This window comes from Staphylococcus sp. 11511212, from assembly GCF_011394755.1.
In the GTDB taxonomy this organism is placed as follows: domain Bacteria; phylum Bacillota; class Bacilli; order Staphylococcales; family Staphylococcaceae; genus Staphylococcus; species Staphylococcus chromogenes.
Genome location: NZ_JAANBQ010000017.1, coordinates 57,263 through 114,933, shown reverse-complemented (window position 1 = coordinate 114,933; position 57,671 = coordinate 57,263). Strand labels below are relative to the sequence as shown.

Below are 57,671 nucleotides of genomic sequence, written 5' to 3'. Positions count from 1 at the left end.
CATGGATATTGATTATTTGGACTAAAAATCTCGCGTTAGGAGTTTTAATAGGGACCCTTCTATTTTATATTATTCGATACATAAGAAAGTAGGTGGACGAAATGACAGATATTCAACAATTGGTACAATGGAGACGCTATTTTCACGCGCATCCGGAAGTCTCGAATGATGAGTTCCAGACGACTGAAAAACTCAAAGAAATTTTAGAAGAGATGCAAATTCGTGTTTTGAATCTTCCGTTACCAACAGGTATTGTTGCAGAAATCGGATCAGGAGAACCTATGGTCGCAGTGCGCTCAGATATTGATGCACTCCCGATTGATGAACAAACTGGATTGTCATTTGCTTCAAAAACGAAAGACGTGATGCATGCCTGTGGCCATGATGTCCATATGGCGGCGATATTAGGTTTAGCAATGAAATTAAAAGCACGTGAATCGTCGCTAAGGGGTCGTGTACGGTTGATTTTTCAAGCCTCAGAAGAAGTTGGATTTGGCGCAGAAAGAATTGTAGATACGGGGCTACTTGAGGGCGCTAAAGCGATTATTGGTTTTCACAATGATCCTACTTTGAAAATAGGGGAATGGCAAGCCAAACCAGGCTTTATGACCTCAAATGTCGACCGATTTCGTATTCACATTCAAGCGAAAGGGGCACATGCTGCGATGCCTCAAGACGCTAAAGATCCTCAGGTTGTGTTAGCACAATTAATTCAAAGTTTCCAAACTATTGTTAGCCGTAATACAGCGCCATTTGAAGAAGCGGTAGTCACAATAGGTCAAGTGCATAGCGGACAAACGTGGAATGTCATTCCGGATAGTGCCATGTTGGAAGGAACGGTACGCACATTTAAAACAGAGGTCCAATCTAATGTCGCTAAACGTATGCGCACAATTTGTGATGGTGTTGCAAAGCAGTATGAAGTAGACATTGACTTAGATTATCAAACGATTACACAGGCTGTGAACAATACGCCGGAACTACATGAAATGGCCATGCAATCCGCTCAAGATGTGGGCTACCAGGCCTCTGAACTCGAACGTCCTTTAACGATTGGAGAAGACTTTTCAGGCTATCAAACAGTGGCACCTGTCTATTTTGCGATGATTGGCTCTGAAAGTGAGTTTGCATTGCATCATCCAAAATTCAATCCGGATGAACGTATTTTAGAGCGTGTTCCAGATTACTTTGAAGCATTTGTAAATCGCCTCTTAGAAGACGGCACGAATTGACGAATCGCCTAAATTCGTGTAAAGTTTAACAGGAAAATTAAATACTTCATATCAAGAGAAGTGGAGGGACTGGCCCGTTGAAACTTCGGCAACATGATTGTGCGTGTGCCAATTCCAGAAGCACAGATGGCTAAAGATAAGAAGTTCAATTCATCAAATAGGTCAGACCTAATAGTGATTGTACACATGCCACACTATTAGCGTTTGACCTTAAATTTTGTGAGGAGATTATAATGTCTAAAGAAATAAAAGAGCAAGCAAGCGGTTGGGCGTTAATCCCATTGGTTGTATTTATCTGTATCTTTTTAGGCGCAGGTATTATTACAAAAGACTTTACCTTTATGCCGCTGAATGTCGCTGCGATTGTAGGCGTCATCATTGCGTTAGTCATGAATCCTAAAGAAAAATTTACAGATAAAGTCGAAATTTTTGCGAAAAGTGCGGGACATCCGAATATCATTCTAATGATGTTTATTTTTATTTTAGCCGGTGCCTTTTCTAAAACGGCTGAAGCGATGGGAGGCGTAGAATCTATCGTTAATTTCGGATTATCGATGATTCCGCAAAATTTACTCATCGTTGGATTATTTATTATTTGTATGTTTGTTTCTATTTCTATGGGAACTTCTGTTGGAACAGTGGCGGCGATTGCGCCGGTCGGTTTTGGTTTGAGCCAAGCGACAGACATCCCATCTGCCTTAGCGATGGCGACAGTTGTCGGAGGCGCAATGTTTGGAGATAATCTGTCTATGATATCAGACACTACAATTGCGGCTGTTAGAACGCAACGCACACAAATGGCAGACAAATTTAAAGTGAACTTTCGCATTGTATTACCTGGAGCAATCATAACGATTATTATTTTATGGTTTTTGACCCACGGCAATCATGTTCATCACGGCCAAAGTTATGATTATAATTTCATCAAAATCATACCTTATCTTCTCGTGCTCATTTTGGCGCTCATCGGCATTAATGTTGTCATCGTTTTATTAGCAGGCATCATTTTATCTGGTGTCATTGGTATCGCAGACCATTCGTTTCAGCTTGCAGGCTTTTTAAAAGCGGCTTCAGAAGGAATTGTCGGGATGGAGGATATTGCCATCATTGCTTTATTAATTGGAGGCATGATTGGTTTAGTAGAACACCATGGCGGTATTCATTGGCTATTGTATAAAGTAAAAAGCAAAATCAAAACTCGTCGTGGTGCAGAATTCGGGATTGCGAGTCTTGTAAGTGTGGCAGATATATCTACAGCCAATAACACTATTTCGATTATCATGTCGGGTCCGCTTGCAAAAGATATCGCAGACGAATACCAAATTGACCGGCGTAAATCTGCGAGCCTATTAGATATCTTCGGAAGTGCATGGCAAGGATTTGTCCCTTATAGCCCGCAATTGATTGCAGCAGCGGGAGTTGCAGGCATTTCTCCTGTGATGTTAGTCCCATATTCTATCTATCCTGTGATGTTAGCGTTATGTGGTATTGTGGCGATTATTTTTAATTTACCAAGACTAAAAAACAAATCACATTCGAATTAAGATGAAATGTGCTATGTTAGACATATAGAGAATTGAACGTACATTTAAAAATAAACGCCGTGCGTTACAGTGTATGGCATACCAGAAATGGTTTTAAAGTGAGGAGAGTAACCATGAAAAACACGCAAAATGAATGGGTCGAAGTTAAAATCGTCCGATTATTAAAAACGACACCAGAGTTTGCATATCAAGCATGGACAGATTCTGAAATATTACGTCATTGGTTTATGACAACATCTCGAACAAATAGAAGTGTTGAAAGTGAACCCATTGTAGGCGGACAATATCAGATTATTGATCAACGTCAAGGTAAAACCGTTCGTATTGAAGGCGTGTACAAGCATCTTGTTATAGGTGAAGAGTTGGCGTTAACGATTCAAATGCCAGACTTTAGCGATCAACAAGACGATATTGAAGTCTACTTTGAAGAACGTAGTCCTGGCATTACGCAAATGACGTTTTACTATAAAAGTGAAATTCCGAAAGAACGTCGTTTGACCCAACTCGAATATAAGCAAAAAAAGAAAGAATATCACGACAGTATGGTGCATGGTTTTGAAAATATGTTCGATACGATGCAAAAATATATAGAAGAACAACCCATAGATTAATCAAGAATGCATCATTTCTGATGCATTAAACCTGATTTAAATAGCAAAAAATAGCCATCAAAATTTATTAGAGCGTAAATTTTGATGGCTATTTAACATTATTTAAGTTAGAGTGTCCTAGGCGCTTAGACTGTCCAAAAAGTGTTGTGATATGAAGGTGATAGCTATGAAATACGCGTGATATGTGCTTGTGGTTGGGACGGGGCATAAGCTTGATAAATATCAATATGATGTCGGCTTAAAAGACTTAAAATAGCCCCCACGTCTTCAAGCGTTGACGTTAGGGAAAGTACATTTTTTCGGAGTGTATATTTCATTTGGAGCTTGGTCCCTTGATGTAACACTTCAATCACTTTATCTTTTATGAACGGGTCAGTTAACCCATCAATATAAAAATCAAACCGGCGTTCGATATGGGCTAATTGATCAATGGCGAAGAGTTCGTTTTCGAATTTAGTTCGAATCACTTGATAAATTGTTATACGATGGAAACTGAGAAAGCTCAACAAGTATGGAAGGGCTTGTTTTTGAATATGTACACGGAGTATATATGCTTTTTGTGATTTATAAAATTCATGTTGCAAAGGAGAAGGTAAATTTACGTTTTTAAATAAATGTTCGATTTGGCGACGAATTTTGCGACGATTTAATTCTGCAATTTGAATAGAATAGTCTTCTAACTTATCAATAAGCATTACGATTCCTCTTTTAACTATGGTTTATTAAGTTCATTTTAGCACTCACTCTTATAAAAAGCATTAGGTCTAAAGGCGTAAACTTAAAAAGGTCTCGATTTTATTTCATCAAATTGTATTGTCAACACGCTTTTGTTGTGTTAATATTCTGAATATTAAAATAATTAAGAGGTGACAGCTATGCTACGACAAATCGGACAATTCGCATCAAAAACATTTTTAATCTGGATGCTCATTGCCAGTTTTATCGGCTTTGTGATGCCGAGTGCTTTTTCAAGTTTTACACCGTGGATTCCTTATCTATTAGGAGTGGTGATGTTAGGAATGGGATTATCTATTCGATTAGAAGATTTCAAAATAGTATTTAAATACCCAAAACCCGTAATTATTGGTGTGCTCTTACAATACTCAATTATGCCACTCCTCGCCTATATTATCGTAAAAGCCTTTCAACTTCCCCCTGAAGTTGCGATAGGAGTCTTATTAGTGGGGTGTTGCCCAGGTGGAACGTCGAGTAATGTCATTAGTTATTTGGCAAAAGCCAATGTGGCGTTATCCGTTGCAGTCACTTCTGTTTCTACTATTTTATCGCCTATCGTGACACCAGCACTTATGTTTTTAATGGCGCATGAATGGATGAATGTTTCGTTTTCGAGTATGTTTGGCTCAGTGGCTAAGGTCGTCCTCATCCCAATTATTATCGGCTTAATCATCCAGCGTCTATTTTATAAAGCTGCTGAAAAAACAGATGATATCTTGCCTTTAGTTTCGGTGGTAGCCATTTCATTAATTTTAGGCTCCGTCGTAGCAAATAGCAAGGCGCTCATCATTGAAACAGGCGTACTCATTTTTATTGTCGTGATCATACATAATCTATTGGGATATTTTATAGGTTATCTTCTTGCACATATTTTTAAATTGTCTTATGAAGATAAAAAGACATTATCAATAGAAGTGGGAATGCAGAATTCAGGTTTAGCAACCTCATTAGCGACAGTGCATTTTAATCCACTGGCAGCAGTCCCTGGTGCGGTGTTCAGCTTTATTCACTGCTTAACAGGACCAACGCTTGCCAAATTCTGGGCGGCAAGATTTGAAAAGCAACAGAAACAATTAGAAACAACATAAATTCACCGTGCGTTGAGCTGTACGCACAATGAAATATATTTTTTGGGCCGAAACATGTGAGTGTTTCGGTCCTTTAATGTGTGAGTGGCAAAAACCATAAATCTTGATAAACGCTCATGAGGATATATCACTTTCAATAACAATTTCTCGCTTCTTTATCATCTTTTTAGATTAACTTTACTTTTGATTTAGGTTGTGCGAAAATATTTTTAAATTATTGGGTACAAGTCATCATTAAAGTCTCTAAAAATAGGTTCGATATAAAAATCATTTAACTGATGACGCATGATTCTTGAAAGGAGTGAACGAGATGGTGACTAAAATTTTAAATCATTATTTTATTACACTGACGCTTTTTATGACGATGCTTGTACTTTCGTTCGGGTTCGTCAAACAGTTTGACAATGGATTTCAATTGCTTATCACATTAACGATATTATTAACGTTGGTCAATTTTATAATGGAAACGTGGTTGATGAAAGCACATCTCTCCATGAGAAAAGTGAGGTTAATTCAAACATTGGCTTTTCCATGCTCCATTATTCTCATTGGATTAACTTGTTTTTTCATGTTGTTATAACGGTAAGCAAGGGAATTGAAAATTGATGGTATAAAAAGTATACTCAAAAAAAGAACTTAGGAGTGATATGTATGTCAAAAATTACAGGTCATCATCATATTTCTATGTATACTAAAAATATTGACGACAATAAGGCATTTTATTTAGACGTCCTTGGGTTAAAATTAGTCAAAGAAACCGTGAACCAAGATGATAATGATATGGTCCACATCTTCTACGGTGACAATAAAAGTACACCTGGTACACTGTTAACCTTTTTTGAATTACCCCTTGCAGGTATGATGCGTAAAGGCACAAATATGATTGCGAGAATAGGCTTACTTGTGCGTAATAGCGAAGCATTAGATTATTTTGAAAAACGATTACAAGATAAAGCGCATCATATCGAACGTGGCACCTATATGCATCAAGATGCGCTCTATTTTGACGATCCAGAGTCACTATCATTTGTCATGATTGCTAATGATGATTATACCTTGCCACAAGAATGGGGCAATCCTACAGCTTCAGACATCCCAGAGGAATATCAAATTTTAGGAATGGGTCCTATTGAGATTCATGTTAAAGATATAGACTCAACTTTAAATTATCTTTCAAAACATTTAGACTATCATGAACGTTCAAATATGGATGAACATACGTTTACGCTCGTTGATGATGGTTTATACAGTGATATCGTCGTCATTCAAAAAGACGGACCGAATGTAAGACCTGGTCGTGGATATGTCCACCATCATGCGATTGCGACAACAAAAGAAGCACTGCCTAAAATTATTGAAAAGCATGACCACTTGCCTGGCCGTCATTCAGGATTGATTGATAGAAAATGGTTTGAATCACTTTACTATCGCCAAAATCATATTATGTTTGAATTTGCGACAGTAGAACCAGGTTTTGAATAAACGTGAATGCGGGTGTCAGATTTGTTACACTAAATGAAAACGACAACTAAGGAGGCCCCTTTATGTACCGAGCGGTAATTTTTGATTTTGATGGCACGATTATTGATACAGAGCAACATTTATTTGATGTCATTAATATGCATCTTGAAAAAGCGAAGGAAAAGCCCATTTCGATAGATTTCTATAGGTCTAATATTGGAGGACGTGCTTTAGCGTTGCATCACTATTTAATTGAGATTTTTGGCGAGGAAAAAGTGGCTAAAATTTATCAAGAACATCACGAGCATGCAAGGCATCTTCCTTTAAGGCAGGGGGTTAAAACGCTCATGGAGCAACTACATGCACGTCACGTTCCGATGGCGGTTGCGACAAGTAGTGCACGTTCAGACATTGAACCGCTCATCAATCGATTAGGTATTGGTGATTATATTCAGGTGATTAAAGGACGTGAAGATGTTGAAGCGGTCAAACCTGAACCGGATTTATATTTATCAGCGGTACAGGATTTAAACTTTAGTCCAACGCATTGCTTAGCTATTGAAGACTCGATCAATGGAGCCACTGCAGCCACCACTGCAGGTCTAGATGTGATTGTTAATACGAATCCTATGACGGAAGTTAGTGATTTTTCCTCACTTGAGCTCTTAGCTAAAGATATAGATTTAACACAAGTCATAGACCAATTCTTTAATGGAGTCGCGCAATGAGTTTAGAAATGATTCTCTTTTTTATCGTTGCGCCTCTGATTATTGTGATAGGTAACCTTGTGCTTGCCCCTATCTTCCAACGCCATATTCCTTTTCGTGTGCATATGACGTCTTGTATTGTGGGCCTAGTACTTTATAGTATCCTTGCGTCTTTAGTGTATTATTTTTTATTACAAGGAAAAATATAAATAGGCGAAGAAGACGTAGCGCACATTTTTCAACGGTGGATTTCATTTACAATGACATAGATGATAAAAATAGCGGCTTGGGAAAGTTCCCAAGCCGCTATTTTTATGAGAAAAGAACGATGGCGGCTATGACTAATACAAGTAAAATTGCATCCACACCTACCATTAATTTAAAACGTGTCGCAGGGGTTCCTTCCTTATTTGCTTTGTATAACATAAAGACATTAGGAATAAAACTTAAGAGCAGTAAAATGATCATGATGATACCTAGTGTTTGTGTTGACATCATTAAGGTCTCCTTTGCATCTTTCCAATAAAATAACCAATAATGAGGGCGATGAAAATCCCGATAATCAGACCCACGAAGGGATAGTTCAAGACCTTCCCAATTAAGAGGCCGAGAATGACGCAGACGATTAATGGAGGGCCATATTGGCGTTTTCTGGAAGCGTTGTTCAATAAGCTAAATGTAAGCATATATAAAACAAAAAACACAGTAGCCAACAGAATTGAACGCATGATTAAAGCATAAATGTCATTTTGAGTATTAAAGCTTTGCATAGCATAATATAAGACTCCAAGTATAACCGCAATGATAGCACCCCGAATACATCGCTGTTTATCCATATTGAAACTCCTTCGCATCTCATTTTTTAGCTATTATAACATAGATGAAGGACTCTTTATTTAATACGATGTGCCCTAAATTGCCCATGGTCATTCAAATAGGCATAAAATAAACCGATAATGAGGCCGCCACCTACGTAATTACCGAGAAAAGCAGCGACAATATTTTTGAGGGCAGGAACTAATGTCAATGATTCTGTCTGATAGAATAGGCCTCCTACAAATAAGCAAGCATTATAAATGACATGTTCATATCCCATAAACGCAAAGATTGTAACCCCAAACATCATGACAAACATTTTAGCGAAAATATCATCTATTTGCATAGCAATCACTAGTGTAATATTAATGAAAAAGTTAGCGAAAATTGCCCGAATAAAGATATTTTGAAAAGTATAGGCCGCTTTTGTTTCTATTGTTTTATCAAGCAAGGTTAACATTTCAGGAGAGAGAATATCACTGAAGCGCATTAAACCAAAAAGTACAAACGCGCCAATAATGTTACCGAAAAAGCAAAGCATAAAAATTTTAAACACTCGAATAGGGCGAATTAAGCGATAATATAACCCAACAGTAAAATACATAAAATTACTTGTGAGGAGTTCAGAATTCGTAAATAAGATAAGTACTAATGCAAAGCTAAATGTGATGGCGCCAATCATATTGACTAATCCTGAGCCTAAATCAGGAGCAAACGTCGCCTTTACCATCAAAACAAAAACCGCAATAATGCTAATAATAAATCCAGCCATCATCGCGCGTAGTAAATAGCGTTTAAAGTAAAAACTTTGCAAAATATCTTTCGTTTGAATTGTATCGATAATATTTGCGATCCATGCACGCCCATAAAAAATTTTGTCCCATTTGATATTTTTATCATTCATTATCATCAATCCCTTACGCAATCATACAAACAGTATACTTGCAAAAGCATTATTTGTGAATACGTTCACAAAATATTTTGGTGTTTGAACAAAGGTTTTATGTTTGTGCAAGTGAATAATATTATATAAAAGCGCTTACATAATTGGTTTCATAGAGAGACAAAGGATATAAGCGTTTAGAAAGATTTATTAGGTAGAATAAAACTATTTTATGAAAGTGCTTACATTATTTTAGAAAAATCACTTTTCACATTTGAAAATTGTAGTATAATAGCGTCATGACAAAAAAACAGAAAGACCCTTATTATATTAAGGAGATGGGGAGTTATCATGAAAGATAATCAAGAATTACACAGAGGGCTGAGTTCGCGACAAATACAAATGATCGCACTTGGTGGGACGATTGGCGTAGGCCTATTTATGGGGGCATCGAGCACTATTGCCTGGACCGGACCATCGGTTATTTTCGCGTATTTAATCGCCGGTATTTTCCTATTTTTAGTCATGCGTGCGATGGGGGAAATGGTTTATCTTTATCCGACGACAGGATCATTTGCGAATTATGCAACAGATTACATACATCCCGTAGCAGGTTATGTGACAGCATGGGCAAATATTTTCCAATGGATTGTCGTAGGGATGTCCGAAGTTATTGCTGTGGGAGAATATATGAAGTTTTGGTGGCCTGAGCTACCGACTTGGATTCCGGGCGTCATTGTTGTTGTCATTTTAGCAGCAGCGAATGCCGTATCTGTAAAAGCATTTGGTGAATTTGAATTTTGGTTTGCTACGATTAAAGTTGTCACAATTATCTTAATGATTGTGGCAGGGTTTGGACTCATTTTCTTCGGCTTAGGCAATGGAGGCAATCCGATTGGTTTAAGTAATTTATGGGCGCATGGTGGATTTTTACCTAATGGTATTCTAGGATTTTTCTTTGCATTATCAATTGTTATTGGATCTTATCAAGGTGTAGAACTTATTGGTATTACGGCTGGAGAAACAAAAGATCCACAAAAAAATATTAAACGTGCGGTAAATGGGGTCATTTGGCGTATTCTTATTTTCTATTTAGGTGCGATTTTTGTAATTGTAACCGTTTATCCATGGGATGAATTACAAGATTTAGGTAGCCCATTTGTAGCAACTTTTGCAAAAGTGGGTATTACGATTGCAGCTGGTTTAATTAACTTTGTTGTGATTACAGCAGCAATGTCAGGTTGTAACGCTGGTATTTTCAGCTCAAGTCGTATGATCTTTACGCTTGCACAAAATGGACACTTACCTAAAATATTCACACGTGTCATGAAAAACGGTGTGCCTTTCTATACGGTATTAGCCGTTTCAATCGGTATTTTTGTTGGGGTTATTTTAAATATTGTTTTACCAATGATTATTGATGGCGCAGAAAACATTTTCGTATATGTTTACAGTGCTTCAATTTTACCGGGTATGATTCCTTGGTTTATGATTTTATTCAGTCATATTCAATTCAGAAGAAAATTCCCTGAAAAAATCGAGAATCACCCATTTAAAATGCCATTTGCACCATTTTCAAATTATTTAACTATTGCCTTTTTAGTGCTCGTGCTTATTGGTATGGTTATCAATGTAGAAACACGCGTTTCTGTTATTATTGGATTCGTATTTTTAGGATTTATGGCATTGTTCTTCTTTATGAAGGGCTATCATAAGCATAGTAAAGAGAAATTCAAACTATAGAAACTAATCTATTAAAACTGTTCACAAAGTGTTAGACTTTGTGGGCAGTTTTTTTGTGGAAGTGATTAGATTTAGAATAACTGCGATTTAAAGCGGTTTTTACTTGCATTCAAATAGCCATCAAAATTTATCTGTACATAAATTTTGATGGCTTTTAAGTGCGCGTTTCCTCTCGTGTTGAGTGTCATTTTTGTATTTAATCTTTTTATGATCCTTGGTAAAGTTCATCCATGTCTATTGATAATACAACTTTATTTACCAAATTGATCTATCAATTTTTTGTTTGAGGCAAATACATAGGTTAGTACGAATCCACTAATGTATGCCGCGAATAATCCTGCAAGATAGCCTAAATACATTTGATGCGTAATTAAAGGGAGGAGAGAGAGGCCACTCGGCCCAATTGCACTTGCTCCAATCCCGCCAATGCCACCGATGACAGCGCCGCCAATCCCACCGGCGATACATGCGGTGAAAAACGGACGAACTAAAGGTAAGGTCACTCCGTAAATCAGAGGTTCACCGATACCTAAAAAGCCAACAGGTAAGGCACCTTTAAGCACATTTCTTAAAATAGGATTACGCTTACTTTTAAACCATAGGGCTAAACATGCGCCTACTTGACCTGCGCCTGCCATGGCTGCAATAGGTAAAAGATAAGTGGCCCCAGATTGATTAATCATTTCAATATGGATAGGGGTGAAAATATGATGGAGTCCAAACATAACTAATGGAAGGAAGAAAGCACCAATCAAAAAGCCACTTAAAATGCCTCCATGCTCGATAATACCATTAACAATCCCGACTAAGCCATCTGAAACCCAACCTGCCACAGGCATTAAAATAAATATAGTTAATAATCCGACTGAAAGTAGTGTTAACGTCGGTGTAACAATAATGTCTATCGCATTAGGAATGATTTTATGGAGTTGTTTTTCGATTAGACTTAAAATCCACACAGCTAAAATGACGCCAATAATGCCCCCTTGTCCTGGCAATAAGCCTTCTCCTGTAAAAATATTAGGTAAGGGATGATCTTCAGGCATGCCTGTTAGTAAGGTCGTTCCGCCAATTACACCTCCAAGCCCAGGCGTCGCATTAAATTCACGTGCTGCGTTAAATCCTGTGAAAATAGCTAAATAGGCAAGCATGCCATTTTTAATGATATCGAAAACAAGCGTGAGTTGTTTAACCCATTCAGCTTGGATAGTTCCAGCAGCAATAAAGTTATTTAATACAGCCGCTATTCCACCGATTAATCCAGCACCTACAAAAGCAGGGATAAGAGGGATAAAAATATTCGAAATCACTTTAGCAAAACGTGTAAAAGCATTAGGGGGGTGCGGTATTTGGCTTTAGTGTTTGCTTCCAGTGTGGATTGATCATGAAGGGGGATAGGTTCACCTAATTTAACCCCTGACGTTTTAGCCATTTCTTGTGCGACTTTATTCACTGTTCCGGGACCGACAATAATTTGAAGACGTTCATCTTGTACAACGCCTAAAACCCCTTCAATCTGTTTGAGTCCTTCCATATTCACCTTATTTTCATGGCGTATATCCAAACGGACTCTCGTCATACAGTGAATAATAGAATTGATATTGTTTATCCCACCGACTTGCGTCAAAATTTCTTGTGCAATACGTTTTTCCTTTGACATGATGTCCAACCCCTTTTTAAGCATTGATAACGGATTTTACATTTCCCTGATGACTGCTGAGTAACTGTTGTGCCTCAGAATAAGAAATGGATTTGAAGTGCATGACAATCGCTGCTTTTATGTTTTGATGCGCTTGGTGATAAAGCTTTGTGCTCTCCTGTTCATCCAAATGTGTAATGGTTCGAATAATTCCAATGGCACGGGAGACGAGTTTTTCATTCGTTGCCTGAACGTCAATCATAAGATTGTCATACACCTTACCGATACGTATCATCGTGGCTGTCGAAATCATATTTAACACCATTTTTTGAGCCGTTCCCGCTTTTAAACGTGTGGAGCCCGTTAAAATTTCAGGACCTACAGGAACTTCTATGGCGTAATGGGCATATTGACTGATGAGAGCTTGTGCATTACAACTGAGCGTAGCCGTCTGAGCACCAAGTGATTGGGCATATGCAAGGGCACCGACGACATACGGCGTCCTTCCACTTGCGGCAATCCCAATCACAAGGTCTTGTGCTGTTAAACCGACTGAAGCTAAATCATCTGCGCCTTGTTGACGATGGTCTTCAGCGCCTTCTATAGCTTGAGTGAGGGCTTTTTCTCCACCAGCAATGAGTCCAAAATAGCGTTTCGGATCTGCATTAAATGTAGGCACGAGTTCTGCCGCATCTAATACACCAAGACGCCCACTTGTCCCAGCTCCTATATAAATAATTTTTCCGCCATTTAAATACACGCTGGCAGCAGTCTCAATGACATGTTGGATAGTATTAAACTGCGTAGCGATAACATCGGGTATGTTTTGATCTTCTTGATGCATGAGCTGAAGAATTTGTTGTGTTGTCATTTCATCTAAATGTGCAGATTTAGTATTGCGTGTTTCAGTTGTATTTTGTTTCATGAACATCCTCCTCTAGTGTTTCAACAAATGTAAAACGTGTTGATGCATTAAAAAAGTTTAAATAGGGGAGCGCTTCTTTTGTGAGACTTCCCACCACATTGACATGAGGATGAGGTTTAAGATTAATTTTAGTGATTTGTAGTTCTCCCATATAGCGGCCGTTCAGATGATTATCTATAGTAATAGTGCCTTTTGCTCTTGGTTGGATATTGGTTGGCGCAATTGTTTCAGAGACATGCGTTCGTGAATTTCTTGAACGAATGACATGAGCTGCGCAATCAGGTCGAACAACATGTTCTTGAAGGACGAGCGTTCTGTCTGCATTAGAATGTAAATGGCAATGTAACCTGAAATGATTATGTACAATCATGTCATACATTTTTTGAGCCGTTATTTGAGAAATATAGGGATCTCCAACAAGAATTGTATCGATTTCCATCTGTTTTATAATAAGTGCGGAAAGGCACGGTTCTGTTTGACGCAAAGATTCTAACGTGGGGAGTCCTTCATATAAAGGACCGCGATAATCCTCACCACTAATAAAGGCGTAAATTGACGCATTCGGATGGTAGTGACGAATGCGCGCATTTTGAGATTGTAAGTAAGCGCGGCTTAAACCCGTATCTGGCCTTGGATAATAATTATGTAAGTAGATGAGGCGAGACTGAAGTTCTGGATAGGTTTGAAGTTGGATTAAAAATTGTTCAGACACGGTACTAGCATTGATGCAACAGAGGTGTCCATGATTTAAAATGCGTTGGATTAATGACGGCGTAGCCCCTTCGTCAATACGAAGAATATAACGAATCGTGTCGAACTGTGAGAGTTGGTTAAAAAGTGTATCATTAATTAACGATTCATTCACATCAATTATTAACGCTGTATCAAAAGCGCTTAAATAAGTTTGAAGCTCAAAAAGTCGAGAATGATGATTTTGTTCTTCCGGAATTTGGATAGACGTAAAAACAGTTCGAAATCCTAAATTCAACATATTTTGGATGTAGTCGTTGTTGAAGGGTTTGCCCAGATAAACTGAAAAACCTAGCATACTAAGACCTCCTTTAAATCTAAAAAATAGGACTAGTTCTATTATATAGTAAACTTTGAAAAAGCGCTTACATTTATAAGAGGTTATAAACGACGTTCTGCTTGCACGATGATATTAATAAAAGCTTGTGTGACAAGTGTTTGGTCACCAATATCGATTTTTATTAAAGGTGTTTCGTGAAGTTGTTGAATACAAGAAAAATATGTGGCATAGTCATAAGAAAGTGAACGGTCAGGAATTTCTGGAGGAGGCAATGTGTTGTAAATCGAGGCGATGGTTTCTTTAAGTTCCTCTAAGATTTGATTGGCATCATCGGGTTTTTGTTGATAGAGCAAGTGAAAAGATAGTGCCAATTTGTGAATTTCTGTTAAATGGTGTGAGGCTTCGGAGTATTTTGGAGGATTTTGTATATTCATAGATGTATTCCTTTCTGTTATGATATTATACTATACCATATAAAAATGAAGGTTGAATAGGTATACACCAATATAAAAAATGGAGGTCATTATGAAAGGATACCGTTGGAGAGACATTAGATGGCGTAATTTATGGCTTTTACCGATTCTTATTGTGTCATTTATCGTTTTTATGATTATTGTGATGATCAATGCGGCCATATTTGAAGAGATTTTATTACAACCGCATACGTCATTAATTAATTACGAAGCGATTGGATTGTTAACACAATTGCTCGCTTATGTGGCAGTAATTTTTGCATTTTTTCTCATTAATTTAGATTTATTCAAAAGCTGGATGAAACAATGGTGTCAAGGGGTTAAACGGATGTGGTTATGGATTATTGCAATCTATTTGGTCATGGTTGGCGTGATGTATTTATTTAGTATGGTTAAAGAGTTTTTCCCGACGATATTTACGAGTGATACAACACAAAACGAGCAAATTATAGAACAACTCTTATCCATTCCACAACTATTACCTTTTAATTTCTTATTGATTGTCATTGCTGGGCCAATCGTTGAAGAAATTTTCTTTAGACATATTTTAATAGGCGAACTTGGTAAAAAGTTGAATTTTGTAGTGATGAGTGTGATTTCTGTATTATTATTTTCGGCGATTCATTTAGTTGATTTTACCAATTGGACAGAAATTTTTGATTACCTTATCATTGCCATCCCACTCGTCTTTTTATACATGAAAAGTGGAAGAAATTTAGGTGTTGCGATTGCGTTTCATATGCTAAATAATTTTGTCTCATTTTGTATTAGTATGATTCCATAAATGGTAAAAAGGAATGTTATTTTTTTACATTATGGAATGAGATAAGTAAATCATTCAAATATAATGTGCTGCATGTCGAGAGATTGGACCTAGAAATCTGACCGATTTTTTATCCTCTCCTCTCGGCATTTTTTTGATTAGAAACGGAGGCTAAACAAAAAAGGCTATGAATAGATGAAAAAATGTCTTCAAACTATAGCGCGCACACGTCGTAAAAAAGCCATCAATAGCTCTCTTCTTAGAATTATTGATGGCTCATTTAATATAGGAAACTCAAGGACAAAACTTATGAGCAGATATTTTTGTATTAATCATGGTCAGGTAAATAGTCTTCATAATTGTTCATTGTAATGTCATTAGTCTGAATGGATTTATGGAACGAATAATCTATATCGTCAATTGTGGCGATGTCTATGAGTTCGGTATAGTCACCACCAATATGGTAAATAACGGCTTTCCATTCAGTCGTTCGACACACTAAACCGATAAAAACGACATTCGCAAATTTGGATTTACGGCGCGTAGACGGCAAAAAGGATAGCCCCATGACTTTGCGTTCATGACTATAAATCAAAATATTTTTAAAAAGTGCGGGTAATGGAGGTGTGGCCTCGCCTTCAAAATGAATATATTGATCGAGTTGTTTCATATTCCGTCGTAATGATGTATTGGGTTGGCGTAATAATTTTTGAATCAATTGCGTGACTTCAGATTGAAAAGGGAGCGCGCTTTGGTGCCGACGTTCTTGTAATATTAAATATAACGCAAGCACTTCTGCATCATTAAGTTCTATTTTAATATTTTGAGGTTGAGATTGAATTTCATAGCCCCCATATTTCCCTGAATGTGCTAATATTTGAACGCCTTTCTCTTCAAGTTCTTGAATGTCTCTAAGTATTGTTCGTTTAGAGACATGAAGGTGACGCGCGAGATCAACAGCAGACATTTGCCTATGGGTTTGAATTAATTGAATTAATTTATTTTGACGGACTTCTTTGTTCAACTCCTCCACCTCCATCTCTTAGTCTTTCTTAATATATTTTACCATATTAAAATGGAGATGCTTATTAATAAGAATTTCAATGTATATTGACGTTCAAATGACGTAGAAACTGTGGGGTCTATGTAAATAAAAAAAGAAAATCAAAAAAATAAAAGAAAACGCTTACATTTTTGCAGGATTTGTGATATAGTATGAATTAGCTACTAGGGGATGGTACAGCATCATCAAACGAGGGGTAAGCTATCAGCAGATAGTTAAAGTTTGACGTGATAAGTTGTACTTATGGCTAGTTAAACATCTTCAATATTTATTACTTACTTTCCTTTCTATGCCGGTTGGTTTATCCAATCGGTTTTTTTATTTAATTAATATCAAGGACATTATTCTGGGGGTCATCGGTCAATATTGGTATATATGAATATTACGATGTATAATGAAAACAATCCGTTAGAGGAGGGATAGTTATGGTTTCTCAAAATGATATTAATGCAATAGACAATGAAATAAAAACATGGTTACGTGGACTTAATTTGTTAATTCCATCTTTGATAAAAGAAATCTCTACTGATACTAAAAAGAATCGGTTTGACCTTGTAACAAATGTGGATAAAACGTTGGAATCAAATTTTGAGCGTTTTCTCGCTGATTTATATCCAGACCACACATTGTATGGTGAAGAAGCGCACCAAGCAACGGACAATTTAAGAAAAGGCTATACGTGGGTAATGGATCCTATTGATGGCACTGCAAATTTAGTCAAGCAACAAGATGATTATTGTGTGATTCTCGCTTTATTTGTTGATGGGCGCCCTACGTTATCTTACATATATGATTTTCCACGTCAAAAATTGTATCATGCCAAACGTGGAGGAGGCGCTTTCGTTAATGATAAACGTATCGAACCGGTGGCTTCAATGGCGCTTTCAGATGTGGTTGTTTCCTTTAATAATAAAGTATTAAATGATTCAACGATGCATGCCTTACTCGATGCCTCATTTGCTTATCGATTGATTGGCGCATGTGGTTTAGATTCAGCGCGTGTGTTTACAGGGCAATTTGGGGCACACATTCATACAAATGCGAAACCTTGGGATATTGCGGCACAGTTTTTATTTGCTGAAGAATTAGGGCTCAAAATGACAAACTTTGATAAAGAAGAGATCGATTTTGTCACTGGAGGTCCCTTTATTATTAGTAATCCGGGATGCCACGATGAAATATTGTCCATTTTGTTGGCCGATGGGGGCTATGAAAAATAGGCGTTGCGTCTTAAGACGGATTCGAAATGAATTCAATTGCGATATTATCAAATTATTGTTATAAAAATAAACATATATTGAGTAATCAATAGAATGGAGTGAACACATTTTGGACTATCAAAGATCCAAGAAACGTAAAAATCCTGTAATGAGAGTGTTATTGTGGATAATTGGTATTTTACTCATTTTAGTGCTACTTGCTATCGCCTATTTAGCGTTTAAAATCTTTTCTACAGGAGGTGCCATTCATAATCCTTTAAACCGAGAACATTCAGCTTTACGTTCTAGTCAGGTCAACATGGACAAAGGGGAACCGATTTCTATTGCACTTTTTGGGATAGATTCGAATGCACAACGCCAGCAACAACATGACGGGCAACGAAGTGACACTATAATGTTGTTATCGATTAACCCAGATAAAAAAACGTCAGAAATTATTAGTATTCCACGTGATACACGTGCAGAAATTGTAGGACGTGGAACAACTGAAAAAATCAATCATGCCTATGCCTATGGTGGACCAGATATGGCTGTTAAATCACTCGAAAAATTAATGAATGTGCCTATCGACCATTACGCGACGGTAGATATGGATGGACTTAAAGATACGATTGATACAGTAGGTGGCATTGATGTTGTTAGCAACGCAACATTTACCGCTCAGGGACAAACCTTTACTCAAGGCCAAAAAGCGCATCTTAATGGAGACCAAGCGATGGCATTTATTAGAAGTCGTAAAGAATCTGGAGCTGGAGGCGATTTTGGTCGTCAAGAGCGTCAACAACTTGTGCTCCAAGGTTTAGCGAACAAATTAACAAGCGTCTCTTCTATTACTAATTTTAATGGTTTAATGAATCAGTTGAGTGATAACGTTAAGACGGATATGACTTTAGGAGAATTAAACACGTTCAGAAGTAACTATAAAGAGGGTAATGAAACTGTAAATAGACACCAACTTCAAGGTTCAGATACAACGGGTGAAGACGGTCTTTATTACTTTGTACCTGATGAAAACAGCAAACAACAAATTGTACAACGTTATCGTGATAATTTAGGATTATAACATTTAAAATTCGCCCTTTTGTGGGCGGATTTTTTTCTATATTAAACGGTTATTTTCAATAAGTTGGACTTGAAAATTTTAAAAAGGAGGAAGAAACATGAATATTTTAATAACTGCATTTGAAGCTTTTAATGGGGAAAGCGTTAATCCTGCACAATTAGCAACGGCAGATTTACCTGAACATATTGAGCATCATCCTATAGACGTTCTTGTCATTCCCACCAGTTTTAAAGACAGTGTTGTGGTGATTAAATCACAATTGGCTAAAAAAACATACGATGTTGTCATCGCTGTAGGACAAGCAGGTGGTCGGTCTGCAATCACTCCTGAACGTATTGCAATTAACATTGATGATGCCGTGATTCCCGATAATACTGGAGAACAACCCATCAACCAGCCTATCCAACCCAAAGGGCCAGCAGCGTATTTTTCTGATTTGCCTGTAAAGCGCATGGTGCAACACCTCCGAGAAGCGGGAACACCTAGTGAATTATCCAACACTGCTGGAACATTTGTTTGTAATCATGTGATGTATCAGTTAGCCCACCTCGCTAAAACGAGTTATCCGAATATGCGAACGGGATTTATTCACCTCCCTTATGCTACTGAACAAGTTCAAGGACGAGAAAAAGTGCCTGCTATGCCCGTTTCAACGATGACGAGAGGGCTTATGTTGGCGATTCAAACGGCTATTCAATTTTCTGAAGATAGTGATGGTGTTTTAGGCACACTTTCATAAGCATAGAAAATGAATTTATGGGTATAGAAAGTTACCGCTTTCATTTTTGTAAAATGAACAATAGGTAAAATATTGGTAAAAGGTTAACATTTACAGTTAAACAGTATAAAATAGTAATAGCTAAGTATGTGGGGGCATCTTAGGCATATATTTGATTTATAGGGGGGATACTATGCAAGAACATCTTATCGTAACTTTAGATGGTAAAGATTATCTTGTAGAACCAGGTAAAAATTTACTTGAGTTCATTAAAGAGCAAAATACATTCGTACCTTCCATTTGTTATAACGAATCATTAGGTCCTATACAGACATGTGATACATGTGCAGTCGAAATCGACGGGCAAATCGCACGCGCTTGTGGGACGACAATTGATCGTTCAATGGTAGTCAACACACAAGGTCAAGATGTACAAACAAGTCAAAAAGAAGCTTTAGATCGCATTTTAGAAAAACACCAACTGTACTGTACAGTTTGTGACTATAATAACGGCAACTGTGAAATTCACAATACAATGGACGAATGGGGCCTAGAACACCAAACATATGAGTATAAACCAAAACCCTATGAGGTTGATTTTGGGCCATTCTATCGCTATGATCCAAACCAATGTATATTGTGCGGACGTTGCGTAGAAGTGTGTCAAGACGTACAAGTAAACGAAACGTTAACGATTGACTGGGAACGTGAACAACCACGTGTTATTTGGGACAATGATGTTTCAATTAATGAATCCTCATGTGTAGGATGCGGTCAATGTGCAACGGTATGTCCATGTAACGCCATGATGGAAAATAATATGGTTGGCAATGCAGGCTACATGACTGATATTGAACCAGGCTCATTAGCCTCTATGATTGATTTAACGAAAAAAGCAGAAACAGGCTACGGCCCATTATTTGCTGTGTCTGATTCAGAAGCTGCGATGCGTGAAGAACGCATTAAGAAAACAAAAACAGTATGTACATATTGTGGTGTCGGCTGTAGCTTTGAAGTTTGGACAAAAGACCGTGAAATTCTAAAAGTACAACCGTCTCATGATTCACCAGCCAATAAAATTTCAACTTGTGTTAAAGGGAAATTTGGTTGGGACTACGTGAACTCTGAAGAGCGTTTAACGAAACCATTGATTCGCCGTGGCGATCAATTTGAAGAGGTTGAATGGGAAGAAGCGATTCCATATGTCGCTAAGCGCATGAACGATATTAAAGAAAAATACGGTTCAAAAGCACTTTCATTTATTTCATCTTCAAAAGCTACAAATGAAGAGTCTTATTTAATGCAAAAAATGGCACGTCAAGTCTTTGGAACAAACAATATCGATAACTGTTCACGCTATTGTCAAGCACCGGCGACTAAAGGTTTATTCCGCACGGTGGGTCATGGTGGAGACTCTGGTTCTATTGAGGATATCGGTAATGCTGAAATGGTTATTACGATTGGTACGAATACAGCTGAAGCGCACCCTGTCATTGCTTCACGTATTAAACGATCTCACAAGCTATTTGGTCAAAAATTACATGTTTTTGATATTCGTAAACATGAAATGGCGCAACGTGCGGACGAATTCTATCAACCTCATCCAGGGACAGATTTAGTCTGGTTGTCTGCCGTGACAAAATACATTATCGACAATGATTGGCATGACAAAGCATTCATTGAAAAATGGGTGGATCATGCAGATGAATATTACAAATCCCTTGAACCTTATACAATGGAGTTTGCTGAAGAAACAACAGGCATTCCTAAAGAACGCTTAATTCACTTAGCTAAAGAAATTGTTAGCGTGAATTCAGTAGTTGTTTGTTGGGCAATGGGTGTAACGCAACAAGAAACAGGTTCTGATACAAGTACGGCGATTTCAAATATGTTACTTGCAACAGGTAACTACATGAAACCAGGCGCAGGTTCATATCCATTACGTGGTCACAACAACGTACAAGGATGTTCTGACTTCGGTAGTATGCCGGATAAATTCCCAGGTTATGAAGGGGTTACAGATGATGTAGCACGCGCACGTTATGAAAAAGCATGGGGCGTAAAAATTCCAAGCGAACCTGGCTATGACAACCATCAAATGATGGATCATATTCATGCAGGTGATGTACACAGTCTCTTTATTCTAGGGGAAGATACGGGTATTGTTGATTCAAATATCAACTACGTTCAAGCTGCTCTTGAAAAAGTAGACTTTTTAGTCATTCAAGATGAGTTCTTAACATTTACTGCTGAATATGCAGATGTGATTTTACCAGCGAGTCCATCACTTGAAAAAGAGGGTACATTTACAAATACTGAACGTCGTTTCCAACGCTTATATCAAGCGTTAGAGCCATTAGGTGATTCTAAACCAGACTGGCAAATTACACAACTTATTGCACAAGAACTTGGCTTTGATTGGAACTATCAACATCCATCTGAAATTATGGATGAAGCTTCTGACTTAGCACCAATGTTTGCAGGTGTAAAATATCATCGATTAGAAGGTTACAATAGTTTACAATGGCCTGTTGAAGCGGATGGTACAGATTCTCCATTGTTGTTTACAGAAGGCTTTAACTTCGATAATGGTAAAGCAAAATTCTTCCCACTCGAATTTGATAACTTCTATAAAACAAATGAAGAATATGATTTACATGTGAACAATGGACGTGTACTTGAACACTTCCATGAAGGTAATATGACGTATAAAGTTCCAGGACTTAAATACAAAATGCCATCAACATTTATTGAAATTTCACCAGAACTTGCTAAAGAGCGTGGTATCCACGAAGGGGCAGCGGTTAAATTAACGTCCGAAACAGGTGAAGCTACAGGTCATGTTCATATTACAGACCGAGTAAAAGGTAAACAAATCTATTTACCACTTAATGATAACAATGCTGCGGCCATCAACTACTTGACGAGCAGTGTGACTGACCCAGAAACACATACACCGGCATATAAATCCACTTGTTGCCGTATGGAAGTCTTAAGTAAGCGTGGTAAATCACCACTCAATCCGACAAATTTCCGTAACCAACAGCGCAATCCGCAATATAGTGTGGCAGTTGAGAAAAAATGGGCAAGACCAGATTACGTCTTCCCAGGGGATCAGGTGATGAAATAATGGCTGAGAGAATTTCTAAAATTAAGCGTATTGAAAAATCAGAAGCAGAAATCAAAGCAGAACAAGTGACGAAAGTGACAGATGCCATTGCCGCCAACAGTGACAGTATTTTAAAAGCAATTAAACTAGTTGAAGCTTTAGATGAAGCTAAAATACTCGACGCTTTAACTGGAGCAGTCAAGCAACGTGGCGTGATTACAGAAAAAATCGTCACTGAGTTAAACAAAGACCAGTATGCTGGGGCCATCCATAATATCGGTCAAATGGCTTTCTTACTCGGTGATTTAAATCCAGATGATTTAAAAATTCTAATGAATAAATTGAATAAAGGATTACGTGTAGCGCATCAAGCAAGCGCAAATCAACGCACATCAATTACTGGATTAATGGGCATCCTAAAAGATGATGACATGAATCAAAGTTTGACATACTTCCTAAATATTTTAAAAGGTATGTCAAGATAGATGAAAAAGTGGATGAGGTCGTTTTATACCTCATCCACTTTTTTTATGCTTGATCATCAAGCATAGTCATAGGTTTCATGATAAAATATAATGTGTTACAAAGGAGGAAATCTATGGATATTAAAAAAATCAAACTGCTTGCGATACTCTCTAATGTATTGATCGTTTTAGGATTGATTTCATTATTTTTTATACATACCATTGTGGCTATCATTTTCTTTTTACTTTCATTAGGATTAAGTCTGGTTGTATTTAATATGATGTTCAATGGTAAAAAATGGATACGTATCATTGTGAATGCTTCGTATGCCATCGTGTTAATCATCGTGATTGCCGTTTTACTCGCAATGACGTAAATTTTAATCAATTTGGGGAGTAACAGATGAAAGCATATATAAAAAAGCATCCTTCTCGGGTATTAGTGATTGTGATTTTAGCTGTCTTTTTTATTTTACTATTCATTAATGAGACGACCTTTTTAAAAAATGATAAAAATGTGACCTTTGATGAAGCTTATCAACGTCAAGTGAACGGACAAGTGCTTCATACTAAAGCAAGTCACAATCAATTTGTTGAAGCTTCGAATGAGGATGTTAAGGAAGCCATGCGCGTTAAACTAAGTGATTCCGATTTACAATATATGGATTTATCAGAACCCGTTCAATTGTCGGAAGAAGAAGTGAATCAAATGCTTAAAGGTAAAGGGGTCCTTGAAAATCAAGGAAAGGCTTTTTTAGAAGCGCAAAAGCAATATGATGTCAATGTGATTTATTTGATGAGTCACGCACTTGTTGAAACAGGTGAAGGGCGTTCTGAGTTAGCGCGTGGGATTAAACATGGCAAAGATCGCTATTACAACTTTTTTGGGATTGGGGCGTTTGACAGCAACGCAGTGGATACTGGAAAAAGCTATGCGGTGCGGGCAAAATGGACATCGCCTGAGCGTGCGATAAAAGGCGGGGCACAATTTGTAAGAGAAAACTATTTTAAAAATGGTCAAATCACGCTGTACCAGATGAAATGGAACCCTCAAGCGCCTGGTACCAACCAATATGCGAGCGATATTGACTGGGCCGCTAAAATTGCAGACCATATGCAAACATATTATGACAAATTTGGAATCAAAAAAGAACAAGTACGTCGTGATTTTTACCGCAATACCTAAATGAGAAGTTCGTTCGAGTTTAGCGTAGAAAAATTGGGCTAATTAACAGATGAAGCGTGAAAGGTTGATAAGGAAGAGGGCAAAAGCAATCTTTTTGTCCTTCTTTTAATGTTGAATGAGGTGAAAGAGAATGAAAATAGGAATCGTGGGGGCAGGCATTGGTGGTCTCACTGTAGCTGCACTCTTACAAGAACAAGGTCATGAGATTCAAGTATTTGAGAAAAAAGCCAGAATTGAGGACATCGGTGCAGGGATAGGCATTGGCGATAACGTCATCAAAAAATTAGGGGACCATGACTTAGCAAAAGGATTGAAAAATGCAGGACATATCCTAGAATCGATGCAAATTAGTGATGATCAAGGACGATTATTAACTGAGGTCCCTTTTGCGAAGGAGACGACAAACTTAACAATGGTACGTCAATCACTCATTGATATTATTGCTACTTATGTAAAAACAGAAAACATACGTTTAAATGAGGAAGTGATTGGCATTCATGTGTCAGAAACTGGAGTGGCCCTTGACTTTGTCTCAGGTGCGACATCACATTTTGATCTTGTGATTGGTGCAGACGGCTTACATTCAAATATTCGACAAGCCATTTTTCCTGATAGTAAGGTTAATTATCAAGGTTATACTTGTTTTCGTGGTGTGGTTGAAGATATGACGCATCTCGGACAAGTTGCGACGGAATACTGGGGATGCAAAGGACGCTTCGGTATCGTCCCTTTATTAAATGGTCAAGCGTATTGGTTTGCAACTATGAATGCCAAAGAGAAAGATGCGAAGTATTTACATTATAATAAACCGTATTTACAAGCATATTTTAACCATTTTCCGGAAGATGTTCGATCAGTTTTGGATAAACAACCTGAGACAGAAGTCTTGCATCATGATATTTATGATTTAAAGCCATTGAAAACTTTCACTTATAAAAATCGTGTCCTCTTGTTAGGTGATGCAGCGCATGCCACTACGCCTAATATGGGACAAGTGGCAGGTCAAGCTATGGAAGATGCCATCCTATTAAGTGGCTTGTTTGAAAAGTACGACATGGTAGAAGCCTTAAAAAAATATAATCAATTAAGAGTGAAACATACTGCAAAAGTTATTAAGCGCTCAAGAAAAATCGGTAAAATAGCACAAAAGGAGGGGAAATTAAGCACAGCTTTAAGAAATCGTTTCATGTCTGTGCTACCAAATCAACTCATCGCAAATCAAACAAAATTTTTGAATAAATCAAAGCGCTTATAATCGCATGATTCATCATCATGAATAAAGGCCAGAACTTCCTTATACAGGGGGTTCTGGCCTTTTGGTTCATGGCTTTAAGCGTTCACAATGTAGTCCGGTGTTTCGCCTTGCGCTTTTTTAATTAAATTATTTGCGACGATTTTAGCCATCATATCACGCGCCTCAAAAGTAGCATTACCAATATGTGGAGTAATAACTACATTATCGAGAGATTTTAAGCCTTCAGTAATTTCAGGCTCAAATTCATAGACGTCTAGGGCAGCACCTTCAATGGTTTTATTTTGAAGTGCTTCAAGCAATGCTTTTTCATGTACAATAGGTCCACGAGAAGCATTGACTAAATAAGCTGTTGATTTCATAAGTTTAAGTTGTTCGGCATCAATCATATGTTCCATTGAAGCATTGTAAGCCGCATTAATCGTAATGAAATCTGATTCTTTAAGTAACGTTTCTAAATCAACATAAGAAGCATCAAGCGCTTGTTCTTTGTCTTCTTTACGATGAGGTCCAGTATATAAAATATTCATATCGAAACCTTTAGCGCGGCGTGCCACTGCACTTCCAATTTCACCTAAACCGATGATACCAATGGTTTTACCTGACACTTCACGACCTCTAAAGAAGAGAGGCGCCCAACCGTCGAATCCTTCATGACGCATGAGTTGATCTCCTTCTGGAATGCGACGCGCCACTGCGAGTAAAATACCCATCGTGAGTTCTGCTGTAGCATTTGTAGAGGCTTTTGGTGTATTAGAAACCTCGATACCTTTAGATTTTGCATAATCAATATCTACATTGTTAAAGCCTGCACCGTAGTTCGCAATAAAGGCAAGTTGTTCACCACTATCAATCACTTCTTTATCAACGTTTGTCGACAACAAGCTCACGAGTCCAAAAGCATCTTTGACACCTTTTTTTAATTCATCTTGACTGATAATGCCTTTTCCTTCATACATTTCAACTTCAAAGTGTTCTTTTAATAAGTTGAGACCTACTTCTGGAATAGGTCCAGCAACGAAAATCTTTTTCATCGTCATTCCCACCTTTCTCTTCAAGTATAAAGTAAACGTTTTCTCAGTGACAAGACAAGCGTACTTAAATCATAAAAAAGTGGACTTGAAATCAAATTCAAGCCCACTTTTTATAAAGTTTATTTTAGAACGAGTGACATAGATGCACACACCCAATGCACTTAAATCAATTCAAAAATACAGCGCATCTTGTCATGAGGTTCTATTATTTTACGTGAATGTAATTGTATGAACCAGCTTCACTTGCTGAAATTGTACGTTCACTTACACTGAATGGTCCACCATTGTAGTTCATTTCTGAAACTGTAACTGAACCGTCTTCATTTACAGATTCTACATAAGCCACGTGGCCCATAGGTCCTTCAGATGATTGTAAAATTGAACCAGCTTCTGGTGTATTGTTCACTGTGTAACCTGCTGCAGCTGCTGCACTTGCCCAGTTGTTAGCATTGCCCCATGTTGAACCGATTGATCCACCGACTTTGTCATACACGTACCAAGTACATTGACCCGCTGTGTATAAGTTACCTGCTGAAACAGAACCTGTTGAATGTGTAGATGTAGATGTAGTTGTTGTGTTTGTACCATTTGTATATGATGAAGAGTTATTTGAAGAATAATCGTAGTTTGTTGAACCACCATTTGTATTGTAGTTGTAACTCCAAGAATAATTATAGCTACCTTCAGCGGCATCAGCATCGTGATGATCTAATCCAATTGCTGCTGCACCTACTCCTGCTGTTAATGTTGTTACTGTAGCGATTTGCTTTAACATAATAAAAGTCCTCCTAAAGATTAATTAGTATTTTATGAATAGATTCCTTATTTGCTTAAAGTATTCCCATGAGTATGCCACTCAAGGGGGATTTTTTGAATCGCTGTTTTAACGACAAGACAAACTTTAACAAAAAAACCAACCTTTGTGTGGAATGTTACGATTTTGTAATCAAATGTAAAATTAGTTGATTTATTTTGTAATGATAACTTTTAGAGTGTTTTTGAGAAATAAAAGTCAAAGACATCCAATTTTAAATGTCGAAGTAAGAGGGGAAAGTCAGTAGTGATGCGTTATTTTTGAAGCCAAAAAAGATAGGAGCATGCGGGAGCGCTCCTATCTTTAGTGTTCTAACAAAAGGAATTATGTCACTGTTGTAACATTTTTTGTAACAATATTATTTAAAAAAACGAATTGAAAGTGGGGGTAAATAATCTTCACCATTATAAGCTTTAATAATGGCGACGATGTGAAAAATAAATGAAAGCAGTAAAACAATCGGTAAAATAACAAAACCAATGAGTACAAACATGAGTAGAGAGGCGACGATAGACCAAATCGAATAAGAGATAATAAAGTTAAAATAATTTTTGCCGCTAATATCTACAAATCGAGAAGTGTCTCGTTTTATCAACCATATAAGTAAAGGTCCTATAATACTTGTGAAAAATGATGTGACATAAATAAGGACGGCCATTAAACGTTCATCATCAGTTGGAACGTTTATATGAGGTGTATTTTCTTGATGATAAAAGTGCGCATCATTATGATTCATGTTAAGAATTCCTCCAATTTAATGTACAATATTTTACATTAATTTTAACATATTTACTGAGTGATTTTACAAATATTTATGTTTCAAAATAGTATAAAATGAGCTTTTATAATAACTATTTTCTTTTAACGCTCGGTCTGTTAACATGCTTATGAGACATATTTATTTGATGAGGAGTGGGGAAGAAATCATGAAAATTGCTATCGTAGGTTCAGGAAATGGGGCAGTCACAGCTGCTGTTCAAATGAAAGATAAAGGTCATGATGTACGTTTATATTGTAGAAATCAAAGCATTCATAAATTTGATCAAGCCAAAGCAAAAGGGGGCTTTCAATTTATTGAAGAGGGTGAAAGTTCTTTTGTGCCTTTTACAGACATTAGCGACGATATGGCTTACGTTTTAGAGGATGCTGAAGTCATTATGTTAATCATTCCGTCATCTTTTATTGAATATTATGCAGAATTGATGGCACCTTATATTCACGATGATCAAATTATTTTCTTTAATATGGCAGCGGCTATGGGTTCTGCCCGTTTTATTAAAGTTTTAAATGAAGTGAAAAGTGACATTCGTCCTGTGTTAGCTGAAGCGAATACACTGACATATGGCACACGCGTTGATTTTGATGAAGCTATTGTCAATTTATCTTTAAATGTGCGTAAAGTTTATTTTTCAACATTCAATACGGAAGACTTAAGTGCCACATTTAAAAAAATTGAAACGCTTTATCCTTATATTGTAAAAGAAGAGAGCTTATGGCGAACAAATCTAGAAAATGGAAACCCTGAAGTGCATCCCGGACCAACTTTATTAAATGTAGGGCGTATTGATTATAGTGGAGATTTCGCTTTGTATAAAGAAGGCATTACAAAGCATACGGTGAGGCTATTACACGCAGTTGAATTAGAACGCTTAACGCTTGGAAGAAAATTAGGCTTTGAACTTGAAACAGCTAAGGAAGGGCGTATTGAACGTGGCTACTTAGAAAGAGAGGACGAGGATAAATCGCTAAAAACGTTATTTAATGAAAGTCCTGTTTTCTCTCAAATTCGTGGTCCACATGAAGTGAATAATCGCTATCTCACAGAAGATATCGCTTACGGGCTTGTGTTATGGTCAAGTTTAGGCCGTGAAATTGGGGTTCCAACGCCTAATATCGATGCAATTATTGTGATTGCATCAACAATTTTAGAACGTGATTTTTATAAAGAGGGATTAACGATTGAGGATTTAGGCCGTGAAAACGTTGGCTTAACATCTTATTAAAAGCGATGGGGGGAGTATTCATGACGCGAAAACCTACTTTATTAGAATCGCTATCAACCATTGTCGTGATGATGGTAGTGGTATGTGTAGGATTTATCTTTTTTGAAATTCCTGTTCAACCTTTACTGATTATTGCTTCAACATATGCTGCATTTATCGCATGGCGTGTAGGTCTTCGTTGGAAAGATTTAGAAGAGGGGATTACACAACGATTGGCGACAGCGATGCCTGCGATTTTCATTATTCTTGCAGTGGGCATTATCGTTGGGACGTGGATGTACTCAGGAACCGTACCAGGTTTAATATATTATGGTTTAAAGTTTTTAAGTCCACAATTTTTCCTAGTCTCTGCATTTATTATTTCGGCAGTTTGTTCTGTGGCAACTGGAACTGCATGGGGCTCGGCTTCTACTGCCGGCATCGCTTTAATCGCCATTGCTTTACAAATGGACATTCCTGCAGGTATGGCAGCGGGCGCGATTATCTCTGGGGCAGTTTTTGGAGATAAGATGTCCCCATTATCAGATACGACAAATCTTGCATCACTTGTCACGCGTGTCAATATATTCAGCCATATTAAACATATGATTTGGACGACGATTCCAGCATCAATAATCGGAATGATTATTTGGCATATTGCCTCTATGGGCCTTGCGCACAATGCGAACACTAAAAATATACAAAAGTTGCTTCACGATATAGAAACGATGTATCATATGAACTTTTTAATTTGGATTCCTGCGATTGTGATTATTGCTTGTCTTGCTTTTAAAATGGCAACAGTGCCAGCGATGCTGATTTCGAGCGCATCTGCCATTATTGTTGGAACGCTTAATCATGGATTCAAATTACAAGATGGCTTTAAAGCTACATTTAATGGTTTTACACCTGATATGTTGTTAGTGAAAACAGAGGGATTATCGAAAAATGCACTTACACTGATTGAACAAGGCGGCATCATGAGTATGACTCAAATTATCGTAACGATTTTTTGTGGTTATGCTTTTGCTGGCATCGTTGAAAAGGCAGGCTGTTTAGATGTACTTTTAGAATCAATTTCAAGTCGTGTGAATCATCGTGGATCACTCATATTGGTGACAGTTATCGGGACTTTAACGATGGTGTTAGCTGCAGGTGTAGCTTCTGTGGCGATTATCATGGTTGGCGTTTTATTAATGGATATGTACAACAAAATGGGTTATGATCGCGTCAATTTATCTCGGACACTTGAAGATTCAGGCACAATGGTCCTACCATTAATCCCTTGGGGAACATCCGGTGTTTATTATACGCAACAACTCGGCGTTCCGGTAAGCGAGTTTTTCATTTGGGCCATTCCTTGTTACCTATGTATCGTGATTGCCTTATTTTACGGTTTTACAGGTATAGGTATTAAAAAAGGAACAACACCTGATAAAACGATGACAACATAAATGTCCATGATATACGCTTGGTTTTAATAAAATGTGAAATTTATATGTTTAAAATTACCAAAAACGGTAATACTATTAATGTAAATGAGGTGATTCCATATTTTACTTAATAGTTCTTGTAGCGATGACACTATTAGGGTTTGGGATTCACCAATTTATCAATAAAGACTTACTTGTACTAAAAAGTCCTTCTATCATTTTCTGGGGTGCCAGCTTTATATTGTATTTTGTAGCGATTGTACTTTATAAAGCTGAAACCCTTACTTTTGTGTTTAAAGTCCATGAGGCTATGATCATCACTATATTCGGTTTTACGGTGTTATGGGTTTATTCACATTTATATAAGTCTATTGATACAATTGTCTATACGGTCATTATCGCCATACTAACGCTCATATGCGCTTTAGTTACCATCCCAAACCCTCATGCAGACATGATATCACTGATGCTCGTTGTGCGACTAATTTTAACGACTGTGCTTGTCGCAGTGGGTGTTCATGTAGTCTGGAAGCAAATTAAAGCCAAACAGATGGAAAATTTTCCACTATTGTATCTCTTTGCCTTTGGATATTGGGTCACTATTGCCTATTGGATATAAAAGGTTTCTGAAACAGTAACCGTTTGCTGCCTACGAAGTACTTTGCTTTGTGGGCAGTTTTTTAATACCAAAAAAAGACCAACCTTTTTGAGAGAGGTTGGTCTTAAAACTAAGGTTTCCTATAGCTAGGAAAGTATGTGTATTAGTGGATGAAGTTATAGCTTGCTGCTTGGCTCGCAGAAATTGTACGTGAAGTCACAACACCAGGGCCTTGGCCGTAGTTCATTTCTGATACCGTGATAGATCCATTAGCATTAACAGATTCTACATAAGCTACGTGACCGAATGGGCCAGCTGTCGTTTGCATGATAGCGCCTGCTTTAGGTGTATGGTTTACTGAGTAACCTGCAGCAGCTGCAGCGCTTGCCCAGTTATTAGCATTGCCCCATGTTGAACCGATTGTACCACCGACACGGTCAAATACGTAGTAAGTACATTGTCCAACAGTGTATAAGTTAGAACCAGATGTACCTCTTGATACAGAGCGTGTTGCATTAGATGTTGTTGAAGTTGTATAACTGTTATTTGATGTCATTGCTTTTGGTGCTGATGTTTGTACAGGCGCACTGTAGTTACGTGTTGGTGTAGCATATGAATAAGATGATGCGTTTGAATTGTTAGCATTTGAATAATTTGCATAAGATGCACGTGCGTATGATGGATTGCTAGCGTATGAATTGCTTTGAGTTGTGTAATTGTAGTTATAACCATTACCACCATTAAATTGAGCTGGAGACCAGTTACCTTGCCATGTAAAATGGTATTGATTGTTTTGGTCGATTGTATAGCTGTAACTATAAGATGTTGGATCGTTTGGATTATATCCACCATTATATTCAGCAGCATCTGCTTCTTGTCCGTGTGCTAAAGTGAATGCAGCTACACCTGCAGTAGCGATTGTAGTCGTAGCAATTATTTTTTTCATTTGAAAAAGTCCTCCTAAAAAGTTTAATACATATTTATTTTAAAAATAGGCCAAATGCAAAAGTGACATACTTTAATATTAATTTTAAAAATTTACTTTGTTTTAACAACGAATAATACTTTAACAGAAAAGCGCGTATTTGTGTGCGGTGTTACCACTTTGTAATTTTTAAGAAAATTTGAATGATTTAGCCAGATATGTTATGGGGAAAGAAGTGCATGATTTATCACTACTTTTTAATAGGAAGTGGAAAATTTAGAGTTGTTAGAAAATAATTGTTACCATTTTGTAATATAACTGATACTTAAAGGAATAACTACTCTTACTTCTCAAAGGGTAATAGGTAAAAGAAGAAGTGAACCACATGCTGCGTTATGAACCAATCACAAAGTGAGTATTTTCACACTCATCTTGTTATAATCGAAGCGAGACTTTTTAGAAGGAGCGGATAAGATGATACTTGACCGTGTGAACCCAGAAGATTTATTTCCAACTGAGAAAGTAGGACCAGCTGTTCTAGGCATTATTGAATATGAAGTACAAGGACAAAGCGAATATGAAGGGGCCTATATCGCAACAAATGAGCGATTAATTATGAATGTAGATATGAACGGTCAATTTTATTACCGAAATATTCCTTATAACGATATTTCAAGTATTTCCTATGAAGACGGGAAGCTTTTGTTTGGTTTTGAAGTTGGAAAAGTCGCGATGAAATCTCTCAAAAGTAAAAATGTAGATGCATTTATTGCGTATGTACAACAACAAATGACACATGCAACTAAAACACAAAATTAGATGCAGAAGCTGATTTGAAGGGCTTTTGAGAAAAAATATTTCAAATTCGAAATAAAATCATTGACGCACGAAATGTTAGGGCGTATACTTTGAGTATAATATTTATACTGAAGTTGAGGTGACAATGGCATGAAAATAGAATTAGGTTTAACTTCATTTGCCGACAACCACGAAATCTATACTGAAGAAGGATCCTCCCCAGCACTTTCAAATGCTGAACGTATTCGTCACATCGTCGAAGAAATTCAAGTTGCGGATGAAGTAGGCTTGGATGTCTATGGTCTTGGGGAACATCATCGCCCAGATTATGCAGTCTCAAGCCCTGCTACAGTGCTTGCGGCAGCAGCAGCGACCACTAAAAATATAAAATTGTCTTCTGCTGTGACAGTGCTTTCTTCAGACGATCCTGTACGTGTGTATCAACAATTCTCTACAGTTGATGCCATTTCAAATGGACGTGCTGAAATAATGGCGGGTCGAGGCTCATTTATAGAATCTTTCCCATTATTTGGGTACGATTTAAATAACTACGAACAATTATTTGATGAAAAATTGCAACTTTTAATGGATATTAACAAAAATGAAATTGTTCATTGGGAAGGCAGCATGAGACCTAAAATTGATGGTTTAGGTGTATATCCTAGAGCGGATAAGGAAATTCCAATTTGGCTTGCAACTGGAGGCACTCCAGAGTCTTCTCTTAAAGCAGGTGCGTTAGGTTTGCCGATTACTTATGCTATTATAGGAGGTAATCCAAAACGATTTGCGCGTAATGTTGCGATGTATAAAGCAATCGCAGAGTCCAATGGCTTTAATGCAGACGACTTACAAGTTGCTTCACACTCATGGGGTTATGTGGCAGATACTGATGAACAAGCACAAGCTGAATATATGCCAGCAACAGAAGCCCATCATAACATTATTGCGAAAGAACGTGGATGGCCACCGTTTACGTTAGAACACTTCCAACGTGAAATTGGTCCAAATGGCGCAATGTATGTAGGTAGCCCTGAAACAGTCGCACAAAAAATTATTGATACTGTTGAAGCATTAGGACTTACACGTTTTATGTTACACCTTCCAATAGGGTCAATCCCGCATGAACGTACACTTCGTTCTATCCGTTTATTCGGTGAGAAAGTAAAACCAATTGTAGATCAATATTTTGAAAATAAATAATTAAGGAGAGATTTAACAATGTTATTAAGATATGTAACAAATTTAAAATTAGCAAAAGAATTACTTGGAGCAGCTAAACCTAAATTAAAAAACGATCAAGGGATGAGAGATGCATTTGAATCATTCAATCTATCACCTGAGCTCGTACGTGTTGTAGGTGCAGCTGAAGGCGCAGCAGCCGTATTATTCGGTTTAAGTATTTTTAATAAACGTTTATCTCAAGCAGCATCAATCATCACAGTTATCGTACTTGGTGTAGCAATACAAAAACACTTTGCTGCTGGACATGGTAAAGAAGGCGCTAAAGCTGCAATTGATATTGCTTCAATGGCAGGTTTAAGCTTAGCAGATACGTTAGTAAGCCGTAAATAAATTTTAAAGTAATAGATTCCGATAAAATAAGCAAAACAGGTTAGGACAATGGTTCTAACCTGTTTTTGTATTCAAAATCACCTCAAAAAGTGAGTGGTTTAAGAATATTTTGAATATATTTCCAGAAAGTAATTGAAAAAAACACGTCAACGGTTTAGAATACAATATATAATAAAATAAATTTCCAAGTAAATATAGTTTTAGAAAAACAGAACGTTACGTATACATCTTGGATAGACAACTTTGGGGTGATTAAAAATGAGAAAATATCCAATTAAAAACATGAAAGAATTCATTGCGATGACGCGAACAGTCAAAGAAACATCAACTCTCATAAAACAAAAACATGGACTGACATACGAAGAAATGTACATTCTTGTTTATGTTTATGAAAAAAGGCTTCCAGCATACAATGTGAAAGACATCATTACGGTTTCAAAATTTAAACCCTACTACATCACAAAAGCATTACAGAAACTTAAAGAACAAGGATATTTATCTAAAAAACGTAATGAACAAGATGAACGTACCGTAATTATTGAAATTACAAAAGATCAATACAAAATGATTGACCAACTGTTCAAACAAATAGAAACGCTGTTTTGATAAAGATGTATTGCATTAAATCAATGGATATATAACTCAGAGCATAATCATGCGTGACATTCTGGATAAATACTTAAGATGTTTTATGACAACGCGTCATCGAGAGCTAAAACAAATTCTATGTTTTAGCTCTCCTTTTTTTATTTAAATGTTTAATGAGTCATTCAAAATTTGATTTATATTCATTTGAATGGGAACTTATGGTGGATTATATTATAATGTTGAGTGAGATGATAAGAAATAAAGCGAAAGAGAGTGAAAGATATGCAATCCGTATTAATTCAATCTGAGATTCAAAAGAAATGGATAGATAAACTAGAGTCTCAAAGAGCGACTTTTGAATCATTCGCACATGATAATGATCAAAATGCCTCATTTCCGCATCAAAATATTCAATGGCTGATTGACGAAGGCTATACTCAGTTAACGCTACCCAAAGCGTATGGAGGGTATGGTGCAACAATTGAAGATATGGTTATTCTGCAAACTTTACTAGGTTCTATGGACGGTGCTACAGCCCTTTCAATTGGATGGCATATGGGGTTAATTGGTGAATTATTTGAAAAACAGGATTGGGATGAAAAATTATTGAATCAACTTGCTGAAGAGGTTAAAAAAGGGGCTTTGATTAATCGCGCAGTGAGTGAAGCTGAAACTGGGAGCCCAACGCGAGGAGGCCGCCCTGCCACATATGCTGAGCGTCAGGGAGAATATTATGTATTGAATGGGGTGAAAACGTTTACGTCTATGAGCCCAGCTTTAACACATATTTTAGTGGCAGCCTACATTCCAGAGAAAGAAACAGTAGGATTTTTCTTAATCAAAACGCCTACAGAAGGGTTAACCATCGCAGACAATTGGGACATGGTCGGTATGCGTGCGACTGAAAGTCATGACCTTATTTTAAAAGATGTCAAAGTTCCCCTCGAACATCTCGTTGAACTTAAAGGTCAAGGGCCTAAGTTTCAAAATGGATGGTTGCTTCACATTCCTAGTGCTTATTTAGGCATTGCACAAGCCGCAAGAGATTATGCATTTCAATTTGCAACCACACACCAACCCAATAGCATTGAAGCCCCGATTGGTGAATTGCCAGTGGTTCAACAAAATTTAGGCAAAATGGAAACGAAATTACTCGCAGCGCGACATATGTTATGGAGTACAGCGCACGCCTATCAATCAGATTTATCAATGCAGTCCATCTCTAACGAAACAAGCGCAAGTAAAATCATTGTGATGAATGAAGGATTGGACGTAGTTGATCTTGCCATGCGTGTCGTTGGTGCTAAAAGTTTAGAAATGTCACGTCCGTTACAACGATATTATCGTGATATGAGAGCAGGGTTGCACAATCCACCGATGGAAGATATGGCCTATAGTCAAATTGCACAAATGGCCCTTAAAGCAGTACCAACGCATGATAATAAGTAGATCCATAATCAACCTAAATCTAGACTGTTGAAAGATAGAAAACACCTCTATATAATGAAACATATTACAAAATAGGAGATTCTCATCATGCGCTATTTTTTAGTCGTAGTTGGCGTCATCTTCACAATACTAGGTTTTCTAGGAGCTGTTTTACCTCTTTTACCCACCACTCCTTTTTTATTAGTAGCTGTGATTTGTTTTGCCAAAAGTTCGAGACGATTTCATGATTGGCTCGTCCAAACAAGCTTATATAAAGCTTATGTAGAAGATTTTAAAACGTATCGCGGTTATACAATGAGAAAGAAAATTCAACTTTTAATCAGTCTTTACATCGTTGTCGGATTTTCTTTTTGGATGATAGACATGCCAATCATTCGAATCGGTTTAGTCGTGATGGTCATTATGCAAACCATAGTACTGTTTACTTGGGTACGTACATTGCCCAAAAGTCATGATTTAAGAAAAAAATATGATACCTTCTAGCTTAAATGTTAAAAAGAAGGCATCATTGAAGAATATATTTGTTAAAAGCGGGGAGAGTGCTCATGAAGGCATTTCCTCCGCTTTTTGTGTTTGAAAAATTGTGTGAAACTATTGAAATACTGATTGCCTTAATCGGAGAAAGTGATGTATAATAATGATAATCATTTTCAATTGGAGGAAATCACATATGAAAAAATGGATCATTCCATTTGTCGTTTTAATGTTTGTTTTAGCGGCATGTGGTCAAAATAAAGATGAACAGTCATCAAAAGAAAGTCAAAAAACGTTGGCAATTAAAACAGCTGATGGAGAACAAAAAGTTAAAATCCCTGAAAAACCTGAGCGTATTGTTGTCTTAGCACCGACTTATGCTGGGGGCTTAAAATACTTAGATGCGAATATTGTTGGTGTTTCAAATCAAGTAGACCAAAGTCCAGTTTTGAAAAAACATTTCAAAAATGTGGATAAATTAGGGAATGAAGATGTTGAAAAAGTCGCGTCATTAAAACCAGATTTAATTATTACGTATAATACAGATAAAAATACGAAGAAACTCGAAAAAATTGCGCCTACTTTAGCGATGGATTATGCGCAATACAATTATTTAGAGCAACAAGAATTACTTGGGAAAATAATGAATAAAGAAAAAGAAGTTGCAGATTGGAAAGCAGATTGGGAAAAACAAACCCAAGAAGATGGTGAAGCTATTAAAGAAAAAATCGGAGATAATGCCACTGTGTCCATTTTCGAAGACTTTGATAAGAAAATCTATGCTTATGGAAAAAACTGGGGTCGTGGTAGTGAAGTGCTCTATCAAGCATTTGGCTTAAAGATGCCAGCTGAATTAGAAAAAGCAACGAAAAAAGAAGGATGGAAAGAAATCTCTAAAGAAGAAATCGGGACTTATGCTGGGGATTACATTGTAAAAGCAAAAGTACCAAATGCAGCAGAACCTGAGTTCTCTAAAACCGCGATGTGGTCAAATTTACCAGCAGTTAAACAACAACATGTGATTGAAGCAAATTCAAATGTTTATTGGTACAATGATCCATATTCATTAGATGTAATTCGTCAAGATTTGAAAAAACAATTGTTAAAATAGTCCTACTACAGAAGTTAAAATCTCTACCTTATTAATTTTTATTTAAAATAGCCATCAAAATTTATCAGAGGGTAAGTTTTGATGGCTTTCTAATATATGTGAGACCCTAAATTCTAATAATATGAACAGTAAACTTCAAATATTGGACTAAAACTGCATTACATAAAAATTTGAGTGCTGAAATTAAGGCTTATGTCATATTGTAAACAAACTAGAAATAATGTTTACATTCGTGTATAATACGGCAATGGTGATGCCTTGACTTCTAGGAGGAACAAAACTAAAGAATTGCCCATATAATGTTTACATGAATAAGGAGGAAAGTGACGTGAAAACACGATTACTTGTTTACACAGCTTTAATGACGGCAATTATTGCTGTAATGGGGTTTGTACCGGCGATACCTTTGCCATTTATACCGGTACCTATTGTTTTACAAAATATTGGAATATTTTTAGCAGGAATGATTTTAGGACGTAAATACGGCACGCTTAGTGTACTCGTATTTTTATTACTTGTTTTATGTGGTGCACCTCTCTTATCTGGAGGCCGTGGGGGCATTGGTGTATTAATGGGACCAAGTGCTGGGTTTCTCATTATGTATCCCGTCGTTACATATTTAATGGGGTGGATGCGTGATCGCCATTTTAATGGCTTAAATGTCATCAAAGTATTTTTTATCATTTTAATTTTTGGTGTTGTATTATTAGATGTAGTAGGAGCAATTGTGATGGGCTTTGTGATTCATATGCCAATCTCTAAAGCATTGGTGCTCTCACTCACATTCTTACCTGGGGATATTATTAAAGCAATCATCGCATCTATCATCGCGATGGCTTTAATCAAAAATCCGGTGACAGGACGTATTTTTAAAAATGTATAATCTATCTTAAAGGGGAGGATACATGTGAACCATGTATCATTAAAAAACATTTATACTGATGGGCACCTTGTTGAAACAGCGCAACGCTATACGAGATATTTAACACCAGAGCAACCTTTAAAATTTGATGCAAATAAATGGCAATATCATGAAATGCCAGATATTTTAACTTTTAAAGGAGACATGATGTGGCAAGAACAACATCATTTGGCCCAAGGCTCTCGTCATATTCATTTTGACTTTCCAGAGGATCAAACATTGTCACAAGATATGTTGCGTTTTTTAAGAGCCTCCGGTTTTGAACTCGGATGCGTTGAGATGTATGCCATTGAAGGTAGAGAACTCCAAAGCTTAACAGATGAGCCTATCTGTTTGAAAAAAGTGACCTTACAAACAGTACAAGATTACCTCGAGATATTTAATCTTGTGGGGGCACCATATGGAGAAGACTACTTGAAAGAAGCAGGTCAACATATTATCGAACAAGTGACACAAGGCACCCCTTGTTTGGAATATTATGTCGCCTATGAAAATGGACCTGTTGGGATTCTCAATTTAATTCAAACGCGCAACACTGTAGAAATAGACGGTTTTGCTGTCAAACCAGAACTACAAGGACGCAAGATTGGCACGCGGATGCAAGCGCAAGTGGGTAAAATCGCAAAACAGCGACTTGTCATTTTAGTGGCTGATGCTGAAGATACGGCCAAAGAGATGTATGTGAAACAAGGCTATACGTATTTGCATTTTCGATATAGTGCATTATTAGAAAAAAATACTTAGAATTATAATCTATAAAATTGAACGGGACTTAGAAATTTGGCTAGTGTCAGCCTCTGTCTAAGTCCCATTTTTTAATCAATTTTTTGAGTTATGCGTTTTGCATGACTATAGATATTAAAATGTCCATCACGCACAAAACCTATTGTAGTGATGTTTAAGTCATTCGCCAATTGAATAGCTAATGTTGTCGGTGCAGATTTTGAAATAATCATACCGACCCCAATTTTCGCAGCTTTAATTAAAATTTCAGACGAAATGCGACCGCTGAAGATTAAGACTTTATCTCTTACTGAAATTTCATTTTGTATACAGTATCCATAGAGTTTATCTAAAGCATTATGTCTACCGATATCTTGTCGGTGAATATAAAATTCCTGGCCATCACTAATGGCAGCATTATGTAAGCCACCCGTCGCTTGAAACGTTGCACTTTCATCTTGTAAGCGCGCCATTAAAGTTAAAACTTGTTCAGGATGGAGATTGAGGTTGCTCATGGATGTTTTGGCAATCGCTGCATCATTTTGAAAGTAAAACTCACGGCTTTTTCCACAACAGGACGCAACGAGGCGTTTGGTTGAAAGTTGTACACGGTCATGTACGTTGTACGTAATCTCCACATGGGCAAAACCTTTACTATCATCAATGTCAAGTTGCTTTAATTCTTTACGTTTCAATATGACACCCTCAGAAGCTAAAAAGCCTAGTACTAATTCTTTCAAGTTGGTCGGGCTACAAATGACGGTCGCAAATTCTTCACCGTTTACCATAATGGTTAATGGGAACTCTGTCACATAATCATCGTATGTTTCAAAAAGTTCGCCATCTTCATACCGAATAATTTTTTGATTATAGTTGATATCTCGATTCACCCCGAACCCCCCCTTATTTCAATATGTTTATTTTACGCTTAAAATCAAATTTAGCAAACTGATGTGTTTGTCGTATGAGTGATACTTTGAAAGTGAAGAAAGTTTTTAATCCAACGTGCAATTTAACGATACTTATATGATAATAGACGTAAAGTTTAATTTATAAAATTTGAAAGGGGTATTTTCTATATGAAAAAAATTTGGCTATTAAGTATGAGCTTAATCGTCTGTCTTTTAATGATTGCAGGTTGTGGCCAAAATAGTTCAAAGTCAGAGCACTCTGATGCATCAAAAGAGAATACACTTACAATTTCAGCTGCAGCTAGTCTAACTGACGTCACAAAAGCATTAGAGAAAGAATTTAAAAAAACACATCCAGATACAAAAATTGATTTTAATTATGGTGGCTCTGGCGCTTTAAGACAACAAATTGAAAAAGGAGCACCCGTAGATGTGTTTATGTCTGCGAACACGAAAGATGTCGATACGTTAAAATCAAAAGATAAAGTGATAGAAACTTACGACTATGCGCATAACAAATTAGTGTTGATTAAACAAAAAGGACAACCCACAAAAACATTAAACCAACTTTCAAAAGAGGATCATCTTGCGCTCGGAGAGGTTGAGTCTGTCCCTGCAGGAAAATATGCAAAAACGTATTTAGAAAGAGAAGGTCTTTGGAAACAAGTACAGCCACAAATCGTTTATACAAAAGATGTTCGAGAAGTGTTAAACTATGTTGATAAAGGCAATGCCACATACGGTTTTGTTTATGAGACAGACTTATACGCGGGGAACACACAAAAATCAGGTGTTGAAAAAGTAAAAGCCGTTAAGCTAAATCAACCTATTACATACCGCATGGGTCGTATTTCAGATAATAAAGCCAGTAAAGCATGGTCTAAATTTATGAAAAGCGATAAAGCTAAAGCAATTTTAAAAGATTATCATTTTGAACAATAGGTGATTGTATGGCTGATTTAACGCCATTATGGATTTCATTACGTGTCGCATTTATCAGTACGGTGATTGTCATTATTTTAAGTATTATTTTGGCAAAATTACTTTACAATAAGCAGAATACGTGGACAAGATTAATTGAAAGTTTTTTGTTGTTGCCCATTATTTTGCCACCCACAGTTTTAGGTTTTTTACTTCTGATTGCCTTTTCTGTTGAGGGCGCATTTGGACATTTTATAACTCACGTGCTAGGAATACAAGTTGTTTTTTCGCTTGTAGGCGCTACTGTAGCCTCTGTCATAGTGAGTTTCCCATTAATGTATCAACACACCGTTCAAGGATTTCGCAACATCGATCGACAGATGTTAAACGCAGCGAGAACGATGGGGGCCTCAGAGTCTAAAATATTTTTTAAATTAATTCTCCCTTTGTCGAAACGTGCACTTATCGCAGGGGCAATGTTAGCTTTTGCGCGTGCCATCGGGGAGTTCGGTGCGACGTTAATGGTAGCAGGTTATATTCCTGGTCGTACCAATACATTACCTTTAGAAATTTATTTTCTTGTTCAACAAGGGCAAGAAAATAAAGCATGGCTATGGGTGCTCGTATTAGTTGCATTTTCTATTACGATTATTGGAACGATGAATATGCTCAACAAAGAGCATTACAAAGAGAGGGATTAGATGTTAAATATTTATATTAAACACCATGTTAATCGTCATCTTATTCAACTCAATATTCATACTGAGAATCCTAAAATATATGCTATCGCAGGCGTTTCTGGAGTGGGGAAAACGACCCTTTTAAACATGATTGCTGGTTTACGTACACCAGAAGAGGGGCGTATCCAAATTGGAACACGCACATTGTTAGATACGCAAAAAAAGTTAACGCTTCCCACACAAAAGCGTAAAGTGGGCTATTTGTTTCAAGATTATCAATTATTTCCGCATATGACGGTCCTTCAAAATATTGAATTTATGCATCCTGAAAAAGCGCATGTGGCCAAATTATGTGACGCGCTAAAGATTGAACACTTAAAACATGTCTATCCGGATCGATGTTCGGGAGGAGAGCGGCAACGCGTCGCCCTTGCACGTGCACTAAGCCAAAAGCCTGACTTATTACTCTTGGATGAACCGTTTTCAAGTTTAGATGATGACACGAAAGAAGAGAGTATGGCTTTAATTCAAAATATTTTTGCGGAGTGGCAAATTCCAATTATATTTGTGACGCACTCCAAATATGAGGCCTCTCAGTTGGCGCATGAAACCCTACACATTAAAGTAACGGAATCAGAAATCTTATAAAAATTTATAAGCGCGATGTGGCAACCACTTTTAAAACTGTAAGTTACCGATCGAGGGTGACAGGTACGTCAGTCATTATATTTAAGGCGAGGACATTTTCATGTTCTTGCCTTTTTTATATAAACCGACAGTAAGTTATTTCATTGAGACATCTTACAGTTGAACGTATAATAGAAATCATAGACGATGTGAGAAAGGTATAGTTGACTGATGCAAAATCGATATTCAAGACAAATTTTATTTCAAGATATAGGAGAAAAAGGGCAGCGAAAAATCAATGAGAAAACAGTCTTAATTGTCGGCATGGGGGCTTTAGGGACACATCTGGCAGAGGGATTAGTGCGTGCTGGAATTAAAAAACTACGGCTGATAGACCGAGATTATATTGAGGCCTCTAACCTTCAGAGACAAACGCTGTTTAATGAGGCGGATGCAAATGAGGCCACACCCAAAGTCGTCGCAGCTGAACGCGCCCTGAAAAAAATTCGTTCAGACGTGATCATTGAATCGGTCATTAATCATGCCGATGTTCATGTTTTAAATGAACTTGTTGAGGATGTTGATTTAATTATGGATGCGACAGACAATTTTGATACCCGCATGATGATTAATGATGTCGCATACAAAAATCAGATTCCATGGATTTATGGTGGAGTTGTGCGGAGTACATATGTTGAGGCGCCTTTTATTCCTGGACAAACGCCTTGTTTTCAATGTTTAATTCCACAAATCCCATCCATGAATTTAACGTGTGATACAGTAGGGGTGATTCAGCCTGCTGTTACCATGACCACCAGTTTTCAATTGAGAGATGCGCTCAAGATTTTAACTGAGACGCCTTTCACGCCAAAGCTAACGTATGGAGATATTTGGGAAGGCACTCACCACACGTTTGGATTTCGTAAATTACACCGTCAAGAGTGTCCCACATGTGGTGCGCATCCAAGCTTCCCATTTCTTGTCCAACAACAACCTCAAATGGCAACGTTATGTGGCCGAGATACAGTACAATATCAACACCCAGAGGTTCATTTTGAGGATTTAATCACGTTTTTAGATAAACATAGAATCGCTTATAAAAGTAATGGCTATATTGTACAATTCATGTTTCAGAATCATCGCATCGTCGGCTTTCAAAATGGCCGATTGTTAATTCATGGGATGACAGATGTTAATCAAGCCTACACCATTATTAATCAACTTTTTGGATAAAGGAGACATAAGATGCATACAAATGTAGATTTAGGAAGAAATATTAAATGTGCAGTTTTAACCGTATCAGATACACGAAATGTAGAGACGGATAAGGGAGGCAAATTGGTTTTAGACTTTTTAAAAACACTCAATACAGAGGTTGCCCCCGAATGTTATACGATTGTTAAAGACGATATTTCTCAGATTCAAGCGCAAGTCTCTTCTTGGCTGCAAGAAGGTGTAGAAGTGATTATTACGACTGGAGGTACAGGCATTGCACAGCGTGATTGCACGATTGAAGCCATTCGTCCATTACTCGAAAAAGAAATAGAAGGTTTTGGAGAGTTATTTAGATATTTAAGTTACGTTGAAGATGTAGGAAGTAGGGCATTACTTTCCCGTGCGATTGGAGGCACTGTAGGGCATCAATTGATTTTTTGTTTGCCAGGCTCTACGGGGGCTGTCACTTTAGGAATGAAAAAGTTAATTATGCCAGAATTAAATCATCTTGTTCACGAACTGAACAAATAAAATAAAGGACGATGCTCATGTATGAAAATGAGATCGTCCCTTATGGATGGGATAGAATTGAAGGTTTAATAGGAGTTATTGATTAAGCATTACGTTGAAAATCAGATTTACCGCCTGTTTTTTGAATTAAATAAGTTTCTCCGATAATCATGCCTTTATCAACTGCTTTACACATATCATAAATCGTGAGAGCAGTCACTGAAGCTGCCGTTAAGGCTTCCATTTCTACTCCTGTTTTACCTGTCGTGGACACCTTACTTGTAATTTGAAGCACAAAAGTAGTTTCTTGTTGTGTCCATTCAAACTCGATATCAATCCCTGTCAAAGGTAATGGATGACACATAGGAATAATCGTGGCTGTATTTTTGGCAGCCATAATGCCAGCGATTTGTGCTGTATTTAGAACATTTCCTTTTTTAGCGGTATTATTCACAATTTGATTGTAGATAGTATCATTCACTTGAATGCTTGAGTGTGCGATAGCTGTACGACGCGTGACATCTTTATTTGAAACATCCACCATTTTAGCGTGGCCTTGTGTATTAAGATGAGTAAATTCAGACATGTTATACCTCCTGATATAAAGTAAAGTTAGTATAGCATGAATTGATTAAAATGTTAGGAGTGGACGGAATGACATTGAAAAAAAGACAACCTATCCCGGTAAGTGAGGCAATCTCTCGATGTTTGAAACAAAATATACGAATGACGAAAACGAAGGTCGACTTATACGAAGCGGAAGGATATATTCTTGCTGAAGATATCGTTGCGACTTATGATATTCCTAGGTTTGACAAGTCGCCATATGATGGATTTGCGATACGTAGTCAGGATAGCGAAGGGGCAAGTGGTGACAACCGTATCGCTTTTAAGGTTATTGATCATATTGGGGCAGGGAGCGTTTCAGCTGAAACATTAAAAGAAGGTGAAGCGGTTCGTATTATGACAGGTGCAGAAATGCCTAAGGGCGCAGATGCTGTAGTCATGTTAGAACAAACGGTTCAAACCGAAGAAGGCTTCACGTTACGTAAACCTTTTTCTCACCATGAAAATGTCTCATTAAAAGGTGAAGAAACACAAACAGGCGATGTGGTCCTTTCTGAAGGACAACGCTTGAACGCAGGGGGCATCGCAGTATTGGCCACTTTTGGTTATCGACAAGTCCCAGTGTACCAAAAACCGACTGTGGCGATTATTGCGACAGGGAGTGAGTTACTAGATGTTGAAGATGAGCTTGAACCAGGAAAAATCCGAAACTCTAATGGACCAATGATTCACGCGCTTCTTCGACAAGAAGGTATTGTAGCTGAAATATATAAAATTCAAAAAGATGATTTTGAAAGTAGTTTAGAAGTTGTAAAAACAGCTGCAGAAAGTCATGATATTGTGATTACGACAGGTGGCGTATCTGTCGGTGACTTTGATTATCTTCCAGACATTTATCGTGCCTTAAATGCAGAAGTTTTATTTAATAAAGTGATGATGCGTCCGGGAAGTGTAACGACTGTTGCCGTGACCGATAATACATTTTTATTTGGATTATCAGGCAATCCTTCTGCGTGTTTTACGGGTTTTGAACTGTTTGTCAAACCCACGATGTATCGCATGATGGGTGCCCATCGATATTATCCAATGCTCATTCAAGCGACATTGATGGAAGACTTTAAAAAAGCCAATCCATTTACACGTTTTGTACGTGCGACCGCTTCATTTGACGGTCGAGCAGCAACAGTAAAACCTTCTGGATTTAATAAGTCAGGCGCTGTTGTCGCCATTGCACATAGTAATGCAATTATGGTCTTGCCAAGCGGTACACGTGGCTATAGCACAGGTCATCAAGTGGACGTTTTACTAACGAATTCGGAATATTACCAACAGGATTTTTATTTATGATTTTGCAAATCGTTGGCTTTAAAAACAGTGGAAAAACGCCAATTGTGGCACATGCAGTTCAATTTTTTAAATCAAAGGGCTATCCTGTTGTCACGATAAAGCATCATGGACACAAGGGTGAAGAAATTACGCTACCGGATGCTTCAGTAGACCATATGAAACATTTTCTAGCGGGTGCTGAACAAAGTATTGTACAAGGGCATCAATTTATTGAGACAATACAAAAAAATGAGGGAATCACCTTAGAGACTTTAATTAATGACTGTGTTACCATTGAAAACAGTATTATTTTAGTTGAAGGATATAAACATGCGCACTATGATAAATTGATTTTATATCGAGATGACAAAGAACTCGCTGAACTCAATCAATTGTCTGGTGTTAAATATAGATTACAACGTCATGAAAGTGAGATTGATTTTGAACAAGTTGATCACATGTTAATGACTTGGTTGTCAGAACTAGAGGATGGTTAATTTGAAACAATTTGAAGTGACAACAGAACCGATTGTCCCTGAAATTTATCGTGAATGGACACTCAATGAAAAGCAAGGGGCAGTGGTTGTGTTTACAGGGCACGTACGGGAATGGACGAAAGGCATTCGTACGGAATACTTAGAATATGAAGCATATGTACCTATGGCTGAAAAAAAACTTGCGCAAATTGGTGATGAAATTAGTGAAAAATGGCCCGGTACTGTGACGGCGATTGCACATAGAATTGGGGCATTAGATATTAAAGATATCGCAGTTGTGATTAGTGTCTCATCACCGCATCGTAAAGACGCTTATCGTGCAAATGAATATGCGATTGAACGCATTAAAGAGATTGTTCCCATTTGGAAAAAAGAGATTTGGGAAGATGGTGCCGAATGGCAAGGACATCAACGAGGGTATCATGAAGATGCAGTGAAAGGGGACCTATCATGAGAATATTATACTTTGCTGAAATGAAAGAGTTGTTAGATCGTTCTGAAGACCATTTTCATTTTGACTATGAAATTTCTGTCGAAGCATTAAAAACGCATCTATATCAAACTTATCCCATCATTCAAGGCAAAAAATTTCAAGTCGCTGTAAATGAAGAATTCGTGCAAAATGATGAAATGGTTAAACCGAATGATATTGTTGCACTTATTCCCCCGGTAAGCGGAGGTTAAATTAACGCAATGAAAGCAATCATATTAGCAGGTGGCGCATCTTCACGATTTGGTGCACCTAAGGCATTTGCCGAGATACATGAAGAGTATTTTTTTGAAAAAATTTATCATACCCTTGAATCAACGAATATGTTTAGCGAAATTATCATAAGCACTAATGAAGTATTGGCGTCTGAATTTGACGGATACCATGTAGTCATTGATGATGCCAAGCATAAAAGTAAGGGACCACTAAGTGGATTATACAGTGTCATGAAAGAAACAGAAGGAGATTTTTATTTTGTTATTTCTGTTGATACGCCGATGGTAACAGATAAAGCAATTAGCGAGTTATATCAGTTTTTAATTGCGAATTTAATTGAAGAACAATTATTAGTAGCCGGATTTCAGAGTGATGAGAGACCGATACCTACAATTGCTTTTTACCATAAAAATATATTACCGTCTATTGAAACAGCGCTAAATAGCAATGATTTCAGTATGCGGCATGTGTATCAATCTGTTTCTAATATGTGGTTAGATGTCAATAAAGTGGCATCGCCCGACTACTGGTACAAAAACATAAATTACAAAGAAGATTTAAGCGCATTAGAGAAAGAATTGAATCAATCCTATTGAGGGGAGGCGCAAAGATGACTGAGCAAATTTTAGATAAATTAGGACGCCCGATTCGTGATTTGCGCATTTCCGTGACAGACAGATGTAATTTTAGATGTGATTATTGTATGCCAAAAGAAATCTTTGGAGATGATTACGTCTTTTTACCGAAAGATCAATTGCTAACATTTGAAGAAATCACCCGTATTACCCGTATTTATGCTAAGTTTGGGGTGAAAAAAGTCCGCATCACAGGGGGAGAACCTTTATTGCGTCGCGATTTAGATCAATTGATTGCGCAAATTGTTGAAATAGAAGGCATTGATGATATCGGGTTAACTACGAATGGGTTATTGCTCAAAAAACATGGACAAAAATTGTATGATGCCGGGCTACGACGTATTAATGTCAGTCTAGACGCAATTGAAGACAATGTTTTTCAATCTATTAACAATCGTAATATTAAAGCTTCCACAGTTTTGGAACAAATTGATTATGCAGTGAAAATCGGTCTTCAAGTGAAGGTGAACGTTGTCGTTCAAAAAGGGATTAATGATGATCAAATTATCCCTATGATTGATTATTTTAAAGAGCGTGACGTGACGATACGTTTTATTGAATTTATGGATGTAGGTAACGATAACGGTTGGGACTTTTCAAAAGTCGTTACAAAAGATGAAATGCTCAGCAAAATTCAGTCTCATTTTGACATTGAAGCAGTGGAACCTAAATATTATGGTGAAGTGGCGAAATATTACCGTCATAAAGGAGCAAAATCTAAATTTGGTTTGATTACAAGTGTATCTGACTCATTTTGTTCAACATGTACACGTGCACGTCTATCATCGGACGGTAAATTTTATGGTTGCTTGTTTAGTTCAGTGGATGGTTATGACATCCGTGGATTACTAAGAAGCGGTCATTCAGATGAAGAAATTGAAGCGCAAGTGAAAACACTTTGGCAAGTTAGAGATGATCGGTATTCAGACGAGCGTACACAACAGACGGTAGAAAATAGACGCAAAAAGAAAATCAATATGAATTATATCGGTGGATAGTATAAGAACACGTCTTAAATTTATATAGAGCAACGTGAAAGGACCATTAAAGATATAAAAGCACTCCCCATACGTTTTAACGTGAATGGGGAGTGCTTTTATTTGCTTTTACAAATGTTTATTTAGAAAAATCTATTTGTGTTAGTAATGGGTCATGATCACTTGCACGACCAGACATTTCAGTGAAATCACTATTGACGTGAATCATATCTAACTTCGCACGAGAAGCGAGGTTTTTTGAGACAAAAACATGATCTAACGTTTGTGCATTACCTTGATAATTATAAGAATAGCGCAATTTTGAAGGCACACGATTAACAAGATTGGTCATGCCGTAATTTTCAAATGTTTTTAAAGGTTGAGACCATTGGAAATCATTATAATCCCCTACAGAAATAATATTAGCTTTAGGGTTCTCTCTATATACTTGTTTCACAAATTCACCGACTGCTTTTGCCATTTCAACTCGTTGTGCTTCGCTTCGTCGTTCAACAGGTTGTTGACGGCCAAAAAGCGCATCATCCCCATTTTTTGAATTCCAATGGTTCACAATGGCAATAATCGATTGGCCTTTAAACGTGAATTGTGCAGCAAGTGGTTTTCTTGAATTGGTAAATGCTGGATTGTGAGGATCTATTCTGCCTGGATTTCGCGTCAATTTACCGTCTTTGTAATCAACAGCGGTATTTGCGTCTCCCGCTTTTATTTCATTATTAAATGAGACACGATCCGGACGATATAAAAAGCCGACACGAATATTGGCATTCGGTTGTCCTCCGTCTTTATTCATTTCTGGATCGATGCTTTTATATTCATATTTAGGTCCGCCCGTTGCTTGAATGGTTTTAATAAGGCGTTCATACGATTCATTGGCTGCAGGTCCGCCTTTACCAGAACCATCATTATCTTGAACTTCAGTGACGCCGATAATATCTGGGCTTTTCATATGGCTAACGATGCCATTGGCTAATTTTTCAGCTTTGTCATTGGTTGTCGTATAAGCATTATTTGAAAAGTTTTCGAGATTATAGGAGGCCATTGTAAGTTTATCTTTAGAAGACGTAAACTGCGTCCCTTTAGGTTGAGCTGTACCTTTTGAGTGGGCCTTTTTCATCGTTTCGTAATCAATGTTGATTTTATAGTTTTGATAACCATAATTGACATATCCAATGAGAGGACCTTTAAAATGATCTCCTGTCGCAACATCAAAATTACGTCCTTGTTGTTGTGCATCATAAAGCTTAAAAGGAATGCGTTGCCCATTCGCATCGTTTTCTTTTAATAAAATTCCACCGTTTTTTGTTTCAGGTTTTACGTTATTTTGAACAGTAAACAAATCGCCATGTTCTTGGGGGCCTACACTTCTGACGTCGTCAACTTGTACACGCATCCCTTCTAATGATTCCCAATAATCTAAGGCATTGGTTTTTGGATTAAAACGTCCATCTGTAGAAGAGATTTTAGAGGGGATACGATTGATTTTTATTGGTTTCGGAAGAGATTGGTGAGAGGCTTTAACTATAATTTTTCCTTGTTTTTCAGGACGCGCATCAATTTCGGTAATCGGTTGATCGGTTTTTTGTTTATCTGGGTACCCTTCGATGGCATATTCAGAGACTAAACCTGAAACTTCAATCGCATCGCCAACTTTAACTTGAGGGGCTTCTTTACCAGTATAGACGATAATCCCTTCAGAAGTTTTAGGATCATTATCAGCATTACGGTCAGGGGTTTGTAAGTGAAAATAATGTTGGCCATTAATTTTATATTGATAAGTGACAATACCTTGGACAGCATCAACGTGTTGGTTGGCGTATTTAGACTGATATGTATTACCTTGAATATCGTGGATTTGTAAGCGCGGTGTTTCGGTTTTAGCATCAATAGGATGCATCATGACTGTTGAACTTATCAAACTTATAGATAAGCATGAAACTAAAAATTTTTTCATTGAATTCACTCCTAACAGTTATTAATTTATTTAAGTATATCAGAATAAATTTTTTGGAGTTATTAAAATGAAGTAAAAAAAGCGTAAAAAAGAATCGGATGTTTATTTACAAAGAAGAAAGTATAAGAAGATCTATGACATAGATAAAAGGAGCTTGTCAGTATAAGGAGTATTACTGACAAGCTCCCAAAAAGCAATTAGGCGTGCTGTTGATCAATATAAGTAATCATCGTATCATAGAGTTCATCTAAAATTGAAACGATACGTTGATATTCTTCTTCTGTTAAACCTAAATTATTAATATGAAATTGTTGTGTGGCTTCTATTTTGGATTTGAGTTGTTGATAGACTTCTTGACCTTGAGGAGAAAGTTGTAATAGTTTTTCTCGGCGATCGACGCCTGTACGTGCCATAATCCATCCACGAGATTCTAAGGCTTTTAAAATTTTCCGTGTGGTTGGTTTTTCGATGGAACGACGTTTTGATATTTGAACAAGCGTCGTATCGACATTTACGGCGATATCTTTCATCACCAACCACTGCGCTGGATGCAGGTCATATTCTGTCATTAAAGGTTGTACCATTTTGATATAAGGTCGATACAGTTTAGTAAATCTGTCAAATAATAATGATGGTTCCATTGACGTCTTCCTCTCAAACGATTTCTTTATTCTTACCATTATTATAGCACGCAAATCGTAAAAAGCTGGATTTACTCAGGTAAATTTAAGGAATGTTCAAATTTTATTCTCCAAGTTTTAGGGCTTGTTTCGTCGATTTAAATCGCGTGAGAGAAATAGGATTACTGTTCTCTTTCCTAAAATGTTTGGTAAAATAAACCACATAAGAACAAGAGGAGGGGTGACTGTGGTAGATATAGAATTTGATCATATCATTCATTATATAAAGGGATTAAACCATTTTGAGTTTCCTGGAGAATATTTAACAATTCAAAAAGGGGGACAACACGAAAAACTAGGAACATTTAACCGACTCGTACATATTGACTTGAAGTATATCGAATTAATAGATATTTTTGATAAAGGAAAAATAAAGCACCAATCTAAAACTCATGAAGGTAAATACTCGTTTGCGACATCAATTATGGCCAATGGCTATAAACAAGGATTTAAGAAGATATGTTTTCGCACGCACGACATTCATAAGTTAAAGTCGCAATTTAAAGAAAGAGGATTGGAAACCATAGGCCCAGTTAAAATGACACGTTATAACAAAAAGGGGAACTTAATTGAGTGGCAATTGCTCTATGTCAATGACCACGAATATGATATGATGATGCCTTTTTTCATTCAATGGAATAAAGACGATGAGACAAGGCAGGCGGATTTAGAAAGTTCATTTCAACGGCACCTTGACATTGATATGGTAGAGTTTAAAACACATCAACGTCACACAATGGTGGATCAATGGAAAAAATGGTTTGATATGCAAGTGATTGAAGAAAGTGATAAATATACGCTTTTATATAGTCCAGCACAAAAAGTAAAGTTTAAAATAACTGAAGGTCGCGAAGATATCATCGACACCTTACACTTGGTCGATCAAACAATAGATGCGCCTATATTAATTAGAACACGTGGCGCAAACTATCAATTTATCCCTCCTTATGAATAAACGACGTGATAAACTGTCATTATGAGCCATATGACATGAATCAAAGCGAGCATTAAACTACCAATGGCAATGTAGAGTTGACGTTTCGATTGATAAAGTAAAATCATATAAAGTGATAATACCGAGACGAGCGCGACAAGGATAATGCGTAAACTCAAATAGTCTATATTGATGCGATACAGAATTGAAATTATTAATACAATGAGCTGAATGAATGTTAAAATAATTAATGCGATATTTCTCATCGTCAGTCCTCCTAAATATTATCAGTATAGCATAGTTCTTAGAGGACAGACGAAGTGGAGAAAAGATAGAATAAATTTCCTCTTAGCAGATTTAAAGGAGTCAGTAGACATGAAATTAATGAATATTACGGATCAAGAACATGATGCGTTTGTAAAAGAGCATCCTAATGGTGATTTACTCCAACTTACAAAGTGGGGTGAAACCAAAAAATTAACAGGTTGGTACGCCAAACGCATTGCAGTTGGTGAAAACGGAGAAATCAAGGGTGTCGCACAATTATTATTTAAAAAAATCCCTCGCACGCCTTTTACTTTATGCTATGCTTCTCGTGGATTCGTCGTGGATTACACAAATAAACTAGCAGTTAAAGTATTGCTTGCTGAGGCGATTAAAATCGCCAAGCAAGAGAAATCTTATACTATAAAAATAGATCCTGATGTTGAAGTCGATGAAGATTCATCAGTGGTCGATGAATTAAAAGCTTTAGGATTTAGACATAAAGGTTTTAAACAAGGTTTATCAAAAGATTATATTCAACCCCGTATGACGATGATTACACCTTTAGATCAAACCGACGAAGAATTGATTAAAAGCTTTGATAACCGTAACCGATCAAAAGTACGTTTAGCATTAAAAAGGGGTACAAAAGTTGAACGTAAAGGTCGCGAGGACTTAAAGATATTTGCACAACTTATGAAAGAAACGGGAGAACGAGACGGTTTCCTAACAAGAGATGTGTCTTACTTTGAGACGATTTACGATGCACTACATGAAGATGGAGATGCAGAACTCTTTCTTGTTAAGTTAGAGCCTAAACCTGTCCTAAAGGAATTGCGTCAAGAACGTCAGTCTTTAGATCAAGAAGAAGCAAGACTTAAAGCGAAAAAGCAAGACAAGAAAACGTTAAACAAAATCAACGATGTCAAAAATAAACAAAATAAAACAGACAGTTTGATTCAAGATTTAGAACAACTAGAAAAAACACATCCAGAGGGCCGTTATCTATCAGGGGCGCTCCTTATGTTCTGTGGTCATAAATCCTATTATTTATATGGGGCTTCTTCAAATGATTATCGTGACTTCTTACCCAACCATCATATGCAATTTAAAATGATGCAATACGCACGAGAAAAGGGAGCAAAAACGTATGACTTCGGTGGAACAGACAATCAGCCCGATAAAAATTCAAGCCATTATGGCTTATGGACGTTTAAAAAAGCATGGGGCACTTATTTAAGTGAAAAAATAGGTGAATTTGATTTTGTCCTTAATCCGATTGTCTATAAAGCTGTAGAACAATTCAAACCTCAATTGACACAATTGAAGATTAAAATCGTACGTAAAATAAAAAACTCTTAAAGTATTTTAAGCTAATATTGAATACTGTAAGACGTAAACTCTCGCTATCTTGATATATAAAGTTACCTCTCTTATTAATGTGAAAGAGGCTTGTCCATAAAACTTTAGATGTTTCAGTTAAGTCGCGTGACACAGTAGATAAATAAGTGTGCGAGTGAGTTGAAGAAAATTTAATATATTTTGTATGGTCAAAGCCATCAAAATTTATCTGAGCATAAATTTTGGTGGCTTATTTAGTGTTTAAAATATAAAATCGCTAGTGTTTTTTAGTTAGCGATTATGACAAAGTTCCCCCCTATAAATATTTTGTCCAAAATAAGATACTCATAGGTTAAAAAATGTGTTACTTTAACATTAAGATGTAAAATAAGGGAGCGATACGGGTGATAAAAAAACTGATAGACTTTTCCCTATCAAATAAATTTGCAATTATGTTAATGGTTTTACTTGTAATATTAGGGGGGATATATGCAAGTTTTAAAATGAAATTGGAGTTGTTGCCAGATACTGAGCCTCCGATGATGACTATTACGACAACGATGCCGGGAGCAACTCCAGAAACTGTGATGAAAGAAGTCAGTGATCCTATAGATGAAGAGATTCGGGGAATGGCTGATGTGACCAGTGTTAAAACGGAGTCCTTATCGAATGCCTCTATCATCACGGTTAAATTTGATGACCAAACGGATTTAGACAAAGCAGAACAAGCGATTCAGAAGTCATTACAAAAAATGAAATTCTCAGAGGGTGTTCAAGAGCCAGAAATCCAGCGCAACTCCATGTATGCCTTTCCAGTCGTGGCCTATTCATTTTTAAATAAGCAGAACGATGTGAAAGCGACAACAAAAGAAGTCGAAGAAAATCTCGTTCCACGTTTACAAGAAATCAATGGTGTCCAACGTGCCACGGTAAATGGTCAAACCGCACGTGAGGTCACAATTACTTTTGATGATAAAAAATTAAATGAGGTCGGCTTAAACCAACAACAAGTGGCTGACTATATCAAAGGAGCCACAAAAGAGACGCCGTTAGGTCTGTTTCAGTTCGGCAATAACGAAAAATCTGTTGTGATTGATGGACAATTTACGTCTGTCCAAGCTTTAAAAGATCTACAAATCCCGTTAGCGATTGCGAGTCAAACGCCTTCATCATCAACACAGAGTGAAGGAGACGGAAGTGCTAGAGAGGGACAAAGTGATGAAACTTCTTCTATGACGATGCCTCAAACGAGCAATGCCACTCAAAGTAATACCAAAGTACCGCTTAGTGACTTGGCCCAAGTCAAATTAACAGATGAACGAAAATCGATTTCTAAGACAAACGGGCAAGATGCGGTTGATGTGCAAATTGTAAAGGCACAAGATGCCAATACTGTGGCAGTCGCTAATGAAGTTGACCAAAAAATTCAAGACTTTGTAAAAGAACAGTCAGATTTAAAAACCGTTAAAATAATGGATACCGCAAAACCTATTAAAGATGCATTATCAACGATGATTGAGAAGGCATTACTCGGTGCAATTGTGGCCATTATTGTTATCTTACTTTTCCTAAGAAATATTAAAATGACTGCAATCTCAATTGTCTCGATACCGCTTTCTATTTTAATTGCGATGGTGGCTTTAAAGTTAACAGATGTTTCATTAAATATTTTAACGTTAGGGGCTTTGACTGTAGCCGTGGGACGTGTCATAGATGATGCGATCGTCGTTATTGAAAATATCTATCGACGTCTCGCCAAAAAAGACGAAACGCTTACTGGTGATCATTTAATTATTGATGCCACAAAAGAAGTATTTGTTCCAATTATGTCATCAACACTTGTAACGATCGTTGTATTCGCACCACTTGCCTTTGTGACAGGCTCTGTGGGTGAAATGTTTCGACCCTTTGCTTATGCCGTAACCTTTAGTTTACTTGCATCACTTCTAGTATCGATTACAATTGTGCCAGTTTTAGGGTCAGTATTTTTCAAAAATGGGTTGAAAAAGCAACCTAAGCATCATCTCGGACGTGTGGGCCAAGGTTATCGTCGTATACTGGGGTGGAGTTTAGATCATAAATGGATTGTATTACTCTTAAGTACGATGATTTTAGTAGGAAGTATTGTGTTAGGAAGTATGAATATCGGCACGAGTTTTATTTCAACTGGTGAAGATAAGTTTATGGCCTTAACGTATAAACCTAAACCAGGAGAAACGAAAGAAGATGTGTTAAAAAATGCGGCACAAGTTCAAAAATATTTAAATAGTAAAGATAAAGTTAGAAATGTTCAATATTCCGTGGGAGGACCGTCACCCACTGATCCAACCGGTAGTACAAACAGTACGGCTTTGATGGTGGAATATGATTCAGACACGCCACGGTTTGATACGGAACCTGAACGTGTATTAAAACATATCGCAACTTATCATCACCCAGGAGATTGGCAACACTTAGATATGAGTACAGGTACAGGGTCAAATCAACTTGAAGTCAAAGTAACAGGACCTTCAACGAATGCCATTAAAGGGACTGTACATGAGGTTGAAAAACGCTTGTCAGATATGAAAGGATTGACCAACGTCAAATCAGATTTAACGGAAACGTATGATCAATATGAAGTTAAAGTTAATCAAAAACGTGCAGGCGATGCTGGAATTACGGCTGGACAATTGGCACTGTTACTCAATCAAAATATTCCAGATAGTACTATTTCCAAACTGAAAGATAAACAACAGACTTACGACGTTGTGGTTAAAA

62 protein-coding genes, 1 pseudogene and 1 riboswitch (2 of these 64 running past the window's edge) are annotated in these 57,671 nt (G+C 37.1%); of the genes and pseudogenes, 45 read left to right on the top strand and 18 right to left on the bottom strand.

What is annotated here, in order from left to right:
* The 4 genes from G8Y84_RS10680 to G8Y84_RS10665 form a co-directional block, all read left to right on the top strand.
* On the top strand, window positions 1-92 hold the 3' portion of the coding sequence (locus G8Y84_RS10680; RefSeq protein ID WP_324837668.1) for a SulP family inorganic anion transporter. Its footprint begins 1,075 nt before the window's first position; the window shows 92 of its 1,167 coding nt (coding positions 1,076-1,167); its start codon lies off the left edge, out of view; the stop codon is at window positions 90-92.
* Between the two features lie 9 nt (window positions 93-101).
* Window positions 102-1,232: an amidohydrolase gene (locus G8Y84_RS10675; protein ID WP_037574955.1), complete on the top strand. Its 1,131-nt coding sequence runs from the start codon at window positions 102-104 to the stop codon at window positions 1,230-1,232.
* Between the two features lie 45 nt (window positions 1,233-1,277).
* A riboswitch (SAM riboswitch) is annotated at window positions 1,278-1,375 on the top strand.
* A gap of 90 nt (window positions 1,376-1,465) precedes the next feature.
* Window positions 1,466-2,776 carry a Na+/H+ antiporter NhaC family protein gene (locus G8Y84_RS10670; RefSeq protein WP_105965508.1) on the top strand — a complete coding sequence of 437 codons (1,311 nt, stop codon included), beginning with the start codon at window positions 1,466-1,468 and terminating at the stop codon, window positions 2,774-2,776.
* A 113-nt stretch (window positions 2,777-2,889) separates the two neighbouring features.
* Window positions 2,890-3,387, top strand: a complete 498-nt coding sequence (locus tag G8Y84_RS10665) for an SRPBCC family protein (RefSeq protein ID WP_165806351.1) — start codon at window positions 2,890-2,892, stop codon at window positions 3,385-3,387.
* A 164-nt stretch (window positions 3,388-3,551) separates the two neighbouring features.
* Here the strand turns inward: G8Y84_RS10665 and G8Y84_RS10660 are convergent, their stop codons facing one another.
* On the bottom strand, window positions 3,552-4,082 hold the full coding sequence (locus G8Y84_RS10660) for a hypothetical protein (RefSeq protein WP_165806350.1): 531 nt from the start codon (window positions 4,080-4,082) through the stop codon (window positions 3,552-3,554).
* Window positions 4,083-4,262: 180 nt separating this feature from the next.
* Here G8Y84_RS10660 and G8Y84_RS10655 point away from each other — a divergent pair, with 180 nt between their 5' ends.
* The 5 genes from G8Y84_RS10655 (at window position 4,263) to G8Y84_RS10635 (ending at window position 7,587) form a co-directional block, all read left to right on the top strand.
* Window positions 4,263-5,210 (top strand): bile acid:sodium symporter family protein, encoded by a 948-nt coding sequence (locus tag G8Y84_RS10655; RefSeq protein ID WP_037574947.1) that lies wholly within the window; start codon window positions 4,263-4,265, stop codon window positions 5,208-5,210.
* Window positions 5,211-5,520: 310 nt separating this feature from the next.
* Window positions 5,521-5,790: a hypothetical protein gene (locus G8Y84_RS10650; RefSeq protein WP_037574945.1), complete on the top strand. Its 270-nt coding sequence runs from the start codon at window positions 5,521-5,523 to the stop codon at window positions 5,788-5,790.
* 71 nt (window positions 5,791-5,861) lie between these two features.
* A complete protein-coding gene (locus tag G8Y84_RS10645; RefSeq protein ID WP_107360550.1) occupies window positions 5,862-6,692 on the top strand; it encodes a VOC family protein in 831 nt (276 codons plus the stop codon).
* A 62-nt stretch (window positions 6,693-6,754) separates the two neighbouring features.
* Window positions 6,755-7,399: an HAD family hydrolase gene (locus G8Y84_RS10640; protein ID WP_107360551.1), complete on the top strand. Its 645-nt coding sequence runs from the start codon at window positions 6,755-6,757 to the stop codon at window positions 7,397-7,399.
* Entirely contained in the window at window positions 7,396-7,587 is a 192-nt protein-coding gene (locus G8Y84_RS10635) for a hypothetical protein (RefSeq protein ID WP_107360552.1), read from the top strand. Before G8Y84_RS10640 ends, G8Y84_RS10635 begins: the two co-directional genes overlap by 4 nt.
* 103 nt (window positions 7,588-7,690) lie before the next feature.
* Here G8Y84_RS10635 and G8Y84_RS10630 read toward each other — a convergent pair whose 3' ends face one another.
* The 3 genes from G8Y84_RS10630 to G8Y84_RS10620 are packed head-to-tail and all read right to left on the bottom strand — an operon-like array spanning window position 7,691 to window position 9,098.
* Window positions 7,691-7,873, bottom strand: a complete 183-nt coding sequence (locus tag G8Y84_RS10630) for a hypothetical protein (RefSeq protein WP_037574936.1) — start codon at window positions 7,871-7,873, stop codon at window positions 7,691-7,693.
* Window positions 7,874-7,875: 2 nt separating this feature from the next.
* Entirely contained in the window at window positions 7,876-8,214 is a 339-nt protein-coding gene (locus G8Y84_RS10625) for a hypothetical protein (protein WP_165806349.1), read from the bottom strand.
* Window positions 8,215-8,270: 56 nt separating this feature from the next.
* Window positions 8,271-9,098 (bottom strand): formate/nitrite transporter family protein, encoded by an 828-nt coding sequence (locus tag G8Y84_RS10620; RefSeq protein ID WP_165806348.1) that lies wholly within the window; start codon window positions 9,096-9,098, stop codon window positions 8,271-8,273.
* Window positions 9,099-9,428: 330 nt separating this feature from the next.
* Here G8Y84_RS10620 and G8Y84_RS10615 point away from each other — a divergent pair, with 330 nt between their 5' ends.
* The gene (locus G8Y84_RS10615) at window positions 9,429-10,820 is read left to right on the top strand and encodes an amino acid permease (protein ID WP_105963171.1); all 1,392 of its coding nucleotides are present in this window, start codon (window positions 9,429-9,431) and stop codon (window positions 10,818-10,820) included.
* 251 nt (window positions 10,821-11,071) lie between these two features.
* Here G8Y84_RS10615 and G8Y84_RS10610 read toward each other — a convergent pair.
* The 4 genes and pseudogenes from G8Y84_RS10610 to G8Y84_RS10595 all read right to left on the bottom strand — a co-directional run bounded on the left by G8Y84_RS10610 (window position 11,072) and on the right by G8Y84_RS10595 (window position 14,848).
* Window positions 11,072-12,480, bottom strand: a pseudogene (locus G8Y84_RS10610) (PTS transporter subunit EIIC).
* Window positions 12,481-12,496: 16 nt separating this feature from the next.
* The gene (gene murQ, locus G8Y84_RS10605; RefSeq protein WP_037574924.1) at window positions 12,497-13,384 is read right to left on the bottom strand and encodes an N-acetylmuramic acid 6-phosphate etherase; all 888 of its coding nucleotides are present in this window, start codon (window positions 13,382-13,384) and stop codon (window positions 12,497-12,499) included.
* A complete protein-coding gene (locus G8Y84_RS10600) occupies window positions 13,365-14,432 on the bottom strand; it encodes a MupG family TIM beta-alpha barrel fold protein (RefSeq protein WP_165806347.1) in 1,068 nt (355 codons plus the stop codon). The genes murQ and G8Y84_RS10600 overlap by 20 nt, the downstream gene beginning before the upstream one ends.
* Before the next feature lie 83 nt (window positions 14,433-14,515).
* On the bottom strand, window positions 14,516-14,848 hold the full coding sequence (locus G8Y84_RS10595) for a hypothetical protein (protein WP_107360555.1): 333 nt from the start codon (window positions 14,846-14,848) through the stop codon (window positions 14,516-14,518).
* Window positions 14,849-14,939: 91 nt separating this feature from the next.
* Here G8Y84_RS10595 and G8Y84_RS10590 point away from each other — a divergent pair, with 91 nt between their 5' ends.
* A complete protein-coding gene (locus tag G8Y84_RS10590; RefSeq protein ID WP_165806346.1) occupies window positions 14,940-15,671 on the top strand; it encodes a CPBP family intramembrane glutamic endopeptidase in 732 nt (243 codons plus the stop codon).
* Window positions 15,672-15,978: 307 nt separating this feature from the next.
* Here the strand turns inward: G8Y84_RS10590 and G8Y84_RS10585 are convergent, their stop codons facing one another.
* Window positions 15,979-16,674 (bottom strand): helix-turn-helix transcriptional regulator, encoded by a 696-nt coding sequence (locus G8Y84_RS10585; protein WP_037574913.1) that lies wholly within the window; start codon window positions 16,672-16,674, stop codon window positions 15,979-15,981.
* 464 nt (window positions 16,675-17,138) lie between these two features.
* Between G8Y84_RS10585 and G8Y84_RS10580 the strand changes: the two genes are divergently transcribed.
* The 8 genes from G8Y84_RS10580 to G8Y84_RS10545 all read left to right on the top strand — a co-directional run bounded on the left by G8Y84_RS10580 (window position 17,139) and on the right by G8Y84_RS10545 (window position 25,728).
* Window positions 17,139-17,933 (top strand): inositol monophosphatase family protein, encoded by a 795-nt coding sequence (locus G8Y84_RS10580; protein ID WP_037574911.1) that lies wholly within the window; start codon window positions 17,139-17,141, stop codon window positions 17,931-17,933.
* Between the two features lie 148 nt (window positions 17,934-18,081).
* Window positions 18,082-18,996, top strand: a complete 915-nt coding sequence (locus tag G8Y84_RS10575; protein ID WP_165806372.1) for an LCP family glycopolymer transferase — start codon at window positions 18,082-18,084, stop codon at window positions 18,994-18,996.
* A 97-nt stretch (window positions 18,997-19,093) separates the two neighbouring features.
* The gene (pcp, locus tag G8Y84_RS10570) at window positions 19,094-19,735 is read left to right on the top strand and encodes a pyroglutamyl-peptidase I (RefSeq protein WP_165806345.1); all 642 of its coding nucleotides are present in this window, start codon (window positions 19,094-19,096) and stop codon (window positions 19,733-19,735) included.
* Between the two features lie 172 nt (window positions 19,736-19,907).
* Window positions 19,908-22,844, top strand: coding sequence for a formate dehydrogenase subunit alpha (gene fdhF / locus G8Y84_RS10565; protein ID WP_107371845.1), 2,937 nt, complete (start codon window positions 19,908-19,910; stop codon window positions 22,842-22,844).
* Window positions 22,844-23,308 carry a helical membrane plugin domain-containing protein gene (locus tag G8Y84_RS10560; RefSeq protein ID WP_037574902.1) on the top strand — a complete coding sequence of 155 codons (465 nt, stop codon included), beginning with the start codon at window positions 22,844-22,846 and terminating at the stop codon, window positions 23,306-23,308. Before fdhF ends, G8Y84_RS10560 begins: the two co-directional genes overlap by 1 nt.
* A 113-nt stretch (window positions 23,309-23,421) precedes the next feature.
* Window positions 23,422-23,664, top strand: coding sequence for a hypothetical protein (locus G8Y84_RS10555; protein ID WP_037574900.1), 243 nt, complete (start codon window positions 23,422-23,424; stop codon window positions 23,662-23,664).
* 26 nt (window positions 23,665-23,690) lie between these two features.
* Window positions 23,691-24,473, top strand: coding sequence for an N-acetylglucosaminidase (locus tag G8Y84_RS10550; protein WP_103158985.1), 783 nt, complete (start codon window positions 23,691-23,693; stop codon window positions 24,471-24,473).
* 130 nt (window positions 24,474-24,603) lie between these two features.
* A complete protein-coding gene (locus G8Y84_RS10545) occupies window positions 24,604-25,728 on the top strand; it encodes an FAD-dependent monooxygenase (protein WP_165806344.1) in 1,125 nt (374 codons plus the stop codon).
* Between the two features lie 74 nt (window positions 25,729-25,802).
* On the opposite strand, the gene G8Y84_RS10540 is transcribed toward G8Y84_RS10545, so the two are convergent.
* From G8Y84_RS10540 to G8Y84_RS10530, 3 genes are all read right to left on the bottom strand, one after another.
* Window positions 25,803-26,759: a 2-hydroxyacid dehydrogenase family protein gene (locus G8Y84_RS10540; protein ID WP_165806343.1), complete on the bottom strand. Its 957-nt coding sequence runs from the start codon at window positions 26,757-26,759 to the stop codon at window positions 25,803-25,805.
* Between the two features lie 205 nt (window positions 26,760-26,964).
* Window positions 26,965-27,534 (bottom strand): CHAP domain-containing protein, encoded by a 570-nt coding sequence (locus G8Y84_RS10535; RefSeq protein ID WP_037574890.1) that lies wholly within the window; start codon window positions 27,532-27,534, stop codon window positions 26,965-26,967.
* A gap of 397 nt (window positions 27,535-27,931) precedes the next feature.
* Window positions 27,932-28,309: a DUF4870 domain-containing protein gene (locus tag G8Y84_RS10530; RefSeq protein ID WP_037574888.1), complete on the bottom strand. Its 378-nt coding sequence runs from the start codon at window positions 28,307-28,309 to the stop codon at window positions 27,932-27,934.
* Window positions 28,310-28,499: 190 nt separating this feature from the next.
* Between G8Y84_RS10530 and G8Y84_RS10525 the strand changes: the two genes are divergently transcribed.
* From G8Y84_RS10525 to G8Y84_RS10515, 3 genes are all read left to right on the top strand, one after another.
* Entirely contained in the window at window positions 28,500-29,576 is a 1,077-nt protein-coding gene (locus G8Y84_RS10525) for an NAD/NADP-dependent octopine/nopaline dehydrogenase family protein (protein ID WP_105963160.1), read from the top strand.
* Window positions 29,577-29,596: 20 nt separating this feature from the next.
* The gene (gene nhaC, locus G8Y84_RS10520; protein ID WP_165806342.1) at window positions 29,597-31,009 is read left to right on the top strand and encodes a Na+/H+ antiporter NhaC; all 1,413 of its coding nucleotides are present in this window, start codon (window positions 29,597-29,599) and stop codon (window positions 31,007-31,009) included.
* A gap of 124 nt (window positions 31,010-31,133) precedes the next feature.
* On the top strand, window positions 31,134-31,607 hold the full coding sequence (locus G8Y84_RS10515; protein WP_105963159.1) for a hypothetical protein: 474 nt from the start codon (window positions 31,134-31,136) through the stop codon (window positions 31,605-31,607).
* Window positions 31,608-31,749: 142 nt separating this feature from the next.
* On the opposite strand, the gene G8Y84_RS10510 is transcribed toward G8Y84_RS10515, so the two are convergent.
* Window positions 31,750-32,532 carry a CHAP domain-containing protein gene (locus G8Y84_RS10510; protein ID WP_105965522.1) on the bottom strand — a complete coding sequence of 261 codons (783 nt, stop codon included), beginning with the start codon at window positions 32,530-32,532 and terminating at the stop codon, window positions 31,750-31,752.
* Window positions 32,533-32,985: 453 nt separating this feature from the next.
* Here G8Y84_RS10510 and G8Y84_RS10505 point away from each other — a divergent pair, with 453 nt between their 5' ends.
* From G8Y84_RS10505 to G8Y84_RS11515, 9 genes are all read left to right on the top strand, one after another.
* Window positions 32,986-33,330, top strand: a complete 345-nt coding sequence (locus G8Y84_RS10505) for a PH domain-containing protein (RefSeq protein ID WP_103158991.1) — start codon at window positions 32,986-32,988, stop codon at window positions 33,328-33,330.
* A 129-nt stretch (window positions 33,331-33,459) separates the two neighbouring features.
* Window positions 33,460-34,509: an LLM class flavin-dependent oxidoreductase gene (locus G8Y84_RS10500; RefSeq protein WP_037574872.1), complete on the top strand. Its 1,050-nt coding sequence runs from the start codon at window positions 33,460-33,462 to the stop codon at window positions 34,507-34,509.
* An 18-nt stretch (window positions 34,510-34,527) separates the two neighbouring features.
* Window positions 34,528-34,881 carry a DoxX family protein gene (locus G8Y84_RS10495; RefSeq protein ID WP_037574870.1) on the top strand — a complete coding sequence of 118 codons (354 nt, stop codon included), beginning with the start codon at window positions 34,528-34,530 and terminating at the stop codon, window positions 34,879-34,881.
* A 258-nt stretch (window positions 34,882-35,139) separates the two neighbouring features.
* The gene (locus tag G8Y84_RS10490) at window positions 35,140-35,487 is read left to right on the top strand and encodes a transcriptional regulator, SarA/Rot family (protein WP_037574867.1); all 348 of its coding nucleotides are present in this window, start codon (window positions 35,140-35,142) and stop codon (window positions 35,485-35,487) included.
* A 264-nt stretch (window positions 35,488-35,751) separates the two neighbouring features.
* Window positions 35,752-36,918: an acyl-CoA dehydrogenase family protein gene (locus G8Y84_RS10485; RefSeq protein WP_165806341.1), complete on the top strand. Its 1,167-nt coding sequence runs from the start codon at window positions 35,752-35,754 to the stop codon at window positions 36,916-36,918.
* Window positions 36,919-37,005: 87 nt separating this feature from the next.
* Window positions 37,006-37,401 (top strand): YbaN family protein, encoded by a 396-nt coding sequence (locus tag G8Y84_RS10480; protein WP_037574862.1) that lies wholly within the window; start codon window positions 37,006-37,008, stop codon window positions 37,399-37,401.
* A 187-nt stretch (window positions 37,402-37,588) separates the two neighbouring features.
* Complete coding sequence (locus G8Y84_RS10475; protein ID WP_037574859.1) at window positions 37,589-38,503, top strand: ABC transporter substrate-binding protein; 915 nt, start codon at window positions 37,589-37,591, stop codon at window positions 38,501-38,503.
* Window positions 38,504-38,831: 328 nt separating this feature from the next.
* Entirely contained in the window at window positions 38,832-39,386 is a 555-nt protein-coding gene (locus G8Y84_RS10470) for a biotin transporter BioY (RefSeq protein WP_037574857.1), read from the top strand.
* Window positions 39,387-39,410: 24 nt separating this feature from the next.
* Window positions 39,411-40,169, top strand: coding sequence for a GNAT family N-acetyltransferase (locus G8Y84_RS11515; protein WP_165806340.1), 759 nt, complete (start codon window positions 39,411-39,413; stop codon window positions 40,167-40,169).
* Between the two features lie 71 nt (window positions 40,170-40,240).
* On the opposite strand, the gene fdhD is transcribed toward G8Y84_RS11515, so the two are convergent.
* Entirely contained in the window at window positions 40,241-41,038 is a 798-nt protein-coding gene (gene fdhD, locus G8Y84_RS10460; RefSeq protein ID WP_037574851.1) for a formate dehydrogenase accessory sulfurtransferase FdhD, read from the bottom strand.
* A 189-nt stretch (window positions 41,039-41,227) separates the two neighbouring features.
* Here fdhD and modA point away from each other — a divergent pair, with 189 nt between their 5' ends.
* From modA to G8Y84_RS10435, 5 genes are all read left to right on the top strand, one after another.
* Window positions 41,228-42,001 (top strand): molybdate ABC transporter substrate-binding protein, encoded by a 774-nt coding sequence (gene modA / locus G8Y84_RS10455; protein WP_165806339.1) that lies wholly within the window; start codon window positions 41,228-41,230, stop codon window positions 41,999-42,001.
* Between the two features lie 8 nt (window positions 42,002-42,009).
* Complete coding sequence (gene modB / locus G8Y84_RS10450; RefSeq protein WP_037574845.1) at window positions 42,010-42,681, top strand: molybdate ABC transporter permease subunit; 672 nt, start codon at window positions 42,010-42,012, stop codon at window positions 42,679-42,681.
* Window positions 42,682-43,308, top strand: a complete 627-nt coding sequence (locus G8Y84_RS10445; protein ID WP_037574842.1) for an ATP-binding cassette domain-containing protein — start codon at window positions 42,682-42,684, stop codon at window positions 43,306-43,308.
* A gap of 207 nt (window positions 43,309-43,515) precedes the next feature.
* Entirely contained in the window at window positions 43,516-44,520 is a 1,005-nt protein-coding gene (locus tag G8Y84_RS10440; protein WP_037574840.1) for a ThiF family adenylyltransferase, read from the top strand.
* 12 nt (window positions 44,521-44,532) lie between these two features.
* The gene (locus G8Y84_RS10435) at window positions 44,533-45,033 is read left to right on the top strand and encodes a MogA/MoaB family molybdenum cofactor biosynthesis protein (RefSeq protein ID WP_037574837.1); all 501 of its coding nucleotides are present in this window, start codon (window positions 44,533-44,535) and stop codon (window positions 45,031-45,033) included.
* A gap of 82 nt (window positions 45,034-45,115) precedes the next feature.
* On the opposite strand, the gene moaC is transcribed toward G8Y84_RS10435, so the two are convergent.
* Complete coding sequence (moaC, locus tag G8Y84_RS10430) at window positions 45,116-45,598, bottom strand: cyclic pyranopterin monophosphate synthase MoaC (protein WP_037574834.1); 483 nt, start codon at window positions 45,596-45,598, stop codon at window positions 45,116-45,118.
* Window positions 45,599-45,666: 68 nt separating this feature from the next.
* Between moaC and G8Y84_RS10425 the strand changes: the two genes are divergently transcribed.
* Genes G8Y84_RS10425 through moaA form a run of 6 tightly spaced genes read left to right on the top strand, consistent with a single transcriptional unit; the run spans window position 45,667 to window position 49,741 of the window.
* Window positions 45,667-46,926 carry a molybdopterin molybdotransferase MoeA gene (locus G8Y84_RS10425; RefSeq protein ID WP_103158997.1) on the top strand — a complete coding sequence of 420 codons (1,260 nt, stop codon included), beginning with the start codon at window positions 45,667-45,669 and terminating at the stop codon, window positions 46,924-46,926.
* Window positions 46,923-47,402, top strand: a complete 480-nt coding sequence (gene mobB / locus G8Y84_RS10420; protein WP_165806338.1) for a molybdopterin-guanine dinucleotide biosynthesis protein B — start codon at window positions 46,923-46,925, stop codon at window positions 47,400-47,402. Before G8Y84_RS10425 ends, mobB begins: the two co-directional genes overlap by 4 nt.
* Window position 47,403: 1 nt before the next feature.
* Complete coding sequence (locus G8Y84_RS10415) at window positions 47,404-47,856, top strand: molybdenum cofactor biosynthesis protein MoaE (RefSeq protein WP_037574826.1); 453 nt, start codon at window positions 47,404-47,406, stop codon at window positions 47,854-47,856.
* Window positions 47,853-48,086, top strand: coding sequence for a molybdopterin converting factor subunit 1 (gene moaD / locus G8Y84_RS10410; protein ID WP_037574823.1), 234 nt, complete (start codon window positions 47,853-47,855; stop codon window positions 48,084-48,086). Before G8Y84_RS10415 ends, moaD begins: the two co-directional genes overlap by 4 nt.
* Window positions 48,087-48,095: 9 nt before the next feature.
* On the top strand, window positions 48,096-48,704 hold the full coding sequence (gene mobA / locus G8Y84_RS10405) for a molybdenum cofactor guanylyltransferase MobA (protein WP_037574821.1): 609 nt from the start codon (window positions 48,096-48,098) through the stop codon (window positions 48,702-48,704).
* A gap of 14 nt (window positions 48,705-48,718) precedes the next feature.
* The gene (gene moaA, locus G8Y84_RS10400) at window positions 48,719-49,741 is read left to right on the top strand and encodes a GTP 3',8-cyclase MoaA (RefSeq protein WP_165806337.1); all 1,023 of its coding nucleotides are present in this window, start codon (window positions 48,719-48,721) and stop codon (window positions 49,739-49,741) included.
* 118 nt (window positions 49,742-49,859) lie between these two features.
* On the opposite strand, the gene G8Y84_RS10395 is transcribed toward moaA, so the two are convergent.
* Window positions 49,860-51,692 carry an endonuclease/exonuclease/phosphatase family protein gene (locus G8Y84_RS10395; protein WP_107360513.1) on the bottom strand — a complete coding sequence of 611 codons (1,833 nt, stop codon included), beginning with the start codon at window positions 51,690-51,692 and terminating at the stop codon, window positions 49,860-49,862.
* A gap of 197 nt (window positions 51,693-51,889) precedes the next feature.
* Window positions 51,890-52,333: a MarR family winged helix-turn-helix transcriptional regulator gene (locus G8Y84_RS10390; protein ID WP_105965528.1), complete on the bottom strand. Its 444-nt coding sequence runs from the start codon at window positions 52,331-52,333 to the stop codon at window positions 51,890-51,892.
* Window positions 52,334-52,559: 226 nt separating this feature from the next.
* On the opposite strand from G8Y84_RS10390, the gene G8Y84_RS10385 reads away from it, so the two are divergent.
* On the top strand, window positions 52,560-53,327 hold the full coding sequence (locus G8Y84_RS10385) for a VOC family protein (RefSeq protein ID WP_103159001.1): 768 nt from the start codon (window positions 52,560-52,562) through the stop codon (window positions 53,325-53,327).
* Here G8Y84_RS10385 and G8Y84_RS10380 read toward each other — a convergent pair.
* Complete coding sequence (locus G8Y84_RS10380) at window positions 53,318-53,572, bottom strand: hypothetical protein (protein WP_103159002.1); 255 nt, start codon at window positions 53,570-53,572, stop codon at window positions 53,318-53,320. The genes G8Y84_RS10385 and G8Y84_RS10380 overlap by 10 nt on opposite strands.
* Window positions 53,573-53,681: 109 nt before the next feature.
* Here G8Y84_RS10380 and G8Y84_RS10375 point away from each other — a divergent pair, with 109 nt between their 5' ends.
* Both G8Y84_RS10375 and G8Y84_RS10370 read left to right on the top strand, forming a co-directional pair.
* Window positions 53,682-54,932, top strand: coding sequence for a lipid II:glycine glycyltransferase FemX (locus tag G8Y84_RS10375; protein WP_105965940.1), 1,251 nt, complete (start codon window positions 53,682-53,684; stop codon window positions 54,930-54,932).
* Window positions 54,933-55,315: 383 nt separating this feature from the next.
* Window positions 55,316-57,671, top strand: the 5' portion of a protein-coding gene (locus G8Y84_RS10370) for an efflux RND transporter permease subunit (protein ID WP_037574809.1). The gene runs 800 nt beyond the window's last position; only the first 2,356 of its 3,156 coding nucleotides appear in the window; its start codon is at window positions 55,316-55,318; the stop codon falls past the right edge of the window.

Bases quoted from the DNA above. Each gene is read 5' to 3' on its own strand.
- G8Y84_RS10675 (WP_037574955.1), top strand. From the start codon at position 102: ATGACAGATATTCAACAATTGGTACAATGGAGACGCTATTTTCACGCG.
- G8Y84_RS10670 (WP_105965508.1), top strand. From the start codon at position 1,466: ATGTCTAAAGAAATAAAAGAGCAAGCAAGCGGTTGGGCGTTAATCCCA.
- G8Y84_RS10665 (WP_165806351.1), top strand. From the start codon at position 2,890: ATGAAAAACACGCAAAATGAATGGGTCGAAGTTAAAATCGTCCGATTA.
- G8Y84_RS10660 (WP_165806350.1), bottom strand. From the start codon at position 4,082: ATGCTTATTGATAAGTTAGAAGACTATTCTATTCAAATTGCAGAATTA.
- G8Y84_RS10655 (WP_037574947.1), top strand. From the start codon at position 4,263: ATGCTACGACAAATCGGACAATTCGCATCAAAAACATTTTTAATCTGG.
- G8Y84_RS10650 (WP_037574945.1), top strand. From the start codon at position 5,521: ATGGTGACTAAAATTTTAAATCATTATTTTATTACACTGACGCTTTTT.
- G8Y84_RS10645 (WP_107360550.1), top strand. From the start codon at position 5,862: ATGTCAAAAATTACAGGTCATCATCATATTTCTATGTATACTAAAAAT.
- G8Y84_RS10640 (WP_107360551.1), top strand. From the start codon at position 6,755: ATGTACCGAGCGGTAATTTTTGATTTTGATGGCACGATTATTGATACA.
- G8Y84_RS10635 (WP_107360552.1), top strand. From the start codon at position 7,396: ATGAGTTTAGAAATGATTCTCTTTTTTATCGTTGCGCCTCTGATTATT.
- G8Y84_RS10630 (WP_037574936.1), bottom strand. From the start codon at position 7,873: ATGTCAACACAAACACTAGGTATCATCATGATCATTTTACTGCTCTTA.
- G8Y84_RS10625 (WP_165806349.1), bottom strand. From the start codon at position 8,214: ATGGATAAACAGCGATGTATTCGGGGTGCTATCATTGCGGTTATACTT.
- G8Y84_RS10620 (WP_165806348.1), bottom strand. From the start codon at position 9,098: ATGAATGATAAAAATATCAAATGGGACAAAATTTTTTATGGGCGTGCA.
- G8Y84_RS10615 (WP_105963171.1), top strand. From the start codon at position 9,429: ATGAAAGATAATCAAGAATTACACAGAGGGCTGAGTTCGCGACAAATA.
- murQ (WP_037574924.1), bottom strand. From the start codon at position 13,384: ATGAAACAAAATACAACTGAAACACGCAATACTAAATCTGCACATTTA.
- G8Y84_RS10600 (WP_165806347.1), bottom strand. From the start codon at position 14,432: ATGCTAGGTTTTTCAGTTTATCTGGGCAAACCCTTCAACAACGACTAC.
- G8Y84_RS10595 (WP_107360555.1), bottom strand. From the start codon at position 14,848: ATGAATATACAAAATCCTCCAAAATACTCCGAAGCCTCACACCATTTA.
- G8Y84_RS10590 (WP_165806346.1), top strand. From the start codon at position 14,940: ATGAAAGGATACCGTTGGAGAGACATTAGATGGCGTAATTTATGGCTT.
- G8Y84_RS10580 (WP_037574911.1), top strand. From the start codon at position 17,139: ATGGTTTCTCAAAATGATATTAATGCAATAGACAATGAAATAAAAACA.
- G8Y84_RS10575 (WP_165806372.1), top strand. From the start codon at position 18,082: ATGAGAGTGTTATTGTGGATAATTGGTATTTTACTCATTTTAGTGCTA.
- pcp (WP_165806345.1), top strand. From the start codon at position 19,094: ATGAATATTTTAATAACTGCATTTGAAGCTTTTAATGGGGAAAGCGTT.
- fdhF (WP_107371845.1), top strand. From the start codon at position 19,908: ATGCAAGAACATCTTATCGTAACTTTAGATGGTAAAGATTATCTTGTA.
- G8Y84_RS10560 (WP_037574902.1), top strand. From the start codon at position 22,844: ATGGCTGAGAGAATTTCTAAAATTAAGCGTATTGAAAAATCAGAAGCA.
- G8Y84_RS10555 (WP_037574900.1), top strand. From the start codon at position 23,422: ATGGATATTAAAAAAATCAAACTGCTTGCGATACTCTCTAATGTATTG.
- G8Y84_RS10550 (WP_103158985.1), top strand. From the start codon at position 23,691: ATGAAAGCATATATAAAAAAGCATCCTTCTCGGGTATTAGTGATTGTG.
- G8Y84_RS10545 (WP_165806344.1), top strand. From the start codon at position 24,604: ATGAAAATAGGAATCGTGGGGGCAGGCATTGGTGGTCTCACTGTAGCT.
- G8Y84_RS10540 (WP_165806343.1), bottom strand. From the start codon at position 26,759: ATGAAAAAGATTTTCGTTGCTGGACCTATTCCAGAAGTAGGTCTCAAC.
- G8Y84_RS10535 (WP_037574890.1), bottom strand. From the start codon at position 27,534: ATGTTAAAGCAAATCGCTACAGTAACAACATTAACAGCAGGAGTAGGT.
- G8Y84_RS10530 (WP_037574888.1), bottom strand. From the start codon at position 28,309: ATGAATCATAATGATGCGCACTTTTATCATCAAGAAAATACACCTCAT.
- G8Y84_RS10525 (WP_105963160.1), top strand. From the start codon at position 28,500: ATGAAAATTGCTATCGTAGGTTCAGGAAATGGGGCAGTCACAGCTGCT.
- nhaC (WP_165806342.1), top strand. From the start codon at position 29,597: ATGACGCGAAAACCTACTTTATTAGAATCGCTATCAACCATTGTCGTG.
- G8Y84_RS10515 (WP_105963159.1), top strand. From the start codon at position 31,134: ATGACACTATTAGGGTTTGGGATTCACCAATTTATCAATAAAGACTTA.
- G8Y84_RS10510 (WP_105965522.1), bottom strand. From the start codon at position 32,532: ATGAAAAAAATAATTGCTACGACTACAATCGCTACTGCAGGTGTAGCT.
- G8Y84_RS10505 (WP_103158991.1), top strand. From the start codon at position 32,986: ATGATACTTGACCGTGTGAACCCAGAAGATTTATTTCCAACTGAGAAA.
- G8Y84_RS10500 (WP_037574872.1), top strand. From the start codon at position 33,460: ATGAAAATAGAATTAGGTTTAACTTCATTTGCCGACAACCACGAAATC.
- G8Y84_RS10495 (WP_037574870.1), top strand. From the start codon at position 34,528: ATGTTATTAAGATATGTAACAAATTTAAAATTAGCAAAAGAATTACTT.
- G8Y84_RS10490 (WP_037574867.1), top strand. From the start codon at position 35,140: ATGAGAAAATATCCAATTAAAAACATGAAAGAATTCATTGCGATGACG.
- G8Y84_RS10485 (WP_165806341.1), top strand. From the start codon at position 35,752: ATGCAATCCGTATTAATTCAATCTGAGATTCAAAAGAAATGGATAGAT.
- G8Y84_RS10480 (WP_037574862.1), top strand. From the start codon at position 37,006: ATGCGCTATTTTTTAGTCGTAGTTGGCGTCATCTTCACAATACTAGGT.
- G8Y84_RS10475 (WP_037574859.1), top strand. From the start codon at position 37,589: ATGAAAAAATGGATCATTCCATTTGTCGTTTTAATGTTTGTTTTAGCG.
- modA (WP_165806339.1), top strand. From the start codon at position 41,228: ATGAAAAAAATTTGGCTATTAAGTATGAGCTTAATCGTCTGTCTTTTA.
- modB (WP_037574845.1), top strand. From the start codon at position 42,010: ATGGCTGATTTAACGCCATTATGGATTTCATTACGTGTCGCATTTATC.
- G8Y84_RS10445 (WP_037574842.1), top strand. From the start codon at position 42,682: ATGTTAAATATTTATATTAAACACCATGTTAATCGTCATCTTATTCAA.
- G8Y84_RS10435 (WP_037574837.1), top strand. From the start codon at position 44,533: ATGCATACAAATGTAGATTTAGGAAGAAATATTAAATGTGCAGTTTTA.
- moaC (WP_037574834.1), bottom strand. From the start codon at position 45,598: ATGTCTGAATTTACTCATCTTAATACACAAGGCCACGCTAAAATGGTG.
- G8Y84_RS10425 (WP_103158997.1), top strand. From the start codon at position 45,667: ATGACATTGAAAAAAAGACAACCTATCCCGGTAAGTGAGGCAATCTCT.
- mobB (WP_165806338.1), top strand. From the start codon at position 46,923: ATGATTTTGCAAATCGTTGGCTTTAAAAACAGTGGAAAAACGCCAATT.
- moaD (WP_037574823.1), top strand. From the start codon at position 47,853: ATGAGAATATTATACTTTGCTGAAATGAAAGAGTTGTTAGATCGTTCT.
- mobA (WP_037574821.1), top strand. From the start codon at position 48,096: ATGAAAGCAATCATATTAGCAGGTGGCGCATCTTCACGATTTGGTGCA.
- moaA (WP_165806337.1), top strand. From the start codon at position 48,719: ATGACTGAGCAAATTTTAGATAAATTAGGACGCCCGATTCGTGATTTG.
- G8Y84_RS10395 (WP_107360513.1), bottom strand. From the start codon at position 51,692: ATGAAAAAATTTTTAGTTTCATGCTTATCTATAAGTTTGATAAGTTCA.
- G8Y84_RS10390 (WP_105965528.1), bottom strand. From the start codon at position 52,333: ATGGAACCATCATTATTATTTGACAGATTTACTAAACTGTATCGACCT.
- G8Y84_RS10380 (WP_103159002.1), bottom strand. From the start codon at position 53,572: ATGAGAAATATCGCATTAATTATTTTAACATTCATTCAGCTCATTGTA.
- G8Y84_RS10375 (WP_105965940.1), top strand. From the start codon at position 53,682: ATGAAATTAATGAATATTACGGATCAAGAACATGATGCGTTTGTAAAA.